60 protein-coding genes and 2 tRNA genes (1 of these 62 running past the window's edge) are annotated in these 54,260 nt (G+C 62.8%); 32 read left to right on the top strand and 30 right to left on the bottom strand.

What is annotated here, in order from left to right:
* On the top strand, positions 1-586 hold the 3' portion of the coding sequence (locus tag BUB23_RS20970; protein ID WP_073107362.1) for a glucokinase. It extends 395 nt beyond the left edge of the window; 586 of the gene's 981 nt are visible here — the last part of the coding sequence; its start codon lies beyond the left edge, outside the window; it ends in the stop codon at positions 584-586.
* Positions 587-590: 4 nt separating this feature from the next.
* Complete coding sequence (locus BUB23_RS20965; RefSeq protein ID WP_073107538.1) at positions 591-1,424, top strand: SIS domain-containing protein; 834 nt, start codon at positions 591-593, stop codon at positions 1,422-1,424.
* A gap of 4 nt (positions 1,425-1,428) precedes the next feature.
* On the opposite strand, the gene BUB23_RS20960 is transcribed toward BUB23_RS20965, so the two are convergent.
* The 3 genes from BUB23_RS20960 to BUB23_RS20950 form a co-directional block, all read right to left on the bottom strand.
* Complete coding sequence (locus BUB23_RS20960) at positions 1,429-2,184, bottom strand: SDR family NAD(P)-dependent oxidoreductase (protein ID WP_073107359.1); 756 nt, start codon at positions 2,182-2,184, stop codon at positions 1,429-1,431.
* A gap of 15 nt (positions 2,185-2,199) precedes the next feature.
* Positions 2,200-3,132 (bottom strand): 3,5-dioxohexanoate:acetyl-CoA acetone transferase, encoded by a 933-nt coding sequence (gene kce, locus BUB23_RS20955; RefSeq protein WP_073107357.1) that lies wholly within the window; start codon positions 3,130-3,132, stop codon positions 2,200-2,202.
* Between the two features lie 76 nt (positions 3,133-3,208).
* Complete coding sequence (locus BUB23_RS20950; protein WP_073107353.1) at positions 3,209-3,991, bottom strand: SDR family oxidoreductase; 783 nt, start codon at positions 3,989-3,991, stop codon at positions 3,209-3,211.
* A 194-nt stretch (positions 3,992-4,185) separates the two neighbouring features.
* Between BUB23_RS20950 and BUB23_RS20945 the strand changes: the two genes are divergently transcribed.
* Positions 4,186-4,866, top strand: coding sequence for a GntR family transcriptional regulator (locus BUB23_RS20945; RefSeq protein WP_073107350.1), 681 nt, complete (start codon positions 4,186-4,188; stop codon positions 4,864-4,866).
* Positions 4,847-5,914: an adenosine deaminase gene (locus BUB23_RS20940; protein ID WP_084136175.1), complete on the top strand. Its 1,068-nt coding sequence runs from the start codon at positions 4,847-4,849 to the stop codon at positions 5,912-5,914. The genes BUB23_RS20945 and BUB23_RS20940 overlap by 20 nt, the downstream gene beginning before the upstream one ends.
* A 65-nt stretch (positions 5,915-5,979) precedes the next feature.
* On the opposite strand, the gene BUB23_RS20935 is transcribed toward BUB23_RS20940, so the two are convergent.
* Complete coding sequence (locus BUB23_RS20935) at positions 5,980-6,189, bottom strand: cold-shock protein (protein ID WP_073107347.1); 210 nt, start codon at positions 6,187-6,189, stop codon at positions 5,980-5,982.
* A gap of 177 nt (positions 6,190-6,366) precedes the next feature.
* Between BUB23_RS20935 and BUB23_RS20930 the strand changes: the two genes are divergently transcribed.
* Positions 6,367-6,918 carry a DNA-3-methyladenine glycosylase gene (locus BUB23_RS20930; RefSeq protein ID WP_073107532.1) on the top strand — a complete coding sequence of 184 codons (552 nt, stop codon included), beginning with the start codon at positions 6,367-6,369 and terminating at the stop codon, positions 6,916-6,918.
* A gap of 40 nt (positions 6,919-6,958) precedes the next feature.
* Here BUB23_RS20930 and BUB23_RS20925 read toward each other — a convergent pair whose 3' ends face one another.
* From BUB23_RS20925 to BUB23_RS20905, 5 genes are all read right to left on the bottom strand, one after another.
* Positions 6,959-9,040 (bottom strand): coiled-coil domain-containing protein, encoded by a 2,082-nt coding sequence (locus BUB23_RS20925; RefSeq protein WP_143161069.1) that lies wholly within the window; start codon positions 9,038-9,040, stop codon positions 6,959-6,961.
* A gap of 218 nt (positions 9,041-9,258) precedes the next feature.
* Positions 9,259-10,446 carry an ATP-binding protein gene (locus BUB23_RS20920; protein WP_073107341.1) on the bottom strand — a complete coding sequence of 396 codons (1,188 nt, stop codon included), beginning with the start codon at positions 10,444-10,446 and terminating at the stop codon, positions 9,259-9,261.
* Positions 10,447-10,672: 226 nt separating this feature from the next.
* Complete coding sequence (locus BUB23_RS20915) at positions 10,673-10,954, bottom strand: hypothetical protein (RefSeq protein ID WP_073107338.1); 282 nt, start codon at positions 10,952-10,954, stop codon at positions 10,673-10,675.
* Positions 10,955-11,095: 141 nt separating this feature from the next.
* On the bottom strand, positions 11,096-12,016 hold the full coding sequence (locus BUB23_RS20910; RefSeq protein ID WP_073107335.1) for a DNA/RNA non-specific endonuclease: 921 nt from the start codon (positions 12,014-12,016) through the stop codon (positions 11,096-11,098).
* Between the two features lie 219 nt (positions 12,017-12,235).
* Complete coding sequence (locus tag BUB23_RS20905; protein WP_073107332.1) at positions 12,236-12,472, bottom strand: hypothetical protein; 237 nt, start codon at positions 12,470-12,472, stop codon at positions 12,236-12,238.
* Positions 12,473-12,547: 75 nt separating this feature from the next.
* Here BUB23_RS20905 and BUB23_RS20900 point away from each other — a divergent pair, with 75 nt between their 5' ends.
* On the top strand, positions 12,548-12,841 hold the full coding sequence (locus BUB23_RS20900; protein ID WP_073107329.1) for an addiction module antidote protein: 294 nt from the start codon (positions 12,548-12,550) through the stop codon (positions 12,839-12,841).
* Between the two features lie 48 nt (positions 12,842-12,889).
* On the opposite strand, the gene BUB23_RS20895 is transcribed toward BUB23_RS20900, so the two are convergent.
* A tRNA-Arg gene (locus tag BUB23_RS20895) sits at positions 12,890-12,966 on the bottom strand.
* A gap of 152 nt (positions 12,967-13,118) precedes the next feature.
* Here BUB23_RS20895 and BUB23_RS20890 point away from each other — a divergent pair.
* Entirely contained in the window at positions 13,119-14,048 is a 930-nt protein-coding gene (locus BUB23_RS20890) for a phosphoribosyltransferase (protein ID WP_073107326.1), read from the top strand.
* A gap of 146 nt (positions 14,049-14,194) precedes the next feature.
* Positions 14,195-15,361, top strand: a complete 1,167-nt coding sequence (locus BUB23_RS20885) for an alpha-hydroxy acid oxidase (RefSeq protein ID WP_073107324.1) — start codon at positions 14,195-14,197, stop codon at positions 15,359-15,361.
* A 67-nt stretch (positions 15,362-15,428) separates the two neighbouring features.
* Here BUB23_RS20885 and BUB23_RS20880 read toward each other — a convergent pair whose 3' ends face one another.
* Both BUB23_RS20880 and BUB23_RS27610 read right to left on the bottom strand, forming a co-directional pair.
* Entirely contained in the window at positions 15,429-16,022 is a 594-nt protein-coding gene (locus BUB23_RS20880) for a phenylacetic acid degradation protein PaaY (protein WP_073107321.1), read from the bottom strand.
* Positions 16,023-16,076: 54 nt separating this feature from the next.
* A complete protein-coding gene (locus BUB23_RS27610) occupies positions 16,077-16,202 on the bottom strand; it encodes a hypothetical protein (protein ID WP_281255570.1) in 126 nt (41 codons plus the stop codon).
* Positions 16,203-16,272: 70 nt separating this feature from the next.
* Here BUB23_RS27610 and BUB23_RS20875 point away from each other — a divergent pair, with 70 nt between their 5' ends.
* Together BUB23_RS20875 and BUB23_RS20870 are read left to right on the top strand one after the other, a co-directional pair.
* Positions 16,273-17,298, top strand: a complete 1,026-nt coding sequence (locus BUB23_RS20875) for a Bug family tripartite tricarboxylate transporter substrate binding protein (RefSeq protein ID WP_178372367.1) — start codon at positions 16,273-16,275, stop codon at positions 17,296-17,298.
* Position 17,299: 1 nt separating this feature from the next.
* Positions 17,300-18,259, top strand: coding sequence for an alpha/beta hydrolase (locus BUB23_RS20870; protein WP_073107318.1), 960 nt, complete (start codon positions 17,300-17,302; stop codon positions 18,257-18,259).
* On the opposite strand, the gene BUB23_RS20865 is transcribed toward BUB23_RS20870, so the two are convergent.
* Together BUB23_RS20865 and BUB23_RS20860 are read right to left on the bottom strand one after the other, a co-directional pair.
* The gene (locus BUB23_RS20865) at positions 18,242-19,192 is read right to left on the bottom strand and encodes a LysR substrate-binding domain-containing protein (protein WP_073107526.1); all 951 of its coding nucleotides are present in this window, start codon (positions 19,190-19,192) and stop codon (positions 18,242-18,244) included. The genes BUB23_RS20870 and BUB23_RS20865 overlap by 18 nt on opposite strands.
* A gap of 20 nt (positions 19,193-19,212) precedes the next feature.
* On the bottom strand, positions 19,213-19,716 hold the full coding sequence (locus BUB23_RS20860; RefSeq protein WP_342743865.1) for a DUF488 domain-containing protein: 504 nt from the start codon (positions 19,714-19,716) through the stop codon (positions 19,213-19,215).
* Between the two features lie 203 nt (positions 19,717-19,919).
* Here BUB23_RS20860 and BUB23_RS20855 point away from each other — a divergent pair, with 203 nt between their 5' ends.
* Genes BUB23_RS20855 through BUB23_RS20845 form a run of 3 tightly spaced genes read left to right on the top strand, consistent with a single transcriptional unit; the run spans position 19,920 to position 21,658 of the window.
* On the top strand, positions 19,920-20,300 hold the full coding sequence (locus BUB23_RS20855) for a COG4315 family predicted lipoprotein (protein WP_073107313.1): 381 nt from the start codon (positions 19,920-19,922) through the stop codon (positions 20,298-20,300).
* 22 nt (positions 20,301-20,322) lie between these two features.
* Positions 20,323-20,835, top strand: a complete 513-nt coding sequence (locus BUB23_RS20850; protein ID WP_073107311.1) for an RNA polymerase sigma factor — start codon at positions 20,323-20,325, stop codon at positions 20,833-20,835.
* Between the two features lies 1 nt (position 20,836).
* Positions 20,837-21,658 (top strand): anti-sigma factor family protein, encoded by an 822-nt coding sequence (locus BUB23_RS20845; RefSeq protein WP_073107308.1) that lies wholly within the window; start codon positions 20,837-20,839, stop codon positions 21,656-21,658.
* A gap of 20 nt (positions 21,659-21,678) precedes the next feature.
* Here BUB23_RS20845 and BUB23_RS20840 read toward each other — a convergent pair whose 3' ends face one another.
* Both BUB23_RS20840 and pdxR read right to left on the bottom strand, forming a co-directional pair.
* Positions 21,679-22,461: a DUF899 domain-containing protein gene (locus BUB23_RS20840; protein ID WP_073107306.1), complete on the bottom strand. Its 783-nt coding sequence runs from the start codon at positions 22,459-22,461 to the stop codon at positions 21,679-21,681.
* A 193-nt stretch (positions 22,462-22,654) separates the two neighbouring features.
* Positions 22,655-24,079, bottom strand: coding sequence for a MocR-like pyridoxine biosynthesis transcription factor PdxR (gene pdxR / locus BUB23_RS20835; protein WP_073107303.1), 1,425 nt, complete (start codon positions 24,077-24,079; stop codon positions 22,655-22,657).
* Between the two features lie 91 nt (positions 24,080-24,170).
* On the opposite strand from pdxR, the gene BUB23_RS20830 reads away from it, so the two are divergent.
* The 8 genes from BUB23_RS20830 (at position 24,171) to BUB23_RS20795 (ending at position 30,319) form a co-directional block, all read left to right on the top strand.
* The gene (locus tag BUB23_RS20830) at positions 24,171-24,602 is read left to right on the top strand and encodes a GNAT family N-acetyltransferase (RefSeq protein WP_073107300.1); all 432 of its coding nucleotides are present in this window, start codon (positions 24,171-24,173) and stop codon (positions 24,600-24,602) included.
* A 57-nt stretch (positions 24,603-24,659) separates the two neighbouring features.
* A complete protein-coding gene (locus tag BUB23_RS20825) occupies positions 24,660-25,091 on the top strand; it encodes a carboxymuconolactone decarboxylase family protein (protein WP_073107297.1) in 432 nt (143 codons plus the stop codon).
* 46 nt (positions 25,092-25,137) lie between these two features.
* Positions 25,138-25,776, top strand: coding sequence for an FMN-dependent NADH-azoreductase (locus tag BUB23_RS20820; RefSeq protein ID WP_073107294.1), 639 nt, complete (start codon positions 25,138-25,140; stop codon positions 25,774-25,776).
* Positions 25,777-25,804: 28 nt separating this feature from the next.
* Positions 25,805-27,484, top strand: coding sequence for an electron transfer flavoprotein-ubiquinone oxidoreductase (locus BUB23_RS20815; RefSeq protein ID WP_218599110.1), 1,680 nt, complete (start codon positions 25,805-25,807; stop codon positions 27,482-27,484).
* Between the two features lie 189 nt (positions 27,485-27,673).
* Entirely contained in the window at positions 27,674-27,916 is a 243-nt protein-coding gene (locus tag BUB23_RS20810) for an antitoxin (RefSeq protein WP_073107519.1), read from the top strand.
* Positions 27,913-28,305, top strand: a complete 393-nt coding sequence (locus tag BUB23_RS20805; RefSeq protein ID WP_073107292.1) for a type II toxin-antitoxin system VapC family toxin — start codon at positions 27,913-27,915, stop codon at positions 28,303-28,305. The genes BUB23_RS20810 and BUB23_RS20805 overlap by 4 nt, the downstream gene beginning before the upstream one ends.
* 206 nt (positions 28,306-28,511) lie before the next feature.
* Entirely contained in the window at positions 28,512-29,417 is a 906-nt protein-coding gene (gene gcvA, locus BUB23_RS20800) for a transcriptional regulator GcvA (RefSeq protein ID WP_073107289.1), read from the top strand.
* 74 nt (positions 29,418-29,491) lie between these two features.
* Positions 29,492-30,319, top strand: a complete 828-nt coding sequence (locus BUB23_RS20795; protein ID WP_073107286.1) for an EamA family transporter — start codon at positions 29,492-29,494, stop codon at positions 30,317-30,319.
* Between the two features lie 50 nt (positions 30,320-30,369).
* Here the strand turns inward: BUB23_RS20795 and BUB23_RS20790 are convergent.
* The 6 genes from BUB23_RS20790 to cysS all read right to left on the bottom strand — a co-directional run bounded on the left by BUB23_RS20790 (position 30,370) and on the right by cysS (position 36,152).
* A tRNA-Ser gene (locus tag BUB23_RS20790) sits at positions 30,370-30,462 on the bottom strand.
* A gap of 147 nt (positions 30,463-30,609) precedes the next feature.
* A complete protein-coding gene (locus BUB23_RS20785; protein ID WP_073107283.1) occupies positions 30,610-31,881 on the bottom strand; it encodes an aspartate kinase in 1,272 nt (423 codons plus the stop codon).
* Between the two features lie 113 nt (positions 31,882-31,994).
* Positions 31,995-33,035 (bottom strand): tRNA lysidine(34) synthetase TilS, encoded by a 1,041-nt coding sequence (tilS, locus tag BUB23_RS20780; protein ID WP_073107279.1) that lies wholly within the window; start codon positions 33,033-33,035, stop codon positions 31,995-31,997.
* A 6-nt stretch (positions 33,036-33,041) separates the two neighbouring features.
* The gene (locus tag BUB23_RS20775) at positions 33,042-34,007 is read right to left on the bottom strand and encodes an acetyl-CoA carboxylase carboxyltransferase subunit alpha (RefSeq protein WP_073107276.1); all 966 of its coding nucleotides are present in this window, start codon (positions 34,005-34,007) and stop codon (positions 33,042-33,044) included.
* 36 nt (positions 34,008-34,043) lie between these two features.
* The gene (locus tag BUB23_RS20770) at positions 34,044-34,691 is read right to left on the bottom strand and encodes a DNA-3-methyladenine glycosylase family protein (RefSeq protein ID WP_073107270.1); all 648 of its coding nucleotides are present in this window, start codon (positions 34,689-34,691) and stop codon (positions 34,044-34,046) included.
* 9 nt (positions 34,692-34,700) lie between these two features.
* Positions 34,701-36,152, bottom strand: a complete 1,452-nt coding sequence (gene cysS / locus BUB23_RS20765; RefSeq protein ID WP_073107266.1) for a cysteine--tRNA ligase — start codon at positions 36,150-36,152, stop codon at positions 34,701-34,703.
* A gap of 235 nt (positions 36,153-36,387) precedes the next feature.
* Here cysS and BUB23_RS20760 point away from each other — a divergent pair, with 235 nt between their 5' ends.
* From BUB23_RS20760 to BUB23_RS20750, 3 genes are all read left to right on the top strand, one after another.
* Positions 36,388-37,137, top strand: coding sequence for a tetratricopeptide repeat protein (locus BUB23_RS20760; protein WP_245801344.1), 750 nt, complete (start codon positions 36,388-36,390; stop codon positions 37,135-37,137).
* 164 nt (positions 37,138-37,301) lie between these two features.
* Entirely contained in the window at positions 37,302-37,811 is a 510-nt protein-coding gene (locus BUB23_RS20755) for a peptidylprolyl isomerase (RefSeq protein WP_178372366.1), read from the top strand.
* Entirely contained in the window at positions 37,804-38,571 is a 768-nt protein-coding gene (locus BUB23_RS20750) for a UDP-2,3-diacylglucosamine diphosphatase (protein WP_073107256.1), read from the top strand. Before BUB23_RS20755 ends, BUB23_RS20750 begins: the two co-directional genes overlap by 8 nt.
* A 37-nt stretch (positions 38,572-38,608) precedes the next feature.
* Here BUB23_RS20750 and BUB23_RS20745 read toward each other — a convergent pair whose 3' ends face one another.
* From BUB23_RS20745 to BUB23_RS20735, 3 genes are all read right to left on the bottom strand, one after another.
* Entirely contained in the window at positions 38,609-39,496 is an 888-nt protein-coding gene (locus BUB23_RS20745; RefSeq protein WP_073107250.1) for an undecaprenyl-diphosphate phosphatase, read from the bottom strand.
* The gene (locus BUB23_RS20740) at positions 39,489-41,069 is read right to left on the bottom strand and encodes a TerC family protein (RefSeq protein ID WP_073107246.1); all 1,581 of its coding nucleotides are present in this window, start codon (positions 41,067-41,069) and stop codon (positions 39,489-39,491) included. The genes BUB23_RS20745 and BUB23_RS20740 overlap by 8 nt, the downstream gene beginning before the upstream one ends.
* A 75-nt stretch (positions 41,070-41,144) precedes the next feature.
* Positions 41,145-41,936: an inositol monophosphatase family protein gene (locus BUB23_RS20735; protein ID WP_073107241.1), complete on the bottom strand. Its 792-nt coding sequence runs from the start codon at positions 41,934-41,936 to the stop codon at positions 41,145-41,147.
* A 107-nt stretch (positions 41,937-42,043) separates the two neighbouring features.
* Here BUB23_RS20735 and BUB23_RS20730 point away from each other — a divergent pair, with 107 nt between their 5' ends.
* Complete coding sequence (locus BUB23_RS20730; protein WP_073107234.1) at positions 42,044-42,838, top strand: RNA methyltransferase; 795 nt, start codon at positions 42,044-42,046, stop codon at positions 42,836-42,838.
* A gap of 247 nt (positions 42,839-43,085) precedes the next feature.
* Here BUB23_RS20730 and BUB23_RS20725 read toward each other — a convergent pair whose 3' ends face one another.
* The 3 genes from BUB23_RS20725 to BUB23_RS20715 all read right to left on the bottom strand — a co-directional run bounded on the left by BUB23_RS20725 (position 43,086) and on the right by BUB23_RS20715 (position 45,423).
* A complete protein-coding gene (locus BUB23_RS20725; RefSeq protein WP_073107229.1) occupies positions 43,086-43,724 on the bottom strand; it encodes a 3-oxoacid CoA-transferase subunit B in 639 nt (212 codons plus the stop codon).
* A complete protein-coding gene (locus BUB23_RS20720) occupies positions 43,721-44,392 on the bottom strand; it encodes a 3-oxoacid CoA-transferase subunit A (protein WP_073107224.1) in 672 nt (223 codons plus the stop codon). The genes BUB23_RS20725 and BUB23_RS20720 overlap by 4 nt, the downstream gene beginning before the upstream one ends.
* 89 nt (positions 44,393-44,481) lie before the next feature.
* Positions 44,482-45,423: a tripartite tricarboxylate transporter substrate binding protein gene (locus tag BUB23_RS20715; protein WP_073107222.1), complete on the bottom strand. Its 942-nt coding sequence runs from the start codon at positions 45,421-45,423 to the stop codon at positions 44,482-44,484.
* Positions 45,424-45,575: 152 nt separating this feature from the next.
* Between BUB23_RS20715 and BUB23_RS20710 the strand changes: the two genes are divergently transcribed.
* A complete protein-coding gene (locus BUB23_RS20710; RefSeq protein WP_073107217.1) occupies positions 45,576-46,343 on the top strand; it encodes an IclR family transcriptional regulator in 768 nt (255 codons plus the stop codon).
* 176 nt (positions 46,344-46,519) lie between these two features.
* Here the strand turns inward: BUB23_RS20710 and BUB23_RS26845 are convergent, their stop codons facing one another.
* Positions 46,520-46,666, bottom strand: a complete 147-nt coding sequence (locus BUB23_RS26845; protein WP_143161068.1) for a lmo0937 family membrane protein — start codon at positions 46,664-46,666, stop codon at positions 46,520-46,522.
* A gap of 159 nt (positions 46,667-46,825) precedes the next feature.
* Here BUB23_RS26845 and BUB23_RS20705 point away from each other — a divergent pair, with 159 nt between their 5' ends.
* The 6 genes from BUB23_RS20705 to BUB23_RS20680 all read left to right on the top strand — a co-directional run bounded on the left by BUB23_RS20705 (position 46,826) and on the right by BUB23_RS20680 (position 51,521).
* Positions 46,826-47,326 (top strand): PRC-barrel domain-containing protein, encoded by a 501-nt coding sequence (locus tag BUB23_RS20705; RefSeq protein ID WP_073107211.1) that lies wholly within the window; start codon positions 46,826-46,828, stop codon positions 47,324-47,326.
* 119 nt (positions 47,327-47,445) lie between these two features.
* Positions 47,446-47,760 carry a hypothetical protein gene (locus tag BUB23_RS20700; RefSeq protein ID WP_218599107.1) on the top strand — a complete coding sequence of 105 codons (315 nt, stop codon included), beginning with the start codon at positions 47,446-47,448 and terminating at the stop codon, positions 47,758-47,760.
* 44 nt (positions 47,761-47,804) lie between these two features.
* On the top strand, positions 47,805-48,890 hold the full coding sequence (locus tag BUB23_RS20695) for a DUF3182 family protein (protein ID WP_218599104.1): 1,086 nt from the start codon (positions 47,805-47,807) through the stop codon (positions 48,888-48,890).
* The gene (locus tag BUB23_RS20690; RefSeq protein WP_073107205.1) at positions 48,880-49,638 is read left to right on the top strand and encodes an alpha/beta hydrolase family protein; all 759 of its coding nucleotides are present in this window, start codon (positions 48,880-48,882) and stop codon (positions 49,636-49,638) included. Before BUB23_RS20695 ends, BUB23_RS20690 begins: the two co-directional genes overlap by 11 nt.
* Before the next feature lie 44 nt (positions 49,639-49,682).
* Positions 49,683-50,678 carry an LLM class flavin-dependent oxidoreductase gene (locus BUB23_RS20685; RefSeq protein WP_073107202.1) on the top strand — a complete coding sequence of 332 codons (996 nt, stop codon included), beginning with the start codon at positions 49,683-49,685 and terminating at the stop codon, positions 50,676-50,678.
* A gap of 99 nt (positions 50,679-50,777) precedes the next feature.
* Positions 50,778-51,521 (top strand): YggS family pyridoxal phosphate-dependent enzyme, encoded by a 744-nt coding sequence (locus BUB23_RS20680; RefSeq protein ID WP_073107200.1) that lies wholly within the window; start codon positions 50,778-50,780, stop codon positions 51,519-51,521.
* On the opposite strand, the gene BUB23_RS20675 is transcribed toward BUB23_RS20680, so the two are convergent.
* The gene (locus tag BUB23_RS20675; protein WP_084136171.1) at positions 51,522-54,080 is read right to left on the bottom strand and encodes a sensor domain-containing protein; all 2,559 of its coding nucleotides are present in this window, start codon (positions 54,078-54,080) and stop codon (positions 51,522-51,524) included.
* Positions 54,081-54,260 lie beyond the last annotated feature (180 nt).

The raw sequence follows: 54,260 nt of genomic DNA, 5'->3' as shown, positions 1-54,260 counted from the left end.
AGGCACGCCGCTGGGAGTGCTGGGGCCAGGCACCGGCCTGGGCGTATCCGCCTTGATTCCCTCGGCAAAAGGGGCCTGGCTGCCGCTGGCCGCCGAAGGCGGTCACGTCAATTTCGCCCCCAGCGATGAGCTCGAGCTCATGCTGTGGCAGGAAGCCCATGAGGAATTCGGGCATGTGTCCATGGAGCGCCTGGTGTCCGGCTCCGGCCTGCAGTTCATCTATCGAAAATTGTGCCGGCGCGCGGGGGTCCAGGCGCAAGACTATGCGCCCGCGGACATCAGCCGCCGGGCCATGGCCAACAGCTGCGCGCATTGCCGGGAAGCCCTGGATGCCTTCTGCGCCATTCTGGGCACGGCGGCCAGCGACCTTGCCGTCACCCTGGGCGCGCGCGGCGGCATATACGTGGGCGGCGGCATCATCCCCAAGCTGGGCGATTATTTTGCGGCTTCTCCGTTTCGCGCCCGCTTCAACGACAAGGGGCGCTTTTCGGACTATCTTGCAGCCATTCCGGTCTTTGTCATCATGGACGACAATCCGGCGCTCTTGGGCGCCGCCGCCTACCTGGACACCTACCCCGATGAATGAACCCGTGCTGGCCCAAATACGGCAGCAGCTTTCCAGCCTGAGCACGGCGGAGCGCAAGGTGGCGCAGTTGATACTGGAACAGACCCGCGCCGTGGCCAAATCGGCGCTGGGCGATGTCGCCCGGCTGGCCAAGGTCAGCGAGCCCACCGTCATCCGCTTTTGCCGGTCCATGGGCTACGGCGGCTGGCCAGATTTCAAGATCAAGCTGGCCGCCAGCCTGATGGTGGGAGTGCCCTATGTGCATTCATCGCTGAGCGCCGGCGACGGCACCGCCGTGCTGGCCGCCAAGGTGCTGGACAACGCCGTCTCGGCCTTGCTGCGGGTGCGCAACGACATCAACGCCGAACGCCTCGACACCGCCATAGGCTTGCTGGCGGGAGCGCGGCGCATCGAGTTCTACGGGGTCGGCAATTCCGGCATCGTGGCGGCCGACGCGCAGCACAAATTCTTCCGCTTCGACCTGTCCACGGTGGCCTACGCCGATACTCATACCCAGCTCATGGCCGCTTCCCTGCTAAGCCCCCGGGACGTGCTGGTCGCCATTTCGCACTCGGGCCGCTCCAGGGAACTGCTGGACGCGGTAAAGCTGGCCTTGAAGAATGGCTGCCCGGTGGTGGCCATTACCGCGTCGAATACCCCTTTGGCGCAACTGGCCACCGTCATGCTGCGCGCCGACACCCAGGAAGACACGGAGATCTACAGTCCCATGATATCGCGCCTGGTGCACCTGGCGCTGGTCGATGTGCTGGCCCTGGGCGTGGCCCTCAGGCGCGGCAACGATGTCAGCCTGGTCCTGGAAAAAACCAAGCGCAGCCTGCGCGGGCGCCGGCAGGCCTGATGCGCTACATGCTGGAGGACATGCCTCCATCGACGACCAGCACCTGGCCGGTCACGAACCGGGACTCCCTGGCGGCAAGAAACACCAGGGCCGCGGCGATGTCGTCGGGGTCGCCCCATTTTTTCAGGGGAACCCGGTTTTCCAGCCATGCCGTGAACTCGGGATCATTCCATAGTTTCGTCGTCAACTCGGTTTTTATATAACCGGGCGCGATGGCATTGACCGTAATGCCGGACTCGGCCAGTTCGGCCGCCCATTGCCTGACCAGCCCGTGCATGGCGGCCTTGGCGGCGGTATAGGCGGTGATTTCCCGCCGGCCCAGCAGCGCGGTGATGGATCCGGTAAAGATGATGCGCCCGTATCCCCGGGCATCCATGCCGCGCGCGATATGCCGGCCCAAGGCCCACTGGGCGGTCAAGTTGGCGAACACCACGCGCTCGAAATCCGGCAAGGGAAAGGTCAGCAGCTTTTCCCGATGCTGGACGCCCGCATTGGAAAAAAGGATGTCGATCTTTTCCACCGTCTTGCTCACCTCGTCCACCGCCTGGACGGCTTGATCGATATCGGTGATGTCGAAAGGCAGGGCCAGCGCGTGGATGCCCTGGCTGGCCAGGCCCTCCCGCGCCTGCTCGAGCACCGCGGGGTCGCGGCCATTGATGATGACGGTGGCGCCCTGGCGGCCCAGGGCCTGGGCCGCCGCCAGGCCTATCCCGCGCGACGAGCCGGTAATCAGCGCGACCTGTCCGGATAAATCAAACATGCGAACTCCCTGAAATCAGAATGCAACCTTGTCGGCGCCCTTCAGGTGCAGGATGGCGCGGGCCTCGTCCGGCGTCGCCACCTCGAGATTCAAAGCCTCGAGAATAATCCGTATGCGGCCGACCTGCTCGGCATTGGACGAGGCCAGCTGGCCGGGGCCTATCCACAGCGAGTCCTCCAGGCCGACCCGCACGTTCGAGCCCATGGCGGCGCCCATGGTGGCCAGCGGAATCTGGTTGCGCCCCGCCCCCAGGATGGACCACTGGTAGCCGTCGCCGAACAGCCGGTCGGCGGTCCGGCGCATATGCATCAGGTCTTCGGGATCGGGCCCGATCCCGCCCAGGATGCCGAAAACCGACTGGATGAATGGCGGACTCTGCACCAGGCCGCGGTCCACGAAATGGGCCAGGTTGTAGAGATGGCTGATGTCGTAGCATTCGAATTCGAAGCGGGTGCCGTTTTCCGTCCCCTTCCTGAGGATGGCCTCGATATCCTTGTACGTATTCTTGAAGATCAGGTCCCTGCTGTTTTCCAGATGCTCGCGTTCCCACTCGTGCTCGAAGGTCTTGAAGCGCCCGAGCATGGGGAACAGGCCGAAATTCATCGATCCCATGTTCAGGGACGCCAGCTCGGGCTTGAAGGTCATGGCCGGGCGCATGCGCTCCTCGACTGTCATGTGCGGGCTGCCGCCAGTCGTGATATTGACCACTGCATTGGTGCTGGCCTTGATTTTCTCCAGGAACGGTCTGAACAGATCCGGGTCTTGCGAGGGCTTGCCGTTGTCCGGGTCGCGCGCATGCAGATGCAGCACCGCGGCGCCGGCCTCGGCCGCGGCGATCGCCGCATCGGCGATTTCATCCGCCGTCACGGGCAGATAGGGCGACATGCTGGGAGTGTGAATGGCGCCGGTTACCGCGCAGGTGATGACCACTTTCTTCTTGCTTGCCATAATGCATTTTCCTCTGTAATGGACGTATCAGTTCGATTCGATCTGCCGCAATCGGCGCCTGGCTGGATGCGCCATGTCAAATCAGCGCCTGGGTATGCCCGTCCACCACCAGGGCCTGGCCGCTCACGCTGGCCGCCGCGGCGCTGGCGGTGAACAAGGCCATGTTGGCGATGTCGCGGGCCGACACCATGCGGCCCAGCGACGCCTGCTGCTCGTACCCCAGCGCCACGTCCTGGACCGGCTTGCCCAGCGTCTGCGCCTTGGCGGCGATCACCGCCCTGATGCGCGGCCCTTCCACAGCCCCCGGCAGGATGGCATTGACACGTACGCCGTATTTGCCCAGCTCTATGGCCAGGCTCTTGGTAAAGCCGACCACGGCCCATTTCGAGGCCGCATAGGCCGCCCGGCCGGCGAAGCCCAGATGCCCGGCGGCCGACGACATATTGATCATGACCCCCGCCTGCGCTTTCTTGAGCAGAGGAATGGCCAGCCGGGCGCAAAGAAACTGCCCCGTGATATTGACCGCCAGGGTCTTGTCCCAGTCGGCTTTTTCCAGCGTCTCGACGTAGCCGGTGGGCCCCGCGATGCCGGCATTGTTGATCAGAACGTCCAGCGCGCCGAAAACCTCCTGGACCTTGCCGAACAGGGCCGCCACGCTGCTTTCATCGGCGACGTCCGCCACCGCGGTATGGATTTGCGGGTATTGCGCCTTGGCCTGCGCCAGCAGCGCTTCATCGATATCGCAAATGAACACTTCGGAACCCGCCGCGGAGAACACATGGGCCATTTCCAGCCCCAGGCCGCTGGCTCCCGCCGTGATCAGGATTTTCTTGCCCTTCATGCTCACATCTTCAAACATAACCGCCTCTCGTCAAAGCCAAAGTGTTTCCTTGTGGAAATCCAGGTTTATTAATAAATTGAATTCGCGCGCGACGCCCCGGTGCGAGGCGTATGGTTTACTTGTCGTGCCATTTTCCTCGTTATACTATCCAACTGAGATCACAGATCACAGTTGGTGATAACCCTAAGTGATAACCCTAGATGTAGAACATCATGCAAACCCTGCTAAGCCCCGCCCCCAAGCGAGTCACCTTGGGTTCCAATGTTTTGTTGCAAATCAAGGACCTGCTGCTCAGCGGAAAGCTCATGCCGGGCGAACAGCTTTCCCTGCGCTCCACCGCCGAGGCGCTGGGGGTGAGCGTGATGCCGGTGCGGGAAGCCGTATACCAGCTGGTGGCCGACCAGGCGCTGGAAGTCGCGCCCAACCGCTCGGTCAGGGTGCCGAAAATGACGGCGGACCAATTCAAGGAAATTACCGATATCCGCCTGCAGATAGAAGGCTACGCAGTGGAACAGGCGGCGCGCAAGGCCACGGACGCGCTGATCGAGTCGCTCGAGGCCCTGAACGCGGACCTGGCCCGGGCCATGGACGCTCCCGGCGGCGACAAGGCGCCGGTCGTGCTGCTCAACAAGGAACTGCATTTTTCGATCTACGAGGCGGCGGCGATGCCCATGCTGATGAAGATCATCGAAACGCTATGGCTTAGAATAGGGCCTGTCCTGAACTACGACCTGCGCGGCGGGTCGGAAAGAACGGAAAAAAAGATAGCCGTCGAACATCACCAGAAGATGATAGACGCCCTGCGGGAAAGCAATCCATCAGGGGCCAGGCAGGCGCTGCAAGATGACATAAAAAGCGCTTTCAACTATATCCATGCCAAGCAATTCTCCTGAAACGGCCGCTCCGCCCTCTTCCGGGCCGGACGCCGACCTGCGCGCCTTCGTGCTCGGCCTGCCCAAAGCCGAGCTGCACCTCCATATCGAAGGTTCGCTGGAACCGGAGCTGCTGTTCGAACTGGCGCGGCGCAATGGCATTGCGCTGCCCTATGCCACGGTCGAGGCCTTGCGCGCCGCCTATGCATTCGGCGACCTGCAATCCTTCCTGGATTTATATTACGCGGGCGCAAGAGTGCTGATCACCGAGCGCGATTTCTACGACATGACCATGGCTTATATGCGCCGCGCCCAGGCCGATGGCGTGGCGCACGCGGAAATCATGTTCGACCCGCAGACGCATACCGGGCGCGGCGTAGCCATTGAAACCGTGTTCGCCGGCATCGCCCGCGCCCTGCGCGAGGCGCAGGCATCCACGGGCGTCAGCGGCTACCTGATATTGAGCTTCCTGCGCCATTTATCCGAAGAGCAGGCCTTTGCCACCCTGGCGGCGGCGCTGCCCCTGCGCGAACAATACGGGGATCTCTGGATAGGCATAGGGCTGGATTCGGCCGAGCGCGGCAACCCGCCGGAAAAATTCGCGCGCGTTTTCGCCCATTGCAAAGCGCTGGGCTTCCGCCTGGTGGCCCATGCGGGCGAGGAAGGCCCGGCCGCTTACGTGCGCGATGCGCTGGACCTGCTGCAGGTGGAACGCATAGACCATGGCGTGCGCAGCGAGGAAGACCCGGCGCTATTGCAGCGCCTGGTCGACGCGCAGATTCCCTTGACGGTATGCCCGTTGTCGAACCTCAAGCTTCGCGTGCTGCGGGATTTGCGGGACCACAACCTGGCGCGCCTGTTGCGCGGCGGCGTGATGGTCACGGTCAATTCGGACGACCCCGCCTATTTCGGCGGCTATGTGGCCGACAACTACATCGCCTGCGCGCAGGCCCTGGGCCTGAGCCGGCAAGAACTGGCCGCCCTGGCGCGCAACAGCATCGAGGCATCGTTCCTGCCGTGGGAGCAAAAAGAAAAGCTCCTGCGCCGGCTGACGGCGTATATCCGATGAAAAAGGCGCCCCGGCAGCAAAAAACCCGCCTCGCGGCGGGTTTTTTTCAATCTGGCAAGCTGTGTTTAGATAGCTTGGATCGATTTGGCTTGGGGGCCTTTTTGGCCTTCGGCGGCTACGAAAGAAACGCGTTGGTTTTCTTCGAGCGACTTGAAGCCGGTGCCGATGATGTCGGTGTGGTGCGCGAACAAGTCCTTGCCACCCGATTCAGGCTTGATGAAACCAAAGCCCTTTTCGTTGTTGAACCACTTTACAATACCAGTTTCTGTTTGCATTTTTTTGCAATCCCTAAAAAGACGAGCGATATGCTCTATAGAAGACTGTCAAGGTGTAGAGATTTGAGCAAAAAAGTACTGTTTCCTGGTACTTCACTTGTACTAACTTCAACGAACTTGAAAATCTAACGGCTAATGCTACGCTTAGGCCAGCCCATAGTCAAGAAATTATTACGCATGCAAATACTGAACCGAGAGTTTTATAGCAGGGATACCACACTGGTGGCGCATGAATTGCTGGGCAAGCTGCTGGTGCACAAGGTCGGCGATACCGAACGCATTGGGAAAATCGTCGAAGTCGAGGCCTATCTGGGCCCGCATGACCTGGCGGCCCATAGCTCGAAAGGCATCACATCGCGCACCCAGGTCATGTACGGCCCGCCGGGCTACGCCTATGTGTACCTGATCTACGGCATGCATCACTGCATGAATGTCGTCACCGAGCCCGACGGCACGGGCGCCGCGGTGTTGTTGCGCGCCCTGGAGCCCGTCGCCAACTTGGCCGACAACACCAAAGGGCCGGGGCGGCTGTGCAAGGCAATGGGCGTGGACCGCAGCCACTACGGCCACGACTTGTGCAGCGATGATTTCCATATCGCTCAGCCGCCGATGCAGGAAGCCATGCATATCGTGCAGCGCCCCCGGATCGGCGTGGACTACGCCGGCGAATGGGCCGGCAAGCTGCTGCGCTTCTATATAGAGGGCAATCGCTACGTTTCGAAAAAATAGCCGCGCCGGAATCAGCCGCGCCAGCGATGCGCGCTAGCCTCTACCGCACGGCGTCTTCCGTATAGAAAATCCGCCATCCGTCGCGCCCTTGCAGGAAGCGGGCCTGCTTGGCCGAGGGGCCTTCCAGCAGCCGCTTTGCCTGCGGGCCGACCAAAGCGGGATTCAGGTTCTTCTCCACCGCCAGCTCATAGTCGCAGATGTAGCCGGCCTTGCCCATCGCCGGCGCGCACCCCAGCTTTTCAAACTTCAGTATCCTGGCGGGCTTGTCGGGCGCGAGAGTGCCGCTCTGTATGCCTTTGCCTAGCAGCACAATCGCGCACACATAATTCATCGCCGGGTCGCCGGGACGCAGGCCATCGCCCTGGCACTGCGACAGCATCTCGGCCTGCTTGCGCGCCCCCTGATCCAGCACCGTCCGTATCAAGTCATACATCGTTTCCTCGGACGGCTCGCCGGGCGATGAAACGCCAGCGCCGGAAGCACTGGAAGCACTGGAAGCACTGGAAGCACTGGAAGCACCGGAAGCACCGGAAGCACCGGAAGCACCGGAAGCACCGGAAGTACCTGGAGCAACGGCATCCCCGGCAGGAGCGCCGGCCGCCAGGGATGCTGGCGCCGGACCGCCCGATGCCAGCTCCGCCCTGTCCTCCTGCGGGCGCCGCCCCAGCGCCGCCCGCTTCTCGAGCTCGCGGCGCTGGTCGGCCACAGCGGTCAATATCCGCGTCCCGGGCACCGTGGTTTCGTCGCCGGCCAGCAGATACCTGGCCTGGAGGGCCTGCAAATCCTGTTCGTCCTTGCTGTCCGCCACGGCTCGCGCCAGCGCCGGGCCGCCAGCCTCCAGCAGGGCCAGGCGCCTTTCCCGGAAATAGCGCGGCAAATCGGCCAGCGCCTTGACCCGTCCCGACAAGTGCGCCAGGCGCGCCTTGTAGTCGGCCTGCCATTGCAATCCGCGCTCCAGGCCGGTCAGACCACTGCCCAGCGCATCGATGCGCTGCCGCTCGATATCCGCTATCCCGGCGGCGAGCTCGTCGATCCGCACAGTAATGGCCTCGGCGTGGGCATGCCGTGCCGCCTTGGCTCCGGGGGCGGCCCCCGCGAGGGAAGGCTGCCTGTACATGCTGGCGCGCAGCGCATCCAGCGCCAGCAGCCCTTGTACGCCGTCCGCTGCGCTTATGGCCTGGCGTACCAGCTCCTGCTCCACGGGCAGGGCCACCCGCGCGTCCGCCCCGGCAAGCGCCTCCTTGAAGCGCTCGACGGCCGGAGCCGACCCCAGCGACAAGAGCGCCAGGCCCCTGGATTCCAGTTGGCCCAGTTTGTCGTAGCCGGCCTTGTCCGGCGCGAGCGCATCCAGTTGCTGCGCAACGCTGCCCAGGGTTTCCTGCGCCGCGCGCACCCGTTCCAGCCCCTGCAGGTAAAGCTGTTGTCTATATCCGTTCAGCGCGGCGCTCGCCGCCATTTTTTGCGCCAGGGAAAGGCGGACCAATGGGCCGTCCGGCTGGCCGAAGCACGATCCCACTTGCCGGCCGAGCGCAAAAATCTCCTCTTGCGTCATGCTCTCGTAAGTCCGCCCGAACGCCCTCTCGAAGCGGCCATGCGACAGCAAAGCGACGGCCGCGGCTTCCTGGGCGGCGGCCGACACGCGGCCGTCGGCGCCCAGGACGGAGGCCACCGGCCCATCTTCCAGCCAGGCTTCGGCGGGCTCGCAGGCCTTGCGCCGTTCGTCGATGCGCCGCTGCGCCAGCGCGGCCTGGCGCGCCTGGTGCTCCTTTTGGCGCTGGGCCTGCAGCTCCCGGTTCGCCTGTTGCTCGGCCGCCCGCTTGGCCTGGGCTTCCTTTTGCTGGTCCGCCCGCTTGATCTGGGCTTCTTTTTGCTGGGCATCCCGCTTGATCTGGGCCTCCCGCTGCCTGGCCTCCCGGTCCGCCCGGGCCTTCTCCTGCTGCTGCTCGCGCTGAACCCGCGCCGCCTCGTTCCTGGCGTCCCGGAGGGCCTGGGCCTGTTCCTGCAGCAAGGCGCGCTGCTGCTCCTTGAGCATTTTCGCGAGTTCGGCCTGGGTGGACGCGGCATGGCCCGCCAGGGGAAGCGGCAGGGTGGCGCATACCATAGCAACTAGGACCAACCGCATACCGACCTCCCCTCCGATAACCGGTCGCAAGCCAGCGGATACAGGCGGGATCGCCATGGCGATCTTCGATTCCCGGCATGAAACACCGGCTCGCGTCAGCAAAGTCTAGTCAAGGCGAATGCGCGCAGCCACCGGCCTTACGGCTTAGGGCAAAAACCTGCGAATAGTACAGACATGGAACGTGCCTGGGGAGTTGGGCTTCTGAAGGGTTTCAGAAACTACACATGGCGCCAGTCTTCCCCCGGCATGACGCGCCGCATATATTCGTCAAATAATGGGACAGTAAAAGCCGTTTCACCATGCTGGGGGCTGTATATCATTCCTTTGAGAATGAGTTTGGATCTCGTTGGGCCAATGCTGGTGACTTTGACGTTTAAGGCCTCCGCTACATCTCCAGAACGCTTCGACCCTTCTCCAAGTTGAGCGAGGGCACGCATGTAACGTTTTTCCGAAGGCGTGCACCGGTCGAATCGAACCCTGAAAAAACTCTCGTCCAAAGCGCGAATCGCGGCGTTTGTCGCGACCTCTACATCCAATAAACTAATAGGCGATTCCGCCGCGATATTCCAGACCTCATAACCCCATTGCTGAAGAAAATATGGATAGCCCTTGGTCAATGACACGATCTTATCGAGTGCAGCGGAAGCAAACTCCACTCCCGTTGCCGCCGCTGGAGCGACCAGGGCCGCTTTAGCGTCCTCACTACTAAGCGCCCCCACGCTGGGATAATCAAATAATCGCTCAGCGTATGATTTAGATTGTCCCGCCAAGCCAAGAATTTGCGGCAAGCCTGCTCCAACGATGACTAGCGGCAAGTTGCGCTGTGACACCTTATGAACCGCCATAATTAGCGCGCTGAACTCCTTGCTGGAGAGATATTGCATTTCATCTATGCATAATGCGACAGCGGTGGCGCGCTCGGCTGCCGCTTCTCCTACGGCAACGAACAAATCCCCCAGATCGACTTCCAAGTCTCCACTGTCGGCCACACCCTTCTCGGGCTCGATACCTAGTTCGAAATCACCATATGAAACTTTCACCGTCCCGATAAAGCTGCGCAGCGCTCTAAGGGCCTTCCTGCCCTTCTCTCCTGCGGCAGCGGTAACACTCAAGGAATAGAGCATTTTCCGTAAGGGAGGTATTAAAAGCTCAGGAAGGCTTTTCCCTTCATGCGCCTCAATCAACGTCGCTTGATATCCTTGCCGTTCGGCTTGGTCTTGAAAACGAACCAACAACACCGTTTTCCCAACTCCTCGCAGACCCACTACGATAAGGCTTTTTGAAGGTCTGCCGCGTTGAATGCGAGTGAGCGCGATTTCTGCACGTTCCAACACATCATGACGGCCAGCCAGCTCCGGCGGGGGAGTACCGGCGCCTGGTACGAACGGATTATCTCGCGGATCCATGATCACTCCAATTGACGATTTATCTGTTTAGGTGGAGTTTACCTAAATTGATGAATAAACGGGTAATTTCGATAAATATGGATGACGCGGTACCAGCGCTCTGGCGACTCGGCCAGCTTCACGGCCAGCGCGTCTATGTTTTTCATTTCAATCATCGGCCTTCCATGGTGAAGGTAAAAATGCCCGCTCACGGCGAGTGATAAAAAGCCCTTGGGCCTCTTGCCCGTCATCGCGACACATGGCCGGCAAGCCAGGCGACAAGCACTACAGCCGCCACAGGCAGAACCAGATCGAGCTGGGCATCCAGGCTCCAGTTCCAGACATCGAACGCCTCCCATGGAGTGAGTTTCGACGGGCCGCCGTTGTTGTACTCGCGCTGGGCATGTTCGCGCCCCATGAACAAGCCTATGGCCAGCGCGGCCCCCAGCCACCAACTGCGGGTCGGCAGCCATACCGCCGCCTGAATCAGCAGCGCGTAAAAGATGTGTTCAAGGTTGGAGATATTCATAAGCTGGCGAGGATCCGGTGGACACAAATGGAATTTAGCTATTTAGCTATAAATGTGAACCGTGTCGCTTGCAAGCATGGCACACATTTCCTTGTTCGCACACTTGAGCAAGCCGGCCTGCCCGCGATGCTCGCCAGCTGATCAATGCCTGGCTATCGGCAATAGCTGCAACCCAGTGCGCCGAACAAACTCGTCGTAGCCGATCGGCGGCCCGGCCTTGGTGTTCGCGCTGTTCTCCTGCCAGTGCACCCACGACCGTCTCGTCGCCGCATCATAGACCACCTTGTACAGATAGCTCGGGACCGCCACCCTGCCCGCCCCAATCACCTCCGGCCGGGCATCATAAACAGGCCCGGTGAAGATATAGACGTCAGCCGCGGCGCGCATCACATACTTGCGCGTGTCCTGCTCAATGCGGCTCCAGGCGCCGGCATTCTGCGCCTGGTTCTGCGGAACCATGTTGGCCAGCGAGAAGCTTTGCGCCATCGCCTCGGAGCTGCGCATATCGCCCGCCGGCGCCATATGCCCACGCGAATATCCGGAGCCCCGGTAATCGGCCAATTCCGCGCGTTCGGCTTGCGGCACCCGGGCCTCTGCATAGAACCTGTCCGTCCTCTGAACCCCCAGGTCCTGGACCAGCATTCGACGGTTCAGCCGCTGAACGGCAAACACAGGCGTTTTTGTCCGGCCGCTGTGCAGGATGGCGAAGGACGAGAAGCATATCTCGCGCAACGCTGGCGCGGCAGGAACTGCCGGAGGCTGTCCTCCAGGGAAAAACTGCCGGCACCCGGCGAAGTCGGTCTGAACCAGTTCGCCCGGCGATACCGCCTGCGGGGCCGCCTGCTCCTGGCCGGGCAGCCCGATCTGCGCCAGCAGGGGGTCGAGCGAAATTCCGTCGCGCCACTGTGGGTTCAGGGCGCAGCTGGCAACGCTGAATGCGGTGATGGCGGAGGCGCAGAACGCCTTCAGTAAACGCCGGAGTCGGGCGGCGGGCGCCTTCCTTGATCTCGATTGGGTAGTTGAACGTCTTCTGCGGGGAACTGGCTGCTTTTTGCTCGTCATGCTGTTTGGATCGGGATACTACGAGCCGGCGCAGCCGCGCGACCGGTACAACGCCTGATAGTAGGCGACGCGGCGCAACGGCCGGTCAGGCGGCCCGAACAATAGCGCCGCGCGGTACGCTGGCCGGCCCTTTTTTTGCTCCGGAAAAAGAATAGCCCGCCGATCGTGCGGCAGGCGGGGCTGTTGACGGAAATGCCGGGACTCGAACCCGGCGCGCGGTCACCTGCCAGAGCTGCGGCGCAGCCTTTCGGATGCGGCCCGATTCAGGTCTTTCGCTTCCTGTTCGGCATAGCCCTCTTCACCCGGCTCATACCGCCCCTCATACATGCAGCTGCTGCGGTTCCACTTGCACTCATTGCTGCGGCCCGAATCCCCGAGGCCGATCAAAGAGCAGCCAGAAACCAGCGCGGCAAGAAACAGCGACAAGCCGCAACGGCTCAATACTCGAATGGACATTTTCCCTGGACCTGCAGAGTTGCTATAGCCATTCTTATAGCACGCCCCTGAAAGCCGTTGCGGCTGGCAATACGCATGGCGTACCACTTGGCCAAGCCCGCAGAAACGCAAAAGAGTAAAAATGCCCCGCAAATGCAGGGCGAAATAAGCATGGACGAAGCGGGCGATGATGCGGCGCTAATTGCTGCCGCGCTGGGTGACATTGCTCGCGCCAAGGGAATGACACAGCTTGCCAAGGAGACAGGCCTTGGCCGGGAAAGTCTTTACAAAGCGCTTTCCGGCGAAGGCAATCCAAGCTTCGGAACCATCCTCAAAGTGATGCGCGCGCTGGGCATCAAGCTACAACCGCAGTCCGCCATTCACACTTAAATCAATAGTGCAAACAGGTAGGGCCTCCCTTGCGGGAGGCCCTAAATCTGGCGCGGCTGGCAGGATTCGAACCCACGACCCCTTGGTTCGTAGCCAAGTACTCTATCCAACTGAGCTACAGCCGCTGCGAAAGAGGCGTAACTATAACATAGATTATTTGGCATGTCTTGCCAGCCGGCGCGCCCTGCGTAAAATGGAGTGCCACCCATTGCCGCAACGAGTCCTTGCGCGCGGCGCGCCCAGCCGCGGCAGCGCGCGGCCAATACAGGAACCACGCATGAGCACCGCCCGCGCCGCCTTTTCTTATGATTATTCCCGCATCGAAAGTGTCATTTCGGGTTTCGTTCCCGACTGGCGGCAGATGGATTTCGACGCCGTGGTGGCCATTGCCCGCGGCGGCCTGGTGCCCGGGGTGATGGCCTCCACCAGCCTGAGCCTGCCCCTGTATGCGCTGGCCTATTCAAGGCCGGATCGGACCGTATCCTGGCATACGGTCGGCCGCCCTGCCAGGCCGTGCCGGATACTCCTGGCCGAAGACGTGGCCGGGCGCGGCACCACCCTGTCGGACAGCATGGGCTTCCTGCGCGGCCTGGGGCATGAGCTCAGCGTTTTCACCCTGGCCTACGATGCGGAGTCGCGCGTCAAGCCGGATTACGGCATCGCCATCCCGGCAGGCTTCAGGGCCTGGTTTCCCTGGGAAAGGGAGTCCATCACGCCGGCGTTCGACGCCACCTTGAACCGCCCGAACCGGCCCGAACACGAATATGCCTCATGGGCGATAGACCTGGATGGCGTGCTGCTCATGGACCTGCCGGAAGAGCAGTACGCCCGGGCGCTGCATGAAACCCTGGCCCGCCGCGACCTGCTGCGGCCCAATGAAGTCCTGCCCCAAGTCGATTTGAGCCGCGTCACCATCATTACGGGCCGCCCCGAGCAGGATCGCCGGCGCACGCAAACCTGGCTGGATCAGCATGGCTTTCACGGCCCCCTGGTCATGCGCGACGAAGCGCGCCACGCCGCCGACCAGACCGCCGAGCATAAAGCGCAGGCCCTCCTGGCCCGCTGCCACACCCACTTCATTGAAAGCGACCCGGCCCAGGCGCTCGAAATCGCCTGCCGCGCCAAAGTGGCGCGCGTGCTGTGGTGGAATGGCCGCAAGGCGCTCATGGTCTATGCCAACGAGGTCGAACACCTTCATATAACATGACAAAAGCGCCGGGCGCGCCATGCTTCATCACGGCGCGGCGCATACCGCAAGCCCGTCATCGGCGGGAAAATTTTGGTTAAGATGCGTTATTCGCAAAAAAAGGCCGGATCCGCCCGGCGCCATACCAATAATCAAGGAGATGTTTCTTGTCCACCCCATCCCAAATTACCTGCGTGGAAGATTTCCGCCGGCTGGCCGAGCGCCGGGTGCCCAGGATGTTTTATGACTATGCAGATTCCGGTTCCTGGACCGAAGGCACGTATCGCTCGAACGAAAGTGATTTCCATAAACTGAAATTCCGCCAGCGGGTCGCCGTCGACATCGAAAAGCGCACTTACCGCAGTTCGATGATAGGCATAGACGTCGCCATGCCCGTGGCCATCGCGCCTACGGGCCTGACCGGCATGCAGCACGCGGACGGCGAGATCCTCGGCGCCAGGGCAGCCGAGAAATTCGGCATTCCGTTTACGCTGTCGACCATGAGCATCTGCTCGATCGAGGACGTCGCGGCCCATACGCACAAGCCCTTCTGGTTCCAGCTCTATGTGATGCGCGACCGCGACTTCATCGAGCGCCTGATCGACCGCGCCAAAGCGGCCAATTGTTCGGCCCTGGTGCTGACGCTGGACCTGCAAGTGCTGGGCCAGCGCCACAAAGACATCAAGAACGGTTTGTCCACGCCGCCGCGTCCGACGCTGGCCAACCTGGTCAACCTGGTGACCAAGCCGCGCTGGTGCATGAGCATGCTGGGCACCAAGCGCCGGACCTTCGGCAATATCGTGGGCCATGCCAAAGGCGTGGGCGATCTGTCCTCCCTGTCTTCGTGGACCGCCGAACAGTTCGACCCCGCCCTGAGCTGGAAAGATATCGAATGGATCAAGAAACGCTGGGGCGGCAAGCTGATACTCAAGGGCATCATGGACGCCGAGGACGCGCGCCTGGCGGTCGAAAGCGGCGCCGACGCCCTGATCGTATCCAACCATGGCGGGCGCCAGCTGGACGGCGCCCCCTCCTCGATTTCCGCCCTGCCCAACATCGCCCATGCCGTGGGCAAGGAAATCGAAGTGTGGATGGACGGCGGCATCCGCTCCGGCCAGGACGTGCTCAAGGCCATAGCGCTGGGCGCCAAAGGCACCATGATAGGCCGCCCATTCCTGTATTCGCTGGGCGCCATGGGCGAAGCCGGCGTGTCGCGCTGCCTCCAGGTCATTGCCAACGAACTGGACATCACCATGGGGTTTTGCGGCCACACCGACATCCACAACATCGATCGCTCCATTTTGCTGAATGGCGATATTTTCGACCGCTACTGATAGACAGATAAACCGGTGCTGACAGGCTGCCAAGATAAGCAGGCGCCGCCGGCCCGCCGCGCCCCTGTCAAGCTTGCGACGGATTCACAAGATCCGCGGTGAGGCGGGCGCGGCCTGGTTCTTCGGCGGCCAGCGGGTCCACCGCCTGCATGGTCTGCAGGCAGCGGCGGGTCAGCAACTGGTACTGCCGCGTACCGAAGGACTTGCGCGCTATTTCGGCATCGCTCAATTCGCGCAGCACGCGCGCCGGGGCGCCCACCACCAGGCTGCGCGGCGGAACCGCCAGGCCTATCTTGACGAAAGCCATGGCCGCGACAATGCTGGAATGCCCGATGACGGCCTGGTCCATGACGACGGCGTTCATGCCCACCATGGCATTGCGTTCTATGGTGCAGCCATGCAGCACAGCCCCATGCCCTATATGCCCGTCGGCCTCGACCACCGTATCGTTTTCGCCCACGCCATGGATGACACAGGTGTCCTGGACGTTCGAGCCCGCCTTGAGGACGATGCGTCCGAAATCGCCGCGCAAGCTGGCCAGGGGCCCGATATACACGCCGGGCCCGACGATGACGTCGCCCACCAGCACCGCGGTCGGATGCACATAGGCGCTGGGGTCGACGACGGGAATGATCCCGTCAATGGCATAAACTTTCAGCATGCGGCTGGTCTCCGGAATATTTTTAGCGGGTATCGAAGTCGAGGGGTCAATATATCAGGAAGAATGGCCCTCCGCCCCGGACAGGATGCGCGGGTAGTGTGCTTGCGCGGCGGCGATATGCTGCGCCATCGAGGCGCTTTCCTTGGCGCGGCATAGCGCATTCCAGCGCGGAATGCCCATGAGAATTCTTCACCGCCGGCGCTTTCCCGCCATACTACACTGCCCTCTCCCACAACAAGAGGAGACAACCATGGATAACTTGCTCGAGCCGGCGCGCCGTCCCCACAGGCTGCGTCAATGCCTCTCCAAAACGGCCATTCCAGTCGTCCTGGCGCTCGCCGGCCTGCTGGCGCCCCAGGCCCGCGCGGCGCAGGAAGCCAGCTGGCCGACCCGCCAGGTACGGATCATCGTTCCCTATGGCCCCGGCGGCATCGCCGATATTTCCGCCCGTTCGATCGCGCAGAAAATGGCCGAAAACACCGGCCAGCCATTTGTCGTGGAAAACAAGCCCGGCGCCGATACGCGGATCGGCACGGAATACGTGGCGCGTATGAGCGGCGACAGCCATATCCTGCTGCTGGGCGGCGGCGGATTCGCCGTCAACAATGCCCTGTTCGACAAGCTGCCTTACGACACGGCAAGCGATTTCATTCCGGTCGGCCTGGTCGTATCCAATCCGCTGCTATTGGTTACCGGCATCCAGCAGCCATATGCCAATCTCGGCGAACTGATCGCCGCGGCAAAGAACGGGGAAACCATCACCCTGGCCTCCGGAGGCAACGGCACCCTCAGCCATATGTCCATGGAACTGCTCAGCGCGGCCATGGGCGCCCCCATCACCCATGTGCCTTACAAAGGCGGCTCGGCCCACACCAGCGACGTCGTCGGCGGCCGGGTCACCGGAATATTCGAGAATCCCAGTTCCGCCTTGCCGGTCCTGCGTGCAGGCCGCTATAAAGCGATCGCCATAACCAGCGCCGCGCGCAATCCGGCCATGCCGGATGTGCCGACCGTCGCCGAAAGCGGCGCCGCGGATTTCGAGGTAGTCAACTGGTTCGGGCTGTTCGCGCCCGCCGGCGTGCCCGAGGCGGCCGTCGAGCGCATGGCGGCGGCATTGACGCAAGCCTTGCAAGCCCGGGATCTGCGTGAACGCTTCATGCGCGACGGAGTCGCGGTCGGCGGGCCGACAACCCGGGAGTTTGGCCGCTTCGTCGCCAGCGAGACCGAAAAATGGGCCGAAGTCGTAAGAACCAGGAATATCAGCGTTGACCGGTAACATGCCGCCCCTCGCTGAAATCGACGGCGATTTGCTTGAACAGCTGCGCTTTGTCGCTCAGGCAGAAAAACTTTGCGCCGGCCTGGCGCTTGCCGATGCGGATCACAGGCGCCTGGTGAGCGAATTGGGCGCGCTGTCCCTACCACAACGGGCAGCGCAAGACATCGAACGCCGCGATTGCTTTATTGCCGCCGCGGGGCGCGAAATTCCCTTGAGGCTGTACGGCAAATGGGGCTTATCGGCCGCGCCGTCCAGGCTGTTGCTCTATTTCCACGGAGGAGGATGGATGACGGGCAGCCTGGCCACCCACGATCTGCTGTGCGGACATCTGGCGGCGCTGACCGGCTATATGGTGGCCAGCGTTCACTACCGCCGCGCCCCCGAGAACCCTCATCCCGCGGCCCACGAAGATTGCTGGGCCGCCGCCCGCTGGCTGCGCCGGCACGCGAAGATACTCGGCTGTTCGGACGATATGCCCATGGCCATCGGCGGCGACAGCGCCGGTGCGCACCTGGCCTTAGGCTGCGTCATGCGGGCCTTGCGCGACGCAAGCCCCGCATTCGATCGCATGCTGCTGTTCTATCCGCCGCTGACGCCCGATGCAAAAACCGGCAGCCTGCGGGAGTTCCGCAACGGCCCAGGGTTGACCGCCGAAGCCATGCGGCACTATTGGCGGACATTTTCGGGCGGCGAAAATGCCGATGCCGAAGATGCGCTGCTCTTTCCACTGGCCTGGAAACGGATGGCGGAATTGCCGCCGTCCGTCATCATGACGGCGGAACACGACATACTGCGCGATGAGGGCGAAGGGTTCGCGCAGAGCCTGCGCGACGCCGGCGTGCCCGTGTCGTATACCCGCGCCACGGGCATGATCCATGGCTTCGCGCGCATGCTCACGGCCAGCCCCAGGGCCTATGCCTATGTGCAGCAGGCGTGCCGCGAACTACTTTCGATTCTCTGAGTATCTAACCGTCCGTCTGGCGCCGCGCAGCCATTCGGCAGCCATTTCGTCGGCCTGCGCCTTGATCCAGTCGCCGACTGTGCGCAAGGCCACAGGGTTGGTGGCGGCATCGCGCAATACCAGATAATAGCCGCTGCTGCCCACCATCACCTCATCGAAGGGCGCGACCAGCTCGCCGCTTGCCAGGAACTTGCGCACCAGCAGCCGGGGCACCAGGCCTATGCCCAGCTCGGCCTGCAGCGCTTCGATCATCAAGGAATAATGGTCGTACTGCTGTCTGTTGGCATCCAGCTCGATGCTCGCTCCCATGGCGTTGCGCCATTCCGACCATGCCGTGGGATAGAGCACATGGCTCATCAGCAACTGGCCTGCCAAGTCGTCCGGCGCATGCAATGGGCGGCGGGCCAGCAGCTTCGGGCTTGCCACGACGCACATTTCGCGTCCGAACAAATAGCGCGCCCGCGCGCCTTGCCAGCCGCCGGAACCAAAACGGATCTCGGCATCCAGATCCAGGCGCGGCGAAGACGCGTTGAGCAAACGTGGCGTCAAACGCAGGTCGATGCCCGAATGTTCGCGGACAAACTGCGGCAGCAGCGAAATCAGCCAATATTGCAATACCGCCGGTGGCGCCAGCAGGCTCACCACAGCCTGCTCCGCTTCCGCACGCCCTATGCGTTCAGCGGCGCGGGCGATCCGGTCCAGCGCCGGTTCCACTGCCTCGAGGAACTCCCGTCCCGCGCCGGTCAGGCTCACCCCGCCGGCGCGGATAAAAAGCGAGACGCCCAAATGGGCTTCCAATAAGGCAACCTGCTTGCTTACCGCGCTTTGCGTGAGATGAACGGACTCCGCCGCGCGCGTGAAACTGCCCAGGCGCGCGACGGCGACGAAAACCTGCAGCGTTATCAGCGAAAAGGATGGACGAAAAAGTTTCATGGCGGCCAAGTCGTTGCGATTCATTTTTCCACGGGATAAGTGATCGCCATTCCGTCCACCTTCGCAAACGGCGTCAGCTTATGCTCCTGCAGCTTCGCCGGGCTGACGATTTCCTTGACGCATACGCCATGCACCAGCAAGGCATCGGCGATAAGCGAGCGGTGGCAGCGCCATGGCACGGCCTCCGCGCACATCAGCGCCAGCCGTTCGTCCCCGGCACGCTCGAGCAGCCAGTCCAGGCTCCGGGCGAATTCCGGCGTTTGCATATAGTCGGCATAGCCGCGGAACGACGTATTGCGCCACCCCTTGTTCACCGAATCGGGGCGCGCGCGGCGAAAGCCGCCCAGCCCGGCCACATGCTCGTAGCCTATGCCCGCCGCTGCCAATGACCTGGGCAGCTCGTCCATATTGAACTGCGGATTGTGGCGGGAACGCGCAACGGTGCGCACGTCGAGAAGCCGCGTGACGCCGTGCGCGGCCAGCAGCGCCACGAATTCCTCGATGGGGCGCGTGGAGTGTCCCACGGTCAATACTAGCGGTCTTGCAGGGTCGCATGTCATATGGCGGTGCTCCGGAGGCTGGCCTTATTGCATCATACCCGCCGCCTCGGCCGTGTATCGGCCTTGAAAAGGCGGGATTTCTGTGTTTAAGTCATTCAAGGCGGAATATTCCGCCCGGTCCGAACGTCTGTAGGCTGTAGTTCCAACCAACCAAGAGGCTACCCATCATGAAAACCACCTTTCCGGCCGCACTGGCCCTTTGCGCCGCAGCCCTGTTTTCCATGCCGGCGCAGTCCGCCGACATGGCGCTTAAAACCGCGGACGGCATTCTCGTCGACGCCCAGGGCATGACGGTCTACACCTTCGACAAAGACGTTCCCAATAGCGGAAAAAGCGCATGCAACGATGGCTGCGCGAAAGCCTGGCCGCCGGTGCTCGCCGAGCCCGACGCCAAGCCGCAAGGGGACCTGACCATTATCACGCGCGATGACGCCAGCAAGCAGTGGGCGTACAAGGGCAAGCCGGTCTACCTTTTTGCCAAAGACACGAAGAAGGGCGACAAGTCGGGCGACAACTTCAAGGACGTGTGGCACGTTGTCAAACCCTGATCGCCGCTAGCCTGCCGTGCCCATGCGGGCGCAAAAAGAAGCCGAGGTCGTCGCGTGCATTCCCGGCCTGCGCCGCTATGCGCGCGGCCTGACCGGCGATGCGCAGCGCGCCGACGACCTGGTGCAGGACACGCTGGAACGCGCGTGGAGCCGGTTCCCGCTGTGGCGCAGGCGCGGCGAACTGCGCGCATGGATGTTCGGCATCATGCACAACCTGTTTATCGACCAGGTGCGCAGCGCGCGCGACCGCTACGAAGTGCCCTACGGCGACGACGCGCCCACAGTGCCGGTGCGGGCCACGCAGACCGACAATCTGGAAGTGCGCGACCTTGACCGCCTGCTGCAGCAGCTGCCGCCGGATCTGCGGGCGGTGATTCTTCTGGTCAGCGTCGAGGAAATGAGCTACGCGCAAGCCGCCTGTGTCATGGGGGTGGCGGTCGGGACTATCATGTCGCGGCTGTCGCGCGCCCGTGAGCAGTTGAGCGCGCGGATGGAACAGCGCAGGCCCGCGACGGGCATGCGCAGTGTGAAATGACATGAAAAAGACTCCCTCTACCGCCCCCGCGATGCCGGTTCCCGCCACAGAAGCCGACTTGCATGCCTATGTGGACGGGCAACTGCCGCAGGCCCGCCGCGTAGAAATAGAAGCCTTCCTGTCCGGGCATCCCGACGAACGGCAGCGCGTGGAAAACTGGCGCAGCCAACGCCGGGCGCTGCAGCGCGCTTTGCAGCCGATATGGGAAGAATCCATACCCTTGCGCCTGGCCATCCCGCCGGCGGCGCGCGGACAGCCGTGGCGCCGCCTGGCGGCAGGTGTCGCGATCGCCGCCATAGGCGCCAGCGCCGGATGGTTCGCGCGCGGCGCGGCCAGCGCCCGGCCCGCGGTGCTCGTCACCTCGTCCGCGCCGTCCTCGCTGCCGATCGCCCCGGCCGGCGATACCTTTTATCAGCGCGCGGCCATTGCCCATCTGGTGTACGCGCCGGACGCGCGCCGGCCCGTGGAGATCGGCGCCGATCAGGAACAGGCGCTGGCCACCTGGCTTAGCAAGCGCCTGGGCGCGGCGGTCAAGCCGCCCAAGCTCGGCATGGTCGGATACGAACTGGTGGGGGGCCGTTTGCTGCCCGGCGGCGCCGGACCGGTGGCCCAGTTCATGTATGCCGCTGCCGCCGGCCAACGCCTGACACTGTATGTGACGCGCGAAGCCGCCGGCAAGAAGACCGCTTTTCAGTTCACCCGGGACGGGCCCGTGAATGTCTTCTATTGGGTGGACGAGCACTTCGGCTATGCCCTGTCAGGCGCGGCGGACCGCGCGGAACTGCTGCGCGTGTCCGAGGAAGTCTATAAACAGCTGGAGTGAAGCGCCTAACCGTTGCATTACTAACGGTGCTGGTTCCGGAACGCCGCCTCTCCGGCGTCCGACACCTCGACCCATTCCTTGTCGGGCGCCGCGCCTGCGGCATAGCTGTCGTGCCAGTTCCACCACTTGTAGGCCGGAGTCTGAGGATAGCCCTCGGGTGCATCCTCCCAGGTCTCCTGCCGGCCCAGCGGCGTGATGTCGAGGTAGTTCCAGGTGCCCCCCATTTGCTCGTCGCCGCGGTTGTTGAGAAAGTAGCTGCGGAACACGCGGTCGCCGTCGCGGTAGAACACGTTGGTGCCGTGCCATTCGTCCACGTCGAAGTCGGCGTCGAAGCTGTCCGTGAGGGTGAACCACGGCATCTCCCAGCCCATCCGCGCCTTCAGCCGCGCGATGTCGGGCTGAGGCGCGCGCGAGACAAAGACGAGGGTGGTGTCACGGGCATTCAGATGGGCGAGGTGGGCGACCTGGTCGGCCACCATGGAACAGCCCCGGCAGGCGTGGTCGGGCCAGCCGAATACCCCCGGCTCGAAGAAGGCGCGATAGACGATCAACTGGCGCCGGCCGTCGAACAGGTCGAGCAGGCTGACCCTGCCCGCGGGCCCCTCGAACGCATACGCTGTCTCCACCGGCATCCAGGGCATTCGCCGGCGCTCGGCGGCCAGCGCGTCGCGGGCGCGGGTCTGGGCCTTTTCCTTCACGAGCAACTGCTCGCGGGCGGCCTTCCACGCCTGCGGCGATACGACCGGCGGTGTGTGCATGGCGGGCTGTCCGCCTTTGCGTCCGTTCTCTGCTGATGTAGTCATGGCTTTCATCTCCTAATGTGGGCGTGTCCCCGCACTTCGTGATCAAAGCGCGGTTTCCATTCGCTGCTCATCGTTCGTCGTTGGCCGTGAAATAGTTTGGCACGGAAATCGAAATATCGGGAGTAACAAGTATGACGTGTTCTGCTCCATGGCGGCGCTGCCACAGAGGCGCGCACCTGCTGGCAGCGCCACGCTAGTTCTTGGCCAGCGCCGCTTTCAGGCGCCGAACCGATGCCACGGCTTCTTCAGCCGTCGCGAAGTTGGCGAACCCCATCAGCAAACCTCCCTGCGATGACTTGCGCAAGCGCCAGTCACTCAGTGCCTGGACGGGGAGCCCCTTGGCCTGGGCGGCCGCGGCCAGGGTTTTGTCGCTCTGGCGGGCGTTCAGGTGAGCCAATACATGGATGCCGCCCGCCTGGGGCTGGACATGCAGGCGCTCTCCCATCGTCTGCGCCAGCGCATCGACCAGATAGCCGCGTCTCGCCACATACAGGGTTCGCATCTTGCGCAGGTGCCGGGCAAAGTAGCCCTGTTCCATGAAGTCCGCCACCATGGCTTGGGGCAAGATAGAACCGGGGCCGGGAAGATGGTTCACCACATCGCTGAACTTGCCGGCTTGAGACGCGGGCACGACCAGATAGGCCAGCCGTAGACCGGGAAACAGCACCTTGCTGAAGGTACCCGTGTAGAGCACCCGCCCATCGCGATCCAGGCTTTTCAAGGCCGGCAAGGGCCGGCCATGGTATCGGAACTCGCTGTCGTAGTCGTCCTCGATAATCCATGCCTGGCGGCGGCCCGCCCACTCCAGCAGTTCCAGCCGCCGTGGCAGCGACAGGGCCACGCCCATCGGACTTTGGTGCGTGGGTGTCACCACGACGAAACGCGCATGAGCGGCGAGTCGCTGGCCGGCACTCACGTTCAAGCCTTCCTCATCGACGGGCACCGGCTGCAGGCGCATTCCCGCGCGCTCTAAAAACCAACGGGCGAGAATGTACCCCGGATCCTCATACCAGCCCAGGTCTCCAGCTTGCAGCAGCGTGTGACGCACGAGTTCCAGCGCCCCTCGATAACCCGCCGTAACGAATACCTGCTCGTGCGAACAGGCGATGCCGCGCGAAATGCCCAGATAGGTGGCAATGGCGCGCCGCAGAGGATCGTATCCCGCCGGATCGGGATAGGCCATAGCCGCCGTCTCCAGAGTGCGCAGCTTGCGCCCAGCCAGGCGGGCCCAGGTTTTTCGCGGGAATGCGTCCAGCGCCGGCAAACCGAGCTGGAACGGCAGGGCTGCGCCGGCCAGGGCTTGCGGGCGCGGTGATGCGTGGACCGGAGGCAGGGGCACCTTGGCGTGGCCTGGTTCAGCCAGGCTCTCCAGCCGGGGGGATACGACGGTCCCCGCGGCGCCACGCGCCACGAAATAGCCTTCGCTCGCCAACATCTGATAGGCCATTTCGACCGTGCCACGCGCCAGGTTCAGCTCGCTGGCGAGGCTGCGCACCGACGGCACCCGGTCTCCGGGACGAAGCTTGCCGGCGGCAATCGCCTCGCGGTAGCGCCGATACAACTGCAGGTAGATCGGCGCATCTTGCTCTCGGCTCGGTTTCAGGTGCCGCAAGTCCATAAGCAATGTCCCATTAATTTATTCAATTCTTGCACCTATGACATAGGCCATTATTCTCCTACAGTGCTGGCTATACGACAAGGAAATCCACATGAGCACTTTTCAATTGAGCCCTATCGACAGCGATCAGGACTACCAGGCCTGCTTCAGCGTCATGCGCGAACTGCGCCCCCATCTGGCCGATGCCGCCACATTCGCCGCGCAGGCGCGTCGTCAGGCCGGGCAGGGATATCGCCTGCTGGCCGCGTGGCGGGACGAACAGGTCAAGGGTCTGGCGGGCTATCGCATCCAGGAGAATCTGCTCTACGGACGCTTCCTCTACGTCGATGATCTGGTGGCATCCTCCGACGCTCGCCGCCACGGCCTGGGCGGCAAGCTGATCGATGCATTGCGCGAAGAAGCGCGGCGGCAAGGCTGCGCCCACTTCGTTCTCGATACCGCCCTGGGAAATGCGCTGGGGCAACGTTTCTATTTCCGTCAAGGCCTACTGGCCAAGGGTATGCATTTCTGCCAGCCGCTATAGATCGCGCGAGCCATGGATGTGGCCGTGTTTTCCACCCTTTCTTACAGGAGACCTCCCATGAGTACCCTTCGTTTGCCCTACTGGACCCTTTCCCCCGAAGCCTATCAGGGATTCAGCGCCACCAAGAAAGCTCTGGAAAAGAGCAGTCTTGGCAAGCAATTGATCGAGCTGGTCTGGCTGCGAATGTCGCAGATCAACGGCTGCGCTTTTTGTCTGGAAATGCATGCGAAAGCACTGCGCGCCAGCGGCGTGCCGGATGCCAAGCTGGACAGCCTGGCAGGATGGCGCGCGGGCGGGCATTTCACCGAGCGCGAACGCGCCGCGCTGGCCTGGACGGAAGCGCTGACGCACGTGGACCGGACCCACGCGCCTGATGAGGATTTCGAGCCGCTCAAGGCGCATTTCAGCGAAGCCGAAATCTCCGACCTGACTTTCGCCATCGCGTTGATGAGCGCATTCAATCGTTTGGCGGTCGGAATGCGGCAATAAGGAATGGCGCGCAGCTCATTCTCGTTAAGTCATTAAAGGACCTTGTATGAAAATTCTGCATATCGACTGCAGCCCGAGGATAGAGTCGCATAGCCGCCGGCTCTCGGCCGCCATTGTCGCGCGGCTGCTCGTGAACAATCCTGACGCGGGCGTTACGCGCCGTGATCTGGGCCGCGAACCCATACCGCATGCCGGCCCCGACTATGCCACCGCCCTGTCGTCCCCCGGCGCTCTGGCGGCTGGACTGTCGAATGGGGCAGTGCGGCTGTCGGAACAATTGATCCAGGAAGTGGAAGCCGCCGACGTTCTGGTCATCGGCACGCCGATGAACAATTTCACCGTACCTTCGGTCCTCAAAGCGTGGATAGACCAGATCCTGCGGATAGGACGCACGATAGGCTCATCTCCCACGGGAAAAAAAGTCGGCCTGCTGCAAGACCGGCCCGTTTATATCGGTATTGCCTCAGGGGGCGTTTTCACGGGCGATCGCGCCAACCAGCCGGATTTCCTCACTCCCTATATGACGGCCGCGCTTGGCTGCGCGGGCTTGAATACGCTGCGCTTCCTGCCACTGCAGGCAACCGCGTTTCTCGACCATGAGCGGCTCGCGGCAGCCAGAGATGCTCTGCTCGCGGCCGTCGACGCGGCGGAGATGGGTGCCGCCCATCCTCATTACAGCCAGTGAGCGCTGCGGGCCGCGCAGGGGAAATGCAATGAATTCCAAAGAGACCCGCGACACGCCGCGCGTAAGCATGAGCTATGACGTAGTCATCGTCGGCGCGGGGCCCGCCGGGCTCGCGGCAGCCATCAGGCTCAAGCAACTCGACGCATCCATTTCGGTCGTGGTTGTCGAGAAAGGCTCGGAGATCGGGGCCCACATACTATCGGGCGCGGTCATGGATCCTGTCGGCATCGACGCCCTGTTGCCGGACTGGCGCGACGACGAAATGCGCCCGCCTGTCACGAAGGTCGCTGACGACGTCTTCTGTTTCCTCACCAGGACAAGCCGTATCCGCTTGCCAAATTTCATCATCCCGCCGCTGATGAGCAATCACGGCAACTTCATCGGCTCGCTCGGCCTGGTGGCGAAATACCTTGCGGCGCGCGCCGAAGCCCTGGGTGTTGAAATCTACCCGGGCTTCGCCGCGGCGGAGCTGCTGTTCAATGAAGAAGGAGCCGTGATTGGCGTGGCCACGGGAGACATGGGCATATCCAAGGAAGGGACGCTTACTGATCGCTTTACCCGAGGCATCGAATTGAGGGGACGATATACCCTGATAGGCGAGGGAGTGCGCGGCTCGCTCGCAAAGATTGCCATCGAACGCTATGGTCTGGCCAAAGAAAGCCAGCATCAGAAGTTTGGCCTCGGTTTCAAGGAGGTCTGGAGGGTCAGGCCCGGGAAATTCCGCGCCGGCCGCGTGCAGCATACCTTCGGATGGCCACTCGATGACCGGACTGGCGGCGGCTCCTTCCTTTATCATTTTGGCGATGGCCTGGTTGCCGTTGGGTTCGTCGTCCATCTCAATTATGAAAATCCGACGCTGTCGCCGTTCGATGAATTCCAGAGATTCAAGACACATCCGGGCATTCGTGATCTCTTCGAAGGCGGCCAGCGCCTGTCCTATGGCGCCCGGGCCATCAGCGAAGGCGGCTGGCAATCGGTCCCGAAACTCGTCTTTCCAGGCGGCGTGTTGCTTGGCTGCTCCGCCGGCCTGGTGAATGTGCCGCGAATCAAGGGAAGCCACAACGCCATCTTCTCGGGCATGTTGGCGGCCGAGCATCTTGCGCCGGCGCTCGCACAGGGCCGCGCTCACGATGAAGTGACTGAAATAGAGGCTCGCTGGCGCGCCTCCAATATCGGCCGCGATCTCAAGCAGGTCCGTAACGTCAAGCCACTCTGGTCGAAGTTCGGCACCATCCGCGGCATCCTGCTCGGCGGCGTCGACATGTGGTGCAACCAGCTCCTCGGCTGGTCGCCGTTCGGCACGATGAAGCACGGAAAGCCGGACCATGCATCGCTCAAGCCCCTCAATGAGGCCAGGACTATCGTATACCCAAAGCCGGATGGCGAGATCTCGTTCGACAAACTGTCATCGGTCTTTCTTTCGTCTGCAAATCACGAGGAAAACCAGCCGGCGCATCTGAAACTGGCGGACGCATCGATTCCGGTCGGGAAAAACCTTCCGCTATATGGCGAACCGGCGCGGCTGTACTGCCCTGCCGGCGTCTATGAAATCGTATTCGGCGACGCCGCCGCCAAGACCTATCCTAAATTTGTCATCAATGCGCAGAACTGCCTTCATTGCAAGGCTTGCGACATCAAGGATCCCGCGCAAAACATTACGTGGACCACGCCGGAGGGCGGTGGAGGCCCCAACTACGCTGGCCTGTAGGGCCGCAGGGGTTGAGCTTGGCGCTCTTGGTATGCAGGCTGCCGCATGAACCGTCGGTGACCAGGATGCGGATGCGCGCCGCCAATTCGTCGTAGTAAGCGCGCGCCAACAACTGGCTTATGGTCCTTGCCATCTGCGCTTACAAGTGATATATTTTTTTGATAGATATCATTACGAATGGAGGTCTCTATGGATACCGCCAAAATCTTCTGGTCTGGACGTTCCCAAGCGGTTCGGCTACCAAAGGAATTCCGTTTCGAGACCGACGAGGTCCGCATTCGCCGCCATGGGAGTGCCATTATTCTCGAGCCGATTGCCCAGGGTTGGGCATGGCTGGACAGCATCATTGGTTCGGTCGATAAAGACTTCGAGTCTGCCGCCGCTGAACAAGGGCCCGCACAGGAACGTCCCGAGCTGGATTTCTTCAAGTGAAGTTCTTGCTCGATAGCAACGCTGTGATTGCCCTTATGAAGGGGCATCCAGGCTTTCTTGCTCAATTACGCCAGCACCAACCCGCAGATTTCGCAATGCCGTCCATTGTGGCGCATGAGCTTTTCTATGGCGCTTACAAAGGGCAGCGTATGGCTGAGAACCTCGCGCGAGTCGAAGCATTGCAGTTTGAAGTGCTCGAATTCGATCGGGAGGATGCGCAGCGGGCCGCAGAACTGCGTGCTCTTCTGGCCGCTGCAGGCACGCCCATCGGCCCATACGACGTATTGATCGCAGGTCAGGCCTGGGCGCGCGACCTAACATTGATTACGCATAACCTGCGCGAATTCCAGCGAGTACCCCATATACGGGTCGAAGATTGGGAAATCTGAAGGTTGGTCACGCACACCTGGATTCGACGATCAACAATCTCAACAACCATTGAGGGCTGCGATTTAGTGAGTAATTTTCGCTAATCGTCATCGTAATGGGGCAAAGGCATAGGGAAATCGGCATCTTTCGGCGCATGCTTGGAATGCCCTATCATGAGCTTCTATTCATAAACGGCGATTTTAAATGCTCACCGCGGAACAATAATATGAGAGATCTGCCTCCTACCGCCACATTGCGCGCCTTTGAAGTTGCGACGCGGCATGCAACATTCACCTCCGCTTCAGAAGAATTGCATGTCACCCAGAGCGCGGTAAGCCACCAGTTGAAGAATCTCGAAGAGATCTGGGGATTGCAGTTATTTCAGCGGGGCAAGTCATTGAGCCTGACACCCGCGGGAGCAGCGCTTGCGCCGATCGTGCGTGAATTCTTCATGAATCTGGAGGCGACGCTCTCTGATCTGAGAGAGCAAAAGGGCAGGGTCCGGCTTAAAGTCAGTACGACTTACTCCTTCGCGCTGAAATGGCTGCTTCCAAGATTGCCGAGTCTGTCCCAGCAGCATCCGGAAATTTTGATCACGCTGGGAACCACTGACAAAGCCATCAATTTTTCGAGCGCAGAGCCGGATGTTGCGATCCGATTTGGCAATGGGAATTATCCAGGCCTGCACTCGGAATTCATGTTCAGGGAGCAGATTTTTCCGGTTGCCAGTCCTGATCTCTTGGACCGCTACGGAGCGCCGCGCGAACCTGCCGAATTATTGCGCTACCCGCTGCTTACACGTGACGGCGCAGATCTGGTGCCGAAATGGGAGCTTTGGTTTCAACAAGTAGGCGTAGGCATTTCCGCGCTCAAGGAAAGCGTCAGGTTTGCTGACACCAACATGACTATCGAGGCGGCACTGCTGGGCCAGGGAATAGCTTTGGCTCGAAGCGGACATGTCGAAACTGAAATACGCGATGGCAGCCTGGTCAGGCTGTTTGACCTGCCCTTCCCCTCCCCGGTCGCCTACTATTTTGTCTGTCCAAAAGGAATCGAATCGCAGCCCCACATCATCAGCTTTCGCGACTGGCTCCTGGCGGAATCAAGCAAGGCCCAGCAAGACTATCGATAATGCATGAGGATACGCTCATTCCGCAATGAGGAGACTTCGCTTTAATCGAGGCGCCGGTTTGCTTAGTATGGCGCATGCCCTTTCACGTTATTTTACTGATACTCTTCGCCGCTCTCATGCATGCAAGCTGGAATGCGCTCCTGCGCGGCGGAGCCGACAGACTTTGGTCTATGACGGTCATGTGCCTGGCGGTAGCGATCGCCAGCGCCGCAATAGCCTTGTTCCTGGCGCCTCCAGCCAAAGCCAGCTGGATTTACGCAGTGCTTTCAGCGGGGCTGCATGTTGGCTATAACCTGTTTCTCGTCAGGAGCTACCAAGTCGGAGACCTCGGGCAGACCTATCCGATTTCACGGGGCTCCTCTCCCATATTGATCACCATCGCGGCATCGGTTTTCGCCGGGGAGAAGCCAGGTATGGGCGCTCTGCTTGGAATTGCTCTGGTGTCGGGCGGTATTATTTCCCTGGCCTTCAAAGGGCGCAGGCTTGCGGTTCCGAGCCTGCCGTATGCCCTGGGAACCGGATGTTTCATTGCCGCTTATAGCGTGACAGACGGCATCGGCGCGCGCCTGTCCGGCGCCCCGATGGCATACACGGTATGGATGTGCGCCTTGTGGGGCATCCTGATGCCGGCGATATACATCGGCCTGCGCGGCGCAAACAGTTTATTTACCATCCGGCCCGGATTCATCACGGCCTTCATCGGTGGGCTGGTCTCTCTTCTGGCCTATGGAATCGTCATCTACGCCATGTCCGGCGCGCCTATGGGAGCGGTATCGGCATTGCGCGAAACCAGTGTGTTGTTTGCGGCGTTGATCGGTTATTTTTTCCTGGGCGAGACACTGACGGCCCGAAAGATGCTGGCATGCGCGGCGATTGCCATCGGCGCGATCATCATCGGCTGACTGGAGGCGCACAAAAAAGCGCCCCGAGGGGCGCATATTTGCTGTATCACTGGCGGAGACGGAGGGATTCGAACCCTCGATGCGGGTATAAGCCGCATGCTCCCTTAGCAGGGGAGTACCTTCAACCACTCGGCCACGTCTCCGAAACAGGCCGCCATTCTAGCACGATAAAAGTCTGTTTTTCCCCGCAGCCCTGGCCGCGGGCCACAATCATGAAAAATTTCGGCAGGAATCAACGACTAAAAACAATAAGAACGGCGGTTCAAGACAAAAATCGGGCAGACGGCCGATCAGGGCCTGCCTTGCTGGCTGCCATCCTGGTCGAGCCCGAAAGCCTTGTGCAGGGCGCGCACCGCCAGTTCCATGTACTTGTCGTTGATGATGACCGAGGTCTTGATCTCGCTGGTGCTGATCATTTGAATGTTGATGCCTTCTTCCGACAAGGTGCGGAACATCAGGCTCGCCACGCCCACATGGCTGCGCATGCCTATGCCCACGATGGAAACCTTGCAAACCTTGTCGTCGGCCACGATCTGGGCGGCGCCCACGGCGGGTCCGATCTGGTTATTCAATAAATCCAGGGTCCGGGAGAAGTCGTTGCGATTCACGGTGAATGAGAAATCGGTCGTGCCATGCACCGACTGGTTTTGCAGGATCATGTCGACGTCGATGTTGGCGGCTGCGACGGGGCCAAGAATCGAATAGGCCACGCCCGGGGTGTCGGGGACGGCTAGCAGGGTAACTTTGGCCTCGTCACGGCTGAAGGCGATGCCCGATACAACGGCGGCTTCCATTTTTTGATCTTCCTCGAAAGTAATAAGGGTGCCCGAGGCCATCTCGTCTTCGAGGGGCATCAGGGGGTCTGTCAGCGAGGACAGGACGCGCACCGGTACGTGATATTTGCCGGCGAATTCGACCGAGCGGATTTGCAGGACCTTGGACCCCAGGGAGGCCATTTCCATCATTTCTTCGAACGATACCACTGTCATGCGCCGGGCCTCGGGCACCACGCGCGGGTCGGTCGTGTACACGCCGTCGACATCGGTGAAGATCAGGCATTCGTGGGCTTTCATGGCCGCCGCGACGGCCACCGCGGAGGTGTCCGAGCCGCCGCGCCCGAGCGTGGTGATGTTGCCTTCCTCGTCTATGCCCTGAAAGCCTGTCACGATGACGACGCGGCCGGCGTCCAGGTCGCCGCGTATGCGCGCATCGTCGATGGACTTGATGCGCGCCTTGGTGAAGGACGAGTCGGTGCGCACGGGAACTTGCCAGCCGGTGTAGCTGCGCGCGGCCACGCCCTGCGACATCAAGGCCATGGCCAGCAGCGCGCTGCTGGCCTGCTCGCCGGTCGCGGCCAGCATATCCAGCTCGCGCGGATCGGGCTGCGGCGAAATTTCCTTGGCCAGGCCCAGCAGCCGGTTGGTTTCACCCGACATGGCCGAGGGCACCACGACCACCTGGTGGCCGGCCGCATGCCATTTGGCCACGCGCCGGGCTACGTTCTGGATGCGTTCGACCGAACCCATGGACGTGCCGCCGTATTTGTGAACAATCAGGGACATCTTTAACTCTGCATTAAGAGACACTGCCGGCGCTCGCAACAAGCGCCCGGATCTATCGATTCGAAGGAAGTCATCCGCCAGTTGTGGGTTCTGGACAGACAAAGTCGGATATTTTAACGTTTTTCAACAAGGGCGTTTTCCAGCTGGATACGGCCCTTGACGCAGCGTATCCACACCGCGCCGTGCTTGACCCGCATCTGCCTGTCGTGGCCCAGGGCGTGCAGGCCGCGCAACTGGCGCATGATGTCTTGCAGCCGGGCATCGGTGGGCATGCGCAGCCCCTGGCGCGACAGCCAATAGCGCAATACCAGGGCCTGGCGGGCGGCCGACAGCGAACGCCAGGCGGCCAGGGAAAAGCTGCCGGCATCGGGGGCCGGATCCAGCTGCGCAAAGTCCAGGGCGGCGACCTCGTCCAATACTTCCTGCATTTGCGCGCTCTGGCGCGCATGGCGCACCACATTGCCCTGCCACCCGGGCCAGCGCTGGTTCAGCGCGGGCACCAGGCGTTCGCGCACCGCGGCGCGGGTGTATTGATCGTCGGAATTGCTGGGGTCTTGCACGGGCGCCCAGCCGCTGACTTCAAAGAATCGGCCGGCCTGATCGAGGATGGCCGCGCGATCGACATCCAGCCAGGGGCGCAAATAGGTCAGGCCCTGGCGCTGCGTTGCGGCGGACATGGCGGCCAGGCCCGCCGGACCGGAGCCGCGCAACAGCCGCAGCAGGACGGTCTCGGCCTGGTCGTTGCGATGATGCGCCAGCAGGATATGCCGCAGCCCGGCCTGCCCCGCCAGCCGCTCGAGGGCGTCATAGCGGGCGTCGCGGGCCGCCGACTCCATGCCCGCGCCGGACGCCATGTCCACCCGCACCGCCAGGCTGTGGCACGGCACGCGCAGCCACTGGGCCAGATCGTGCGCATGCGCCAGCCAGCGCTCGGCGCTGTCCTGCAAGCCGTGATGCACGTGAAAGCAATGCAGTTCGATATGGTTGCGATGGGCAAAGATGGCGGCATGCACCGCCAGCATGGCGGAATCGGCGCCGCCGCTGAGCGCCACGGCAACGCGCCGGGGCGGCTGCGGCAAGGCGGCCAGGGCCCGGCCTATGGCCTGCAGCAGACCGGGCGACCCGAACTCCCGCCAGAACGCGTCGGTGGCCATGGCGCGCTAGCTGATGGTTTCCTGGAAACGGCCGTAAGACATCAGGCGCTGCAGACGGTGTTCGATCAATTGCTCCGGGCTCATGCCGGACAATTGGCGCAGAGAATCCGACAGGGCGCGGCTGAGCTGGCGCGCCATCACCACCGGATCGCGATGCGCGCCGCCCACCGGCTCGTTGACGATGCGGTCGATGAGGCCCAGGTCCTTGAGGCGCGGGGCCGTAATGGCCAGCGCCTCGGCCGCCGTGGGGGCCTTGTCGGGGCTGCGCCAGAGGATGGAGGCGCAGCCTTCAGGCGAAATCACGGCATAGGTGGAGTACTGCAGCATCATGACGACATCGCCGATGGCGATAGCCAATGCGCCGCCCGAACCGCCCTCGCCGATGATGGTGGCTATGATGGGCACTTTGAGTTCGGCCATGGCGTACAGGTTATGGCCTATGGCTTCGGACTGGCCGCGCTCTTCCGCCCCGATGCCGGGGTAGGCGCCGGGGGTATCGACGAAGGTGAAAATGGGCAGCCGGAACTTTTCGGCGAGGCGCATCAGGCGCAAGGCCTTGCGGTAGCCTTCGGGGCGCGGCATGCCGAAATTGCGCATGGCGCGCTCTTTGGTGTCGCGCCCTTTCTGATGGCCGATGATCATGCATGGCGTGCCGTTGAAGCGCGCCAGCCCGCCGATGATGGCCTGGTCGTCGGCATACATGCGGTCGCCGTGCAGCTCGTGGTAATCCGTGAAGATTTCGCGCACGTAGTCCAGGGTATAAGGGCGCTGCGGGTGCCGGGCGACCAGCGCGGTCTGCCACGGCGTAAGCTTGGAATAAATGCTTTTGGCCAGGGCCTGGTTTTTTTGTTGCAGACGCCCGACCTCTTCCGAAATATCCACGGCAGAATCGGTTTGAACGAAACGCAGCTGCTCGATTTTGTTTTCGAGCTCGGCCAGAGGCTGTTCAAATTCCAGGAAGGTATTACGCATAAGGGCTTGATATCCAGATTAGAGCATTCGCTTTGTTTAGTACTGAACAGCGGCCGGATCAAGGCTGCGCCACAAGTACCACGTGGCCACCGTGCGCCACGGCGCCCAGGCCTGGGCGACTTCCCGGGCCTCGAAACGCGAAACGGGCTCACCACTAAAGTAGTGTAACGAAATTGCCTTGAGCAGGCTCGAATCGTCCAGGGGAAGGATGTCGGGACGCTGCAGATTGAAAATAAGAAACATCTCGGCCGTCCACCGCCCTATGCCCCGGATGGCGCAGAGATCGGCGATCACCTCTTCGTCGTCCATGCTGTCCCACAAGGCGGGTTTGACCTTTTTCTCGGAAAAGTGGATGGCAAGGTCGAGTATGTATTCGGACTTGCGCTTGGACAGGCCGGCCAGGCCGCTATCGGCCTCGGCCAGCTTGATGACCGAGCGCGGCGTCGGCTGGCGCCCGCAAGCCTCGGTAAAGCGCTGCCACATGGCGTCGGCGGCCTTGATGGAAATCTGGTGCCCCACAATGGCGCGGGCCAGCGTGACGAAGGGGGTGGCCGACGGGGCCAGCCACTCGGATTCGTGGCGGGGAATCAGCTTCTTGAGGATGCGGTCGCGCCCCATGAGGTGCAGCGAGGCTTCGTCCCAGAATTCAGGTTTGTCTTGCACTGTGATCGGGTTCTCTGACATTGGCATCTCCTAGGCGCGGCGCCACTGCGTCACGCCGCCCGCCTTGTCTTCGAGCTCGACTCCGCCATGCTGCAGCTGGGCGCGCAGGCGGTCGGCTTCGGCGAAATCGCGCTCTTTCTTGGCCGCGGCTCGGGCGGCGATCAGGGCTTCGATCTGCTCATTCGACAAGGAATCCGCCGCCGCGCCATCGCCGCGCTGGTAGCGGCTGGGCGACTGCAGGTACACGGACGGATCGGACTGCAGCAGCCCGAGCAGGCCGCCCAGCGCCCGCATCAGGCCCGCCGCCTGCGCCGAGCCGCTGCGATTGGCTTCGGAGGACAGTTCGAACAAGGCGGCAATGGCGCCGGAGGTATTGAAGTCGTCGTCCATGGCCGCGCGGAATGCCTGGGCGCCGGGATGGCCCCAGTCGATATCCACCTGGGCGGGAGGCACGTTGTGCAGGGTCTGGTACAGGCGGTCCAGGGCGTTCTGCGCATCCAGCAGATTGTCGGGCGCGTAATTCTGCGGGCTGCGGTAATGATTGCGGACGATGAAGAAGCGCAGCATTTCGGCCTCGCGCGGGTTGGGCTCGTAGTCCGGCTGGTCGTCGGACAGCGCCGCATCGGCGGCAATGGTGTCGCGTATCCTGCGGAAATTGCCCAGGGACTTGGACATCTTGTCGGCATCGACCATCAGCGGGCCGCAATGCATCCAGATCGATGCCAGCGTGCCGCCGAACGCGCCCTCGGTCTGGGCGATTTCGTTTTCATGATGGGGAAATTTCAGGTCGGGCCCGCCGCCGTGGATGTCCAGCGGCAAGCCCAGCAGCGCCTTGCTCATGGCCGAGCATTCGATATGCCAGCCCGGCCGGCCCATGCCATAAGGCGATTCCCATTGCGATTCGGGCGGTTCGTCGGCCTTGGCCGATTTCCACAGAACGAAGTCCAGCGGGTCGCGCTTGCCCGAGGTTACGGCCACCCGTTCGCCCGCGCGCAGGTCGTCGAGCGATTTGCCCGAAAGCTTTCCGTAGCCCGGGAAGTTGCGCACCGCGTAGTTGACGTCCCCGTCGTCGGACTGATAGGCCAAGCCATTGTCTTCCAGGCGCTTGATGATGCCCAGCATCTCGCCCACATGGTCGGTCGCGCGCGGTTCGGCATCCGGCGCGGCCACGGCCAGGGCGCGTTCGTCCGCATGCATGGCGGCGATGTAGAACGACGTGACCTCGCTCAGGCGGCGGCCGCTTTGGACGGCCCGCCGTATGATCTTGTCGTCGATATCGGTGATATTGCGCACATAGTTCACCTTGTAGCCGCTGGCGCGCAGCCAGCGCTGCACGACATCGAAGCTCACCAGCATGCGGGCGTGCCCGAGATGGCAGAAATCGTAGACCGTCATGCCGCATACATACATGCGGACCCGTCCGGGTTCTACGGTTTTCAATGGCTCTTTGGCGCGGGAAAGGGTGTTATAAATGTGCAGCATTTGCGGTAAATATCTATAAATAAATACGATTGCGGGCCGGATCAGGGCAGATCCGGTTGCAGTAAACTGGGTGCTAGGCGCAAAGCATGGCTAAAATGGCGGTCGATAAGTATAGCAAGCGGGCGCAACTGACGCTGTGCCAGTCAGGCCCGCTTTCTGATTCAGCGTTGATGCTATACCACCAACACAACCCTCACATATAGGTGCATAACCTGTGTTTCGAATTTCTTGTCCTGTGTTAGCGATCGCCCTTGTTGCGGGCGGGCTGTCGGTACAAACAGCCGGTGCCCAGACCCCCGTGCCCGGCCTCGAGCCACACGTCGATCTTACCGCCACACTGGATGCCGGTCCAGGCAGGGCCGTATTCGGCGACAAATCAGGCGGCATCCTGGTGCGCATGGGCAATCTGAAGGCCGCCGACGACGGCAAGCTGTTCCACGACGCCCGCCCCGAGGAAGGCGGCTGGAAAGGCCTGGCCAGGCTGCTGGAGGCCCTGACCCCCAGCGTGGACACCGAGCTGCCCCTGACCGCGTCGCAGATCACGGCGCGGATTTCGGCCATGCTGGACGAAGGAAAAAACCAGGCCGCGCTGGAGGTCATCGAAAAACGCGCGGCGCAGCTGGAAGCCCGGGGCGGCCTGGGCACCGATGTGCAACTGATGTTTCTGCGGGGCCGGGCGCTGGCCGCGCTGGGCCGCCACGACGAAGCGATAGAGCTCTACCTGAAGATGACCACTCTTTATCCGGAACTGCCGGAGCCCTGGAACAATCTGGCGGCGGAATATGTTAAACAGGGCAAGCTGGAGATGGCGCAGGACGCCCTGACCATGGCGCTTGCGGCCAGCCCCAACTACGGCGCGGCGCGGGCCAATATGGGCCAGGTGCAGCTCATGCTGGCGCGGCAGTCGTTCGAGGGCGCCGCGCAATTGGGCGTGGGCGGCTCGCAGGCCAAGGCGAAAGCGGCCGCCGAACTCCTGAAAAAATAAGCTACCCGGAACCTACTCTGCCTATCATGCCTACACTTTCTTTCCTTACCCGTTCATTTAGCCCCGCGCTGCGCATTTTCAGCCTCGCCTGCGCGACATCACTGGCCCTTTGCCTGGGCGGCGCAGCACAAGCCGCTACCTCAACCCCAACTCAAGGTAAACCTATGAGCACAACACCTCACGTCAAACTTCAGACCAACCACGGCGACCTGCTGATAGAACTCGACGCCGAAAAAGCGCCCAAAACCGTCGAAAACTTCCTGACCTATGTCAAAGAAGGCTTCTACGACGGCACGGTGTTCCATCGCGTCATCAATAATTTCATGGTCCAGGGCGGTGGTTTCGATGCCGACATGAAGCAGAAGCAAACCCATGCAACGGTCGAAAACGAAGCCAACAACGGCCTCAAGAACGACCGCTACACGCTGGCCATGGCGCGCACCTCCGATCCTCATTCCGCAACGGCTCAATTCTTCATCAACGTGGCCGACAACGATTTCCTCAACTTCACGGCGCCTACGCCCAATGGCTGGGGCTATACGGTTTTCGGCAAGGTCATCGAAGGCACCGACATCGTCGACAAGATCAAGGCGGTAAAGACCGGCACCAAAGGCTTCCACCAGGATGTTCCGGTCGAAGACGTCCTCATCGAGAAAGCCACGGTCGTTGAATAAGATACCGCTGGCGGGCACGGTCTGGGTCGCCTCGGATATCCATCTGGGGCCCGATACGCCGGCCACCGCCCGCGCTTTCCATCTGTTCCTGGACAAGGCATGCGCTCAGGCGGATGCCTTGCTTTTATGCGGCGATATTTTCGATGCCTGGATAGGCGATGATTTCGCGCTGGCCTCGCCTCCCGAATGGCTGTCGCAAACGCTGGACAAGCTGGCCCGGGTATCCGCGCGGATGCCCTTGTGGCTGGGGCGCGGCAACCGGGACTTCCTGATGGGCGAGGCGCTGGCCCGGCGCGTGGGGGCGCGGCTTCTGCCTGACACGGTCTGCCTGGCCACGGACAGCGGCCCGGTGCTCCTGTCGCACGGCGACGAATACTGCGTCGCCGACGCCGGATACCAGCGCATGCGGCGCATCGTGCGCAACCCCGCGGTGCAAAAAGCCTTCCTGTCCTTGAGCCTGAAGCTGCGGCGCGGCATTGCCGACTGGGCCAGAAAACGCAGCATGGCCGCCAACCGCCAAAAGTCGCCGGGCATCATGGACGTCGACCAGGGCGCCATCGAACAGGCATTCCTGGATAGCGGTGTCGAGACACTGGTGCATGGCCATACGCATCGGCCGGCGGTCCACAGGCTGACCGTGGGCGGGCAGGCCCGCAGCCGCATCGTATTGCCCGACTGGGACTGCGACCATGCAGGCGCGCCGCGCGGCGGCTGGCTGGCCATAGACCGCCATGGCCCGGTACTGCGGCAGCTGCCCTAGACCGGCGCAGCGAGCGCCGCATGGCGCCCCTGGCGGCTCAACGCAATAACAGCCAGGCCAGCACCACCAGGCCCAAGGCAATGCGATACCACGCAAACGGCCGATAAGTGCGTTTGGACACGAAACGCGATACCGCGCGAACGACGATGAGCGCGCTGAAGAAAGCCCCCAGGAAACCCACCACGATGGCTTCGGTCTGCGCATCGGACAAGGCGCTGCTGTTGCGGTACAGATCGTAGACGGTGGCCGCCAGCATGGTCGGCATCGCCAGGAAAAACGAAAACTCGGTCGCCGTCTTGCGTTGTATGCCCGCCATCATCCCGCTGATGATGGTGGCGCCGGAACGCGAGGTGCCGGGCACCATGGCCAGGCACTGCGCGAGGCCGACCACCAGCGCCTGCTTCCAGGTGATCTGCTCGAGCGTGATCGCCGTGGCGTGCTGCGACGCCACGCTATCGCCCTCCCGCGCCGCAGGTTTGACGCGCAGCGGCCCGCCCAGCCCGTGCTTGGAATACTGCGGCTTGCGCTCCACCCACAGCATGATCAGGCCGCCGACGATCAACGTGACCACGAAGACCCCGGGATTGTGGAAAAGCGCCTTGATGTACTTGATCATCACGGCGCCTATGACGGCCGCCGGCAGGAAGGCGATGAGCAGATTGCGGGTAAACACCAGCTCGCCGCGCTCGCCGGCCAGCGTGCCGCGGATCAGCCGCCACAGGCGCGTCCGGAATATCCACATGACGGCCATGATGGAGCCGAACTGGATCACCACTTCGAATACCTTGTCGCTCCCGGATGAAAAGTCTATCCAGTCGCCGATCAACAGCAAATGCGCCGTGCTCGATACCGGGATGAATTCAGTGAAGCCTTCTATCAGGCCCAGGAACAGGGCCTTAAGCAAAAACCAGGTGCTGTCAGTCATACTCGCTCATGTCGTTGGTGTCGTCAATCTGATGGTAGCTGCGCTCTATCAGCACCGTCGCGATGCGGCGGCCGTCCAGGCGCACTACCGTGAATTTGAATGTCGCGTGCGCCTGCTTGAGCTCGCAGCTGTCGCCGGGGCGCGGCAAGTGGCCGAAGCGCTCAAGAAGATAGCCCGCCAGGGTCGAATAGCCTTCGTCATCGTCGACCAGGTCATCCGTATTGAGCAGCAGCTCCAGGTGATGCAGGTCGGCGGCGCCGTCCACGCGCCAGCGGTTCTCGCCTTCGACCACGATGTCGGGGGTTTCGTCTTCATCGGGAAATTCGCCGGCGATGGCCTCGAATACGTCGATGGGAGTGACCACGCCTTCGATGGCGCCGAATTCATCCGTCACCAGCACCAGTTGCCCGCGCGAACGCTTCAGCGTATCCATCAGGCGCAATACCCCTATGGATTCATGCACGATGATGGGATCGCGCAGACGCGACAGCCGTATGGCGCCCTGGGTGATCAGGTCGGCGATCATTTCCTTGGCGCGCCCTATCCCTATGACCTCATCGAGCGAGCCGCGGCAAACGGGGAAAAAACTGTGCGGTTCGCGGGCGATCTGCTCGCGCAGTTCGGCGGGGTCGTCGTCCAGATCGATCCAGGATACATCGGTGCGCGGCGTCATGATGGAATTGATGGACCGATCCGCCAGGGTGAGCACGCCGCTGACCATGTAGCGCTCTTCGTCGCCGAAAACCTGGGCGGGAGCCTCGGTCTCGGGCTGGTCCTGCTCGGGGCCCATCAGCGGGCGCTTGCCCAGCATGCGCAGCACCCCTTCGGCCGTGCGCTCGCGCAGCGGCCGGCGGGAATCGGCGCGCCGCATATTGCGCCTGGCCAGCTGGTTGAGCATTTCGATGACGACCGAAAAGGTGATGGCGGCGTACAGGTAGCCCTTGGGAACGGAAAAACCGAAACCCTCGGCCAGCAGCGAGAAACCGATGGTCAGCAAAAAGCCCAGGCACAGGATGACCACGGTGGGATGGGCATTGACAAAGCGCGTCAAGGGCTTGGAGGCCACCAGCATGAGGCCGATGGCTATCACCACGGCGATCATCATGATCGCCAGGTGGTCGACCATGCCTACGGCCGTAATCACCGCGTCTATGGAAAAGACCGCGTCGAGGATGACGATCTGCGTGACGATGACCCAGAAGCTGGCATGCATGCGCGCCCCGGAGGCATGCGCCATCCGGCCTTCGACCCGTTCGTGCAATTCCAGCGTGCCCTTGAAAAGCAGGAAGAAGCCGCCGACGATCAGGATCAGGTCGCGTCCTGAAAAGTCCATCGGGCCGACGGAAAACAGCGGATCGGTGAGCTTGATCAGCCACGACATGACCGACAGCAGGACCAGGCGCATCAGCAGGGCCAGCGACAGGCCCACCACGCGGGCGCGGTCGCGCAAGGCTGGCGGCAGCTTGTCTACCAGGATGGCGATGAAAATCAGATTGTCTATGCCCAGCACAATCTCTAGAATGACCAGTGTCAGCAAGCCGACCCAGGCCGAGGGATCCAGCATCCACTCCATCAAGAAGCTCCGTAAGACAAGCAGCGACGCTCAAAAGACAAAGCCGGGCGCATGGCGCCCGGCTTGTGGCGGTGGTCAGTCCTGCAGGTGTCCCAGCATCTGGGTAAAAATCTTGGGCGTGGCGGCCAGCACGCTGCCGCTTTTCATCCAGCCCTGCTCGCCGTCGAAGTCGGCGATCAGGCCGCCAGCTTCGAGTATCAGCAGGCCACCCGCCGCCAAGTCCCAGGGCTTGAGGTTGACCCCGCAGTAGCCGTCCAGGCGCCCGGTGGCCACATAGGCCAGGTCCAGCACCGTGGAGCCCAGGCGGCGCGCCGACGCGCATTCGGACAGCATGCTGGAAAAGCGCGTGTTGGCGGCCACCACGCCCGCCGAACCGGGCACATGGGCGCCCAGCAGGGCATCGTGATAGCGCGTCTGGCTCGACACCCGCACCCGCCTGTCATTCATGAAGGCGCCACCGCCGCGCGTGGCGGTGAACAATTCGTTGCGGGAGGGGTCGTAAATGACGGCCTGGGTGACCTGGCCGCGCTGGGCCAGGGCGATCGAGACGGCATAGATGGGCAGGCCGCGGATGAAATTGGTGGTGCCATCCAGGGGGTCGATGATCCATTGGAAGTCCGCCTGGGCATCGACGGCCTGGCCGGCGGCCAGGTGGGTGCCGGATTCCTCGCCCAGGAAGCCGTGGTCGGGATAGGCGCTGCGCAAAATATCGATTATGGCTTCTTCGGCGGCGTGATCCACTTCCGTGACATAATCCTTGGGCCCTTTGCGTGCCACTTGCAGGCGTTCCAGGTCGAGGCTGGCGCGGTTGATAATGGCGCCGGCACGGCGTGCCGCCTTGATGGCGGTGTTGAGCATCGGGTGCATAAAATTCCGTATTAAACAAAGAAACTGTCAGTGCCTGGCACAGCCAAATCCGACCGCCTGCATAGGCAAAAAGTCAGGCAACAAACGTTAGAAACGATCTATTTTAAATGACTCAGACGTTTTCCCCCGAAACGGACCACGCTTTCTCCCGCGTCCGGTTCATTATGGTACATCCCAGCCACCCTGGAAACGTGGGCGCGGCCGCCCGCGCCATCAAGACCATGGGTTTCCATGACCTGTGCCTGGTGGCCCCGCGCTTTCCCGACGTGCTCGATCTGCCCGAAGCGCAATCGCTGGCCAGCGGCGCCACCGATGTCCTGGCGGCGGTCAGCATCGTTCCCACGCTGCGGCAGGCCCTGGCGCCCGTCACCATGGCCTTTGCCCTGACGGCGCGGGCGCGCATGATAGGCCCTCCGCCCTGCGATATCCGCCAGGCCGCCGAAATCAGTTGCAGCCACCTGCGGCAGGCCGGCAGCCGGGTCGCCATCGTGCTGGGCACGGAAAGATCGGGCCTGACCAATGACGACATCGCCTTGTGCCAGCGCATCTGCCACATTCCGGCCAATCCGGAATACAGCTCGCTGAATGTCGCCCAGGCATTGCAATTGGCGGCCTGGGAATTGCGCTATGCCCTGGCGAGCGCGGCGTCATTGCCCTTGCTGCCCGTGACCGACGGCCACGCTGAAACCGGCGACGAGCCGGCCCCCAGCGAAAAAGTGCAGGCGCTCATGGCGCATTGGGAAGAAGCCCTGGTCGAAGTGGGCTTCCTGGACCCGCGCCATCCCAAGAAGCTGATGCCGCGCATGCGCCATCTGTTCGGCCGCAACGCCCTGAGCCGCGATGAAGTCGATATGCTGCGCGGCCTGTGCACCGCCATGATCAAGGCCGCGAAAAACCGTTGACCTGTGTCCGGGCCCGTCCACCTCGCGGCCTGCATGCCGCTCGGATTCGCCAGGCACAGAACAGTCCACAGGGACTGTTTTGTGTCCGGGCCCGTCCACCTCGTGGCCTGCATGCCGCTCGGATTCGCCAGGCACAAAACAGTCCGCAGGGACTGTTTTGTGTCCGGGCCCGTCCACCTCGCGGCCTGCATGCCGCTCGGATTCGCCAGGCACAAAACAGTCCGCAGGGACTGTTTTGTGTCCGGGCTCATCCAGCCGCCAGCGCAAGCCCTGTCAGGCGCGACAGTTCGGCTATGCCGGCGCCGGCCAGGTCGTCGACCAGCACCACCCTGCCGTCCTTGAGGTCGAAGACCGCCATGTCGGTGTACACGCGGGAGACGCAGGACAGGCCGGTCAGCGGATAGGTGCAGCGTTCCACCAGCTTGCTTTGCCCGTCGCGGGTCAGCAATTCCATCAGCACATAGACCGACTTGGCGCCTATCGCCAGGTCCATCGCGCCGCCCACGGCCGGAATGTCGTCGGGGCCGCCCGTGTGCCAGTTGGCCAGGTCGCCGTTGCGCGCCACCTGGAAGGCGCCCAGTACGCAGATGTCCAGGTGGCCGCCGCGCATCATGGCGAAGGAATCGGCATGATGGAAGTAGGCTCCTCCGGCAAGCAGGGTAACGGGCTGCTTGCCGGCATTGATGAGATCGGGGTCCTCGGCGCCGGGCGCGGGGGCGGGCCCCATGCCGATAACGCCATTCTCGCTGTGCAGCATGATTTCGCGGTCGGCCGGCAGGTAATTGCCCACTTTCGTAGGCAGGCCGATACCCAGGTTGACGACGCTGCCCTCGGGGATATCCTGGGCCACGCGGGCGGCCATTTGTTCACGATTCAGACGCTTCATTTCGCGGCTCCCACGGCTACCACACGTTGTACGAAAAGGCCGGGAGTCACAATGGCCTCGGGGTCCAGCGCCCCCAGCTCGACGATGCGGTCGACTTGGGCGACGGCGATGCGCGAGGCGGTGGCCATGATGGGGCCGAAATTGCGCGCCGTCTTGCGATAGACGAGATTGCCCCAGCGATCGGCGCAAAGGGCCTTGATCAAGGCGTAATCGGCGTGCAGCGGATATTCCAGGACATAGTCGCGGCCGTTGATATGGCGTTGCTCCTTGCCTTCGGCCAGCAGCGTGCCGGCCGCGGTGGGCGTGAAAAAGGCCCCGATGCCGGCCCCGCCTGCGCGTATGCGCTCGGCCAGGTTGCCCTGGGGGACCAGTTCCAGCTCTATCTTGCCGGCGTGATACAAGCCGTCGAACACATGGGAATCGACCTGCCGCGGAAACGAGCAAACGATTTTCCGCACGCGCCCCGCCGCCAGCAGCGCGGCCAGCCCCGTGTCGCCATTGCCGGCGTTGTTGTTGATGATGACCAAATCTCTGGCCCCCTGGTCCAGCAGCGCGTCGATCAACTCTGTGGGCTGGCCGGCGAGGCCAAAGCCGCCCACCATGATAGTGGCGCCGTCGGGGACATCGGACAAGGACTCCCGCAAGCTGTCAAAAATCTTGGAAATCATGCTGCATCCGCTTCCTGGCTAATAATAAATATGCTGATGAAAAAGCAAAGGCCGACCAGAGGGCCGGCCTTTGTCCGCTGCCTTGTGTCTTAGTCGACGGTGGCGCCGGAGGCCTTGACGACCTTGGCCCAGGTATCCACTTCCGATTTGATGAAGGCGCCGAATTCAGCCGGCGTGGTCTTGGCCGGCACAGCGCCCAGGTCGGCCAGGCGGGCCTGGACGTCCGGCTTGGCCATGGCCGCCTGGATGACCGAATTCAGCTTGTTCACCACGTCGTCGGGCGTGCCCTTGGGCGCGATGATGCCGAACCAGGAGGACACATCATAAGAAGGAAAGCCCGACTCCTGCATAGTGGGCAGGTCGGGGGCGGTCTTGGAGCGCTCGGCGGTCGTGACAGCCAGGGCGCGCAGCTTGCCGGCGACGACCTGGGGCCAGGCCGAAGGCATGTTGTCGAACATGTACTGGACTTGGCCGCCCATGAGGTCGGTGATGGCCGGCGAACTGCCCTTGTAGGGGATGTGCGCCGCGTCGATGTGGGCCAGCTGCTTGAACAGCTCGCCCGCCATGTGTATGGAAGTGCCGCTGCCCGAGGACGCGAAATTCAGCTTGCCGGGGTTGGCCTTGGCATATGCCACCAGTTCCTGCACCGTCTTGACGGGGACTTCGGGATTGACCACCAATATATTGGGAACCTTCACGCCCAGCGAGACCGGCGCAAAATCCTTGACCAGGTCAAAGCGCAGGTTCTTGTAGAGCGTCTGGTTGATGGCGCTGGTGACGGCCACCATGTACAAGGTATAGCCGTCGGGCGTGGCGCGCGAGACCATTTCAGTGGCGATATTGCTGCCTGCGCCCGGACGGTTTTCGACAACGACCGGCTGGCCCAGGGCGTCGCCTATTTCCTTGCCGAGAATACGCGCGACGACGTCGGTCGTGCCGCCCGCCGAAAACCCGACGACCAGGCGGATCGCGTGGTCGGGATATGCAGCCCAGGCGCCGCTGGTGAAACCTAGGGTGCCGGCAACCAGCATGCTGGCGGCTACGGCCTTGCCGCAAGCCGTGAGTGTGGAACGAATTGTCAAAGTGTCCTCCGGGGTTTTAGTGTCCATGTCGCGGACAGTTCTATAATAACTATCGAATTCTCCAATAAATCGCTGTTTTTTCCAACTTGCGCGTACATACTGTGGACACTTCCGATACCGACCATACCGAAGCCGGCCCGCGAACCCTGAGGCGGGGGTTGCAAATCCTGCGCACCCTCCAGGAAAACTCCGAATCCGGCCTGACCGTGACCAGCCTGGCGCGCCTCACCGGCTTGCAGCGCCCCACCATCTACCGCTTGCTTGCCGCGCTGGTCGAAGGCGGCTTCGCCAGGAATGTCAGCGGCAGCAAGCGCTTCATGGCCCACCGGAATTCGGCCGTGCCGGGCGTGGACCAGGACCCGCGCATAGCGCTGGCCTTCCCGGTATTGCAAAAGCTGGCAATGCTTACCGGGGACGCGGTTTTCCTGGTCGTGCGCGAAGGCCACGAATCGATCAGCCTATGGCGGGAAATCGGCGCATATCCGGTGCAGATCCTGGCGACCTTCGCCGGCAAGCGCCAGCCCCTGGGCGTGGGTTCGGGCGGCATGGCCTTATTGGCCAAGCTGGACGACGCCGCGGTGGAAGACATCATCGCCCGCAACAGCAACCGGCTCGAGCAGTATGGCGGCATGAGCGCAAGGGAAATGCGCCAGCTGGTGCAGAACACCAGGACGCGCGGGTATTCCGTGGTGGGAAATTATGCGGTGCGCGGCGCCCTCGGCGTCGGCTGCGCCTTGTGCGACGCCAGAAACCATCCCTACCTGGCGATCAGCGTCACGGCCATCACCGACCGCATGCCGGCCACCCGCCAGCGCGAAATCGCCCACCTGATCCAGGACGGGCTCAAAACCATCGCCGACAAAATCTAGGGCTGCGCCGGCTGGCACTTATCCCCAGCAACTGTGGATAAGCGCAAGGACAACCTTTTGATTACTCGAAACAATACTGTAATAACAAAGGCTTGCGCTTCATGCTCGATTACTGGCCAGCATGCCGGCCGCCCAGCGCGCGCTGCGCCGCGGCCGGCATGCCGGCGCGGCCCCGCTTAGGGCGATCGGCCGCTGATCAGGCGCACCAGAACCATGATGATGGCCACCACGATAAGAATATGAATGAAACCACCCACCGTGTATGAAGTAACCAGACCCAACAGCCACAGGATGACGAGTATCACTGCAATGGTATATAGCATTGGCTTTCCCTTCGTAAGTTCTTGATTTATGTGTCAACGACAAACCGCCACGTTGCAGGCGTGCCGCTGCAAGTAGCGTGCCCGGCCGTCGCGCCTCCCGCGGCGGCACGCCGCTTGCTGGAACCGGCATGACCCTTTGGTCGCTTATCAGGAGAAACCATGAAAAAACTTTTCGCAATCGCAGCGTGTTCGCTGCCCCTTCTTATTGCGCCCTCGGTGTACGCTCAGACCACTCCCGCGCCGGCCGCCGACCCGGGCAGCAGCGCGGCGCCGGCCGCGCCCGGGGCCCCGGGCGGCGAAGGCGCCACACCCGCCGCTCCCCCCATGAACAGCCCGGCGCCGGCGGAAACGGCGCCGGGCACCTCCGACAGCGCCGCCATGACTGAAGCCATTACGGGCTGGAGCGTGAAGGACAAGATCATGGGTAAAACCGTCTATAACGAAAAGGACGAGAAGGTCGGAGAAGTCAGCGATGTGGTATTGGCGTCGGACGGCAAGGCGGCCTATTTCATCGTGGGCGCCGGAGGCTTCCTGGGCATGGGCGCGCATGATGTCGCCGTGCCCTTCGAAAAAATCAACCAGGCCGACGATAAATTGATCCTGCAGGGATATACCAAGGAGCAGCTCAAGGCCCTGCCGCAGGTAAAGGTCGCCAAGTAAGGTTCGCGCACAAGCCGGCGGACGCGGCGCCATCGCCGCGCATGGCGTCCGCCCGCGCCGTCGCGATCACTGGCCATTAGTCGCCACGAGAAACCGTGTCCTGACATACGGAGCATTTGATGAAAAAGCCCAGCACCAGCCCGGAAAATCAAAAAACACCTTTCCCCACCCGCCAGGACAACCCGCGCGATGACGAGCCCGCCCTGGACAGCGCCCTGGAAGATAGTTTTCCGGCCAGCGACCCGGCCGCCGTCACCCCCGGCCGACGGGACCCCGTGGCCGAGCCTGGCGGGCCGCAGGGTGATGCCGGCCGCAAGGGCGGAAAAAAACCGCCTCCACCCTCGGAAAATGCCCTGGACGAGGGTCTGGAGGAAAGCTTTCCCGCCAGCGACCCGGTGTCCATAGACACGAAGAAACCTGGCAAACCGGCTTGACCATGGCAGCCAGGCGCGCAGGACCTGGCGCAAGCCGGGGAACCGTGCTGGTTTATCCAGCGCGCGAATATGAGCCCGAACATGAAAAACTGGTGCATTTCGAGCTGGGCAGACGCATTGCCGCCCTGCTCGGGATGCAGTTTGGCGGTGAATACGAGGCGGGCCGCGGCTATGCGGGGCGGCTCTATTTCATTCCCAGCGACACGCTTATCGGCGCGGAGCTGATCGAGGCCTTGGGGATAAAGACCGAAGCGGATCTTTTCGGCGGCGTGGCCCCCCATGCCTTCGTTCCCACCAAAGCCATAAGCCATGGCCTGCTTCTGCCCGATGCCTATGCTCCTGCCGGATGGTCGCATGACTTCACGCGCCTGGTGCAGGACGCCGTCCTGCGCGGCTATACCAGCTTCAGCCTGGACGACGCCCGCAAGGCGGGCGAACAATTGCTGCGCTATGGCTCGCTGCGCATCAAGCCCGTGCACGCCACGGCGGGCCGCGGCCAAGTCCTGGTTTCCGATGTGGCCCAGCTCGAAACGGCGCTCCGGGAATTGAATACCGAGCGCCTGGCCGATTGCGGCGTGGTGCTGGAGGAAAATCTGGATGAGGTCAAGACTTACAGCGTCGGCCAGGTCCGCCTGGCCAAGCTGGTGGCGAGCTATGTCGGCACCCAGCGCCTTACCGCCGACAACCGGGGCGAAATGGTCTACGGCGGATCCGACCTGATCGTCGCGCGCGGCGGCTTCGATGCGCTGCGCCTGGCGGACCTGCCGGCCGATTTCCGAACGGCCATTGCCAAAGCCCGGGCTTATGATCAGGCGGCGGGGCAATGCTACGCCGAGTTCTTTGCCTCGCGGCGCAACTATGACGTCGCCGGCGGCATGGACAGCGGCGGCACGCTGCGCTTCGGCGTACTGGAACAATCCTGGCGTACCGGCGGGGCCAGCAGCGCGGAGATCGCCGCGCTGGAAATCTTCCATGCGCAGGAACATATCCAGCTGGTCCGCGCCAGCACCCTGGAAATTTTCGGCCGGCAGGCCGAGCCCCCCTCTCACGCGGTGGAGATCTTTCGAGGCGAAGACAAGGAGCTCGGCCTGATCAGGAAATATGTAATGGTGGAGCCTTATGGGAACTAGCAGCACAAGCGTGGAAATAGTCGTCGAAGACGAGCATGTTGCCGGGACCTTCCTGGCGCCGCAATCCAAGGTCCCGGGCGTATTGTTCGTGCACGGATGGGGCGGCAGCCAGGAACGCGACCTGGATCGCGCCCGGGGGATAGCCGGGCTGGGCTGCGTATGCCTCACCTTCGACCTGCGCGGCCACGAAAGAGGCTCGGCCCGCCAGCAAACCGTGACGCGCGAGGACAATCTGCGCGACATCATCGCCGCCTATGACCTCCTGGCCCAGCATCCCGCCATCGACACGTCGTCCATTGCGGTGGTCAGCACCAGCTATGGCGGCTATCTGTCCACCATCCTGACCACCATGCGGCCCGTGAAGTGGCTGTCGCTGCGGGTGCCGTCGCTGTACCGGGATGCCGAGTGGAAGGTGCCCAAGCGCCAGTTGAATCGCGAAGACCTGGCCGTTTATCGAGGCGCGCCGGTGACTCCCGAAGAGAACCGGGCGCTCGCGGCCTGCGCGGCCTTCAGGGGGGATGTGCTCATCGTCGAATCCGAGCATGACCATCTGGTGCCCCATGCGACCATCATGAGCTACCGCGCCGCATTCCGCAATTCCCACTCGCTCACCCACCGCGTGGTGGACGGCGCCGACCATGCGCTGAGCGAAAAAGCCTGCCAACAGGCCTATACTTCCATCCTGGTAGGCTGGGTAACCGAAATGGTCGTCGGGGCGCGCGTGGGCGCCAAGTCGGGCAGGTTCTGATCCACAGCCATTGATTTCTCCGCTGGCGGCCCCACTTGACCACAATGACTCCATTTTCCATACTCGACCTTTCCCCCATCATCGAAGGCAGCGATGCCGCCCAGTCGTTTCGCAACACGCTGGACATCGCCCAGCATGGCGAGCGCTGGGGCTACAACCGTTACTGGATGGCGGAACATCACGGCATGCCGGGCATCGCCAGCGCGGCGACGGCCGTCCTGATCGGGCATGTGGCCGCGGGCACATCGACCATACGCGTGGGCGCGGGCGGCATCATGCTGCCCAACCATTCGCCGCTGGTCATCGCCGAACAGTTCGGCACCCTTGAATCGCTGTTCCCGGGCCGCATCGACCTGGGCCTGGGCCGGGCGCCCGGTTCCGACCAGATCACCGCGCGCGCCCTGCGGCGCAACCTCGCCTCGGATGCGGACGAATTCCCGCGCGATGTCGTGGAATTGATGGATTACTTGTCTGACGAACCCAGGCAAGCCGTGCAGGCGGTGCCCGGCAAGGGCGCGAAAGTCCCGCTCTGGATACTCGGTTCCAGCCTGTTCGGCGCGCAGCTGGCGGCGGCGCTCGGCCTGCCCTACGCCTTCGCCTCGCACTTCGCTCCCCAGCAGATGATGCAGGCGGTCCAGCTGTATCGCAGCACCTTCCAGCCGTCGGAGCATCTGCAAAAGCCGTATGTAATGCTGGGCTTCAACGTGTTCGCGGCCGATAGCGACGAACAGGCCCACTTCCTGGCGACATCATGGCAGCAGTCCTTCGTCAACCTGCGCAGCGGCCGCCCTTCGCGCCTGCCGCCGCCCATGAAAGGCTATCTGGAGCAGGTCGGTCCGCAGGCGCAGGAACTGCTGCAGCACGTGCTCTCATGCTCGGCCATCGGCGCGCCGGATACCGTGGCCGCCCAATTGCAGGCATTCCTGGACAAGACCGGCGCCGACGAATTGATGATCACCTCCAATATGTTCGACCACGCGGCGCGGCTGCGTTCCTATGAAATCACCGCCCAGGTGCGCCAGGGCCTGGCGCCGCGCTGACCGCGCCTGCGGACCGCGGCGGCGGTGTCTACAATGACGAAACCGGCCTTGAACCGCCCTGCGCCGCAGGGCGGCGGCCGTTACCCGAGTGTGCCAGATATGAATGAAGCAAGCTCCATCGCCTCGCGCCTCGCGCAAGTCCAGGACCGCATCCGCGCCGCGGCGCTGCGGGCCGGCCGGGCGCCCGACGCGGTCGCCCTGCTGCCTGTCAGCAAAACCTTTGGCGAAGAAGCCATACGGGAGGCGGTGCGCATCGGCATTCATCGATTCGGCGAAAACAAGGCGCAAGAAATCCGGAGCAAGTACGCTCCCCTGGCCGACTGCCATATCGACTGGGTCATGATAGGGCACCTGCAAACCAACAAGGCCAAGGACATCGCCCGCATGGCCGCCGAGGTGCAGTCCCTGGACCGCATGGAACTGGCCATCGCGCTGGACCGCCGCCTGCAGCTTGAAGGCCGGGCCATGGACGCGCTGGTTCAGGTCAAGACCTCCACCGAACCCAGCAAATACGGGCTGCCCCCCGAGGAACTGCCCGCCTTCCTGCGCCGGCTTGCCCGGGAGACGCCCGCTTTGCGGGTGCGCGGCCTGATGACCCTGGCCATCAACGCCCCCAGCCAGGATGCCGTGCGCGCCTGCTTCCGGACGCTGCGCGAACTGCGCGACCAGGCGCAAAACGAAGCCATAGAGGGCGTCGACCTGAGCCGCCTGTCCATGGGCATGAGCGGCGACTTCGAAATCGCCATCGAAGAAGGCTCCACCGAAGTCCGCATAGGCACCGCGATATTCGGCGGGCGCATCTATGGGGATGATTATTATTGGCCGGAGGGCCGGAGCTCATAGTCATCGGCGTCGGCGATCGGCCATCCATTGCTGCAGCCCGGCGGCGGCCATCGGACGGGCGAACAGATATCCCTGGATGATGGGCTGACCGCGCTCGGCGAGAAAGCGGCGCTGGAATTCCGTTTCGACCCCTTCGGCGACCACGCGCATGCAAAGCATCTCGCCTATGCGCAGCACTGAAGTCGTCAGGGCGCGCGCCGCCTCGTTGTGCTCCAGGTCCTGGATGAAGCTCTTGTCGAGCTTGATTTCATCGAATGGCAGCCGATGCAGATAGCCCAGGCTCGAATACCCCGTGCCGAAATCGTCCAGCGACAGGGATATGCCATGGTCGTGGATGGCCGCGATCGTGCGCCGCACCACCGGACCATGCTCGAGCATGCCGTGCTCGGTCAATTCCAGCGTCAGGCGCCGGGGCGCCAGCCCGTGCTCGCGCAAAGTTCGGGACAGGAAAGCGGGCAATTCGGCTTCCTTGAAATTCGCGGCGGTAAGGTTTACCGAGACCCGCGGCACGCGCAAGCCGGCGCCTTCCCACTGCGCCATTTGCGCGCAGGCGCGCGACACGCACCAATGCCCGAGCTCGCCTATCAGGCCGGCGGCCTCGGCCAAGGCGACGATGCGCAGCGGCGAAACCGCGCCCAGCGTGGGATGGTTCCAGCGCAGCAAGGCTTCCACGCCTACCAGCCTGCGTTGGCCGATGTCGAGCTGCGGCTGGTAATGCAGCTCCAGCCCGTCCTCGCGCAGCGCCAGGCGCAGCGATGCCTCCAGGACGGCGCGCTCCTGCACGGCCTGGTTGATCTCGGCGCTGAAGAAACAATAGCCATTGCGGCCATTGGCCTTGGCCTGGGACATCGCCATGTCGGCGTGATGCAGCAGCATGTCCAGGCTGTCGCCGTCGGCGGGAAAAATCGCCACGCCGAAACTTGCCTCGGCGTGTTGCGACAGCCCCGTGTCCAGGCTGGCCAGCGACAGAATCTCGGAGGACAGCCGCCGGATCAGCTGCACGGCCTGATCCGCGCCGCAGCACGGAACCAGAATCACGAACTCGTCGCCCACCAGCCGGGCCACGATGTCGTTCTCGCGCACGCATGCCTGCAGCCTGCCGGCCAGGTCGCGCAATAGCGCATCGCCGGCGGCATAGCCCTGGGCATCGTTGATGTGCTTGAAATGATCCAGGTCGATGAGCACCAGCGCGGCGGGCTGCTGGCCGGCCCGCGCCTCGTCCAGCAAGGGCCCGGCCATCATTTGCAACATGCTGCGGTTGGGCAGGCGGGTGAGCGGATCATAGAAGGCCAGTTCATGGATATGCGCCCTGGCCCGGTCGCGCTCCAGCATCAGCGCGCAGACCTGCACGCTGATGGCCGCGATCTTCCTGTGCAGGGCGTCCGGGCCGCGCGGCTCGCCAGAGTAAATGGTGAAGACTCCCAGCACCTTGCCATCGGGCGCGGTGATCGGGATCGCCCAGCATGCCCCCATTTCGGCGGGCCAGGCAAGGCTCGCATGCCGCTGCCGCAGCGGCAGCGCGGCGCTGTCCTGCGCCAGGACCGCCTCGGCGCGCCGGGCGGCGAGGCCCCAAGGCCCCGCCTGCGGCCCGGCCGCAAGCCCATCGAGCGATTGCGCATGAGCCGCTGGCAAGCTGGGCGCGGCCAGCGGCCTGAGGCGCCCGGCCTCATCGACGGCCAGGATAAGCACAGCCAGGCCGGGCGCAATCCTTTCCACTTCCAGGCAAACCAGCGACATCATTTCTTCCAGCGCCGCGTCCCGCACCGTGGCCTCGAGAACGCGCCGGATCAGCACCTCGTGCAGCTTGGTCAGCGTGATGTCCGTCATGACGCACAGGAATCCGCCGTCCTCGGGGCTGCCGGAAAGCGCATTGACCGTCGCCGAAACCCAGCGCGGCAGCCCCGATAGCGCGTAGGCCAGCATATCGGCCTGGCTGCTTTTCCCGGCGAGGAGGGCTGAATGAATGCGCTCGATGGCGGCGAGGTCGGTGTCGCGGCCGCCAAGAATCTCGCCGGGACGGCGCCCCAGCGCCTGGTCCGCCGCATGGCCGAACATGCGAGTGAAGCCCGCATTGACATAGGTAATGCGAAAGTCCCCATCGCATGCCATGACTGCGCTGTCGCTGTCGTGGACCGCCCGCAGGCAGCGCTTGCGTTCCTGCGCGCGGCGCCGCTGCCTGGTCACGTCGCCGAAGACGGCGCAATAAAGCGCGGGCCGCCCCGGCACATCTATCGCCGATACTGACACGCGGACCCAGCGCCGCTCTCCATCGCGGCGCTCGATGGCCAGCTCGCGTCCATTTGGCGACCCGCGGACCGAGGCCGGGCAGTGCCCGGCGCCGGCCCTTGCGGGCAGCGCCCCCGGCGCCACGGCGTGAATATCCTTGCCCAGCGCTTCGGCGCGGGGCATGCCCCAAAGTGCTTCCGCCGCCGCGTTGAAGAAAACAATGCGGCCATGGTGATCCACCACGGCGACACCGTCAGGCGCCTGTTCCAGCACCTGTATCGAAATGCTGCTCATATCCATTGAATGGCCAATGCTTTCAAGCTCTATCGTCATGCCCACATCTCCGCTTTGGCGGTCCTCGATTGTCCGGCCTCGAAAGGCCTCTCCGGCCGACCCGAAAGGTGTCCGGATAGCTTCTATAACTTGGCGATGAAGTGTCAGGTTTTATCGCATATCGATGCTAAGCTGACGCATCTGGAGCCCTGACTGGACGCCTGGCTGGCCTACACCCCA

The organism is Pollutimonas bauzanensis, assembly GCF_900129885.1.
Classification (GTDB): Bacteria; Pseudomonadota; Gammaproteobacteria; order Burkholderiales; family Burkholderiaceae_B; genus Pollutimonas; species Pollutimonas bauzanensis.
Note: the sequence above shows the minus strand (reverse complement) of the source record. Positions and strands in the feature narration are given on the sequence as shown.

Coding starts and splice junctions, on each gene's coding strand:
- pdxR (WP_073107303.1), bottom strand. CDS start 24,079: ATGGACTTGCGGCACCTGAAACCGAGCCGAGAGCAAGATGCGCCGATC.
- BUB23_RS20785 (WP_073107283.1), bottom strand. CDS start 31,881: ATGTCCCTGATTGTTCACAAATACGGCGGCACGTCCATGGGTTCGGTC.
- BUB23_RS20950 (WP_073107353.1), bottom strand. CDS start 3,991: ATGTTTGAAGATGTGAGCATGAAGGGCAAGAAAATCCTGATCACGGCG.
- BUB23_RS20890 (WP_073107326.1), top strand. CDS start 13,119: ATGAGCACCGCCCGCGCCGCCTTTTCTTATGATTATTCCCGCATCGAA.
- BUB23_RS20825 (WP_073107297.1), top strand. CDS start 24,660: ATGAGTACCCTTCGTTTGCCCTACTGGACCCTTTCCCCCGAAGCCTAT.
- cysS (WP_073107266.1), bottom strand. CDS start 36,152: ATGCTGCACATTTATAACACCCTTTCCCGCGCCAAAGAGCCATTGAAA.
- BUB23_RS20940 (WP_084136175.1), top strand. CDS start 4,847: ATGCCAAGCAATTCTCCTGAAACGGCCGCTCCGCCCTCTTCCGGGCCG.
- BUB23_RS20740 (WP_073107246.1), bottom strand. CDS start 41,069: ATGGAGTGGATGCTGGATCCCTCGGCCTGGGTCGGCTTGCTGACACTG.
- BUB23_RS20875 (WP_178372367.1), top strand. CDS start 16,273: ATGGATAACTTGCTCGAGCCGGCGCGCCGTCCCCACAGGCTGCGTCAA.
- BUB23_RS20830 (WP_073107300.1), top strand. CDS start 24,171: ATGAGCACTTTTCAATTGAGCCCTATCGACAGCGATCAGGACTACCAG.
- BUB23_RS27610 (WP_281255570.1), bottom strand. CDS start 16,202: ATGGGCATTCCGCGCTGGAATGCGCTATGCCGCGCCAAGGAAAGCGCC.
- BUB23_RS20755 (WP_178372366.1), top strand. CDS start 37,302: ATGAGCACAACACCTCACGTCAAACTTCAGACCAACCACGGCGACCTG.
- BUB23_RS20845 (WP_073107308.1), top strand. CDS start 20,837: ATGAAAAAGACTCCCTCTACCGCCCCCGCGATGCCGGTTCCCGCCACA.
- BUB23_RS20870 (WP_073107318.1), top strand. CDS start 17,300: ATGCCGCCCCTCGCTGAAATCGACGGCGATTTGCTTGAACAGCTGCGC.
- BUB23_RS20930 (WP_073107532.1), top strand. CDS start 6,367: ATGCAAATACTGAACCGAGAGTTTTATAGCAGGGATACCACACTGGTG.
- BUB23_RS20820 (WP_073107294.1), top strand. CDS start 25,138: ATGAAAATTCTGCATATCGACTGCAGCCCGAGGATAGAGTCGCATAGC.
- BUB23_RS26845 (WP_143161068.1), bottom strand. CDS start 46,666: ATGCTATATACCATTGCAGTGATACTCGTCATCCTGTGGCTGTTGGGT.
- BUB23_RS20775 (WP_073107276.1), bottom strand. CDS start 34,007: ATGCGTAATACCTTCCTGGAATTTGAACAGCCTCTGGCCGAGCTCGAA.
- BUB23_RS20935 (WP_073107347.1), bottom strand. CDS start 6,189: ATGCAAACAGAAACTGGTATTGTAAAGTGGTTCAACAACGAAAAGGGC.
- BUB23_RS20680 (WP_073107200.1), top strand. CDS start 50,778: ATGAATGAAGCAAGCTCCATCGCCTCGCGCCTCGCGCAAGTCCAGGAC.
- BUB23_RS20920 (WP_073107341.1), bottom strand. CDS start 10,446: ATGGATCCGCGAGATAATCCGTTCGTACCAGGCGCCGGTACTCCCCCG.
- BUB23_RS20905 (WP_073107332.1), bottom strand. CDS start 12,472: ATGTCCATTCGAGTATTGAGCCGTTGCGGCTTGTCGCTGTTTCTTGCC.
- BUB23_RS20725 (WP_073107229.1), bottom strand. CDS start 43,724: ATGAAGCGTCTGAATCGTGAACAAATGGCCGCCCGCGTGGCCCAGGAT.
- tilS (WP_073107279.1), bottom strand. CDS start 33,035: ATGGCCACCGACGCGTTCTGGCGGGAGTTCGGGTCGCCCGGTCTGCTG.
- BUB23_RS20685 (WP_073107202.1), top strand. CDS start 49,683: ATGACTCCATTTTCCATACTCGACCTTTCCCCCATCATCGAAGGCAGC.
- BUB23_RS20960 (WP_073107359.1), bottom strand. CDS start 2,184: ATGTTTGATTTATCCGGACAGGTCGCGCTGATTACCGGCTCGTCGCGC.
- BUB23_RS20850 (WP_073107311.1), top strand. CDS start 20,323: ATGCGGGCGCAAAAAGAAGCCGAGGTCGTCGCGTGCATTCCCGGCCTG.
- BUB23_RS20840 (WP_073107306.1), bottom strand. CDS start 22,461: ATGACTACATCAGCAGAGAACGGACGCAAAGGCGGACAGCCCGCCATG.
- BUB23_RS20675 (WP_084136171.1), bottom strand. CDS start 54,080: ATGACGATAGAGCTTGAAAGCATTGGCCATTCAATGGATATGAGCAGC.
- BUB23_RS20690 (WP_073107205.1), top strand. CDS start 48,880: ATGGGAACTAGCAGCACAAGCGTGGAAATAGTCGTCGAAGACGAGCAT.
- BUB23_RS20865 (WP_073107526.1), bottom strand. CDS start 19,192: ATGAAACTTTTTCGTCCATCCTTTTCGCTGATAACGCTGCAGGTTTTC.
- BUB23_RS20735 (WP_073107241.1), bottom strand. CDS start 41,936: ATGCACCCGATGCTCAACACCGCCATCAAGGCGGCACGCCGTGCCGGC.
- BUB23_RS20880 (WP_073107321.1), bottom strand. CDS start 16,022: ATGCTGAAAGTTTATGCCATTGACGGGATCATTCCCGTCGTCGACCCC.
- BUB23_RS20745 (WP_073107250.1), bottom strand. CDS start 39,496: ATGACTGACAGCACCTGGTTTTTGCTTAAGGCCCTGTTCCTGGGCCTG.
- BUB23_RS20720 (WP_073107224.1), bottom strand. CDS start 44,392: ATGATTTCCAAGATTTTTGACAGCTTGCGGGAGTCCTTGTCCGATGTC.
- BUB23_RS20855 (WP_073107313.1), top strand. CDS start 19,920: ATGAAAACCACCTTTCCGGCCGCACTGGCCCTTTGCGCCGCAGCCCTG.
- BUB23_RS20915 (WP_073107338.1), bottom strand. CDS start 10,954: ATGAATATCTCCAACCTTGAACACATCTTTTACGCGCTGCTGATTCAG.
- gcvA (WP_073107289.1), top strand. CDS start 28,512: ATGAGAGATCTGCCTCCTACCGCCACATTGCGCGCCTTTGAAGTTGCG.
- BUB23_RS20715 (WP_073107222.1), bottom strand. CDS start 45,423: ATGCTGGTTGCCGGCACCCTAGGTTTCACCAGCGGCGCCTGGGCTGCA.
- kce (WP_073107357.1), bottom strand. CDS start 3,132: ATGGCAAGCAAGAAGAAAGTGGTCATCACCTGCGCGGTAACCGGCGCC.
- BUB23_RS20795 (WP_073107286.1), top strand. CDS start 29,492: ATGCCCTTTCACGTTATTTTACTGATACTCTTCGCCGCTCTCATGCAT.
- BUB23_RS20705 (WP_073107211.1), top strand. CDS start 46,826: ATGAAAAAACTTTTCGCAATCGCAGCGTGTTCGCTGCCCCTTCTTATT.
- BUB23_RS20810 (WP_073107519.1), top strand. CDS start 27,674: ATGGATACCGCCAAAATCTTCTGGTCTGGACGTTCCCAAGCGGTTCGG.
- BUB23_RS20730 (WP_073107234.1), top strand. CDS start 42,044: ATGACTCAGACGTTTTCCCCCGAAACGGACCACGCTTTCTCCCGCGTC.
- BUB23_RS20900 (WP_073107329.1), top strand. CDS start 12,548: ATGGCGTACCACTTGGCCAAGCCCGCAGAAACGCAAAAGAGTAAAAAT.
- BUB23_RS20925 (WP_143161069.1), bottom strand. CDS start 9,040: ATGCGGTTGGTCCTAGTTGCTATGGTATGCGCCACCCTGCCGCTTCCC.
- BUB23_RS20700 (WP_218599107.1), top strand. CDS start 47,446: ATGAAAAAGCCCAGCACCAGCCCGGAAAATCAAAAAACACCTTTCCCC.
- BUB23_RS20910 (WP_073107335.1), bottom strand. CDS start 12,016: ATGACGAGCAAAAAGCAGCCAGTTCCCCGCAGAAGACGTTCAACTACC.
- BUB23_RS20945 (WP_073107350.1), top strand. CDS start 4,186: ATGCAAACCCTGCTAAGCCCCGCCCCCAAGCGAGTCACCTTGGGTTCC.
- BUB23_RS20770 (WP_073107270.1), bottom strand. CDS start 34,691: ATGTCAGAGAACCCGATCACAGTGCAAGACAAACCTGAATTCTGGGAC.
- BUB23_RS20815 (WP_218599110.1), top strand. CDS start 25,805: ATGAATTCCAAAGAGACCCGCGACACGCCGCGCGTAAGCATGAGCTAT.